This is a genomic window from Paenibacillus sp. 01L418, assembly GCF_056400045.1.
Genome location: NZ_JBFTSN010000004.1, coordinates 1 through 57,671, shown reverse-complemented (window position 1 = coordinate 57,671; position 57,671 = coordinate 1). Strand labels below are relative to the sequence as shown.

Sequence of the window (57,671 nt, the reverse complement as noted above, 5' to 3'; positions counted from 1 at the left end):
AATGTTACCGTGTTACTATACCATGGCCTACAAAGCCTTGTCAACAAGCGATTACACTTGTTTGCTTTGAACTTCTTCAAGACGGATGACGCGTGTATGCTGGGTATGACTCCACTTTTTGTTGTTTTGCGTGAAGAATGCATGCACCGTTATCGGCCACCATGACAAGGTGAACAATAGAAAAGTCGGAATCCGCAAATATAGCTTCCACGAAACTTTAGCCATATACATGGATAAAGGTATTTGCACAAAAATATATGCCATGTACGGAATGCTCAGCCAAATTGGAAGCAGGTTGTACACGGAGGTGACGTTATCTCCGCCTGACAGCAGGATGTCTCCCCAAATGATCGCTGCAATAAAAAATCCAGCCAAATAATTATAAGCATTGAACACATAAAGGGCCGCATCAATCTTCGTCATGCTGCGATCCTTGATTCCCTGCCAAAGCAGAGGAAGCATATGTTTACGAGTAACATCAAAGTGTCCTTGCATCCAGCGAAGCCTTTGGCGAGCTGATGCTTGGAACGTAATCGGCTTCTCGTCGAACACCTTTGCCTCAAAGTTGAACTTCGGATAAATTCCGCGTTTAATGCAGCGGACTGTAAATTCTAAATCTTCAACCAAGCTTGTAGCTCCCCAGCCCATTTCCTGAAGCAGCTTTGAATCAAAGCACATGCCTGTTCCACCTAGAAAGTTGGCAAGGCCAAGATTTGTACGCGGAAGCTGCCAAAGCCGGTTGCAGAACCAGTAGTTAATTGCATTTGCTGAGCTGACCCAAGAATCATTTGGATTTTTTGTATCCAGGTAGCCTTGAATAACTCGGAATCCATTGCTCAAATCATTGTTCATGTACTGCAAGAAATCAGTCGCTACAAGGTTATCGGCATCAAAGATCGCTACGCCGTCGTAGCTCTTTGGCATAGCCCACAACTCTTTAAGCATCCACTCAACTGCAAAGCCCTTGCCGCGTTGATTTGGATTTTCACGAACACATGCATATACTCCATCATAACTATTTACAACATCGACTGTACCATCGGTGCAATTATCGCAAATTACAAAAATATCATAAAGCTCCCGTGGATATTTCATTTTTTGCAAGTTTTCAATCAGTGCCCCAACAACCTGCTCTTCGTTATGAGCTGCTATCAGCAGTGCGAATGTTTTTTTCGGTGCATGAGAAAGATCTTCTTTTTTACGCCGCCATCCGAAAAACGTTAAAAACAGCTGATACACACCTAGCAACGCAAATAGAATTTGAACCACAAACATAATCGTATTGAACATGCGGCATTACCCCTTTAGACCCCATTTTTTTTGCTTTTTTTCAGCATCCACCCGTGGCTGCCGTAAGCTTTTTATTATATATTTTCTCTTTGTATGAGTGTTTCTCTGCAAACACTCTCGGACCATAATTGATTCTCCACAGAAACAACTTCTTTGTCAAAAGTTGAATTAGTCTTCATTGCGCTTAATCTCGGCAGAAAAACGCTTGCATTGCTCACGGATGAATACATTACCTCCTTTTACGACGACTCAGCCTTATTTTCAACCAATTGCTAAGTTTTTAGCACTAACGTCCTTATTTACGTTAAAATGTGTGAAAATGTTTCTTAAATCGAAATAGGTCTATGTGACGAACAAGTGAACGAGAAAGTTCCGTTCCGACATCTTTTGCGGTTTCGACAGACCCTGTCACAACCGCGTGGAATTTGTCCATTACAGTTTTACCATCAAATGCACATTATTAAACAGTAATTTGAAATCAATATTTATTCCCTGTATTTGGAGCGAAAACAGGATACCGATAGACGCATGACAGCGCATTCTCATCAGGCAGCACCCATGGAAAGCAAGTTAGTGCTATAATACTTACTTATCCTTAATATAGGGACAAGAAATAGTTTACGCTCAGCGAACAAAAACATGCTAAAATTAAGTCTGGAATTGATAAATGTTATAGAAGTAAGCCACCGTTAGGAGGATGACAGCGATGGAACGAATGATAGGCTGGCTGAAAACGAGTGAGCAAAGATTATTGATTTGGGCAAACCGGAGACCTTCAGGGAGAAAAAGACATCGAATTCTGGGGAAATGGTTAAGCACGGTCACACATATGGGCGGCGCAACCTTTACGCTCGCAACCGCCCTTCTATATGCACTACTTGCACCTGCTCCTTGGAGCCTTACTGGGTGGCAATGCTTAACTGCGGTCGTCATAAGCCATCTGCCAGTAGCAATTGTAAAGCGTAAATTCAAACGACTTCGACCTTATCAAGCGCTGCCTGATGTAAATACATGTCATAAGCCGCTTGTCGATTCTTCATTTCCATCCGGACACACAACAGCGATCTTCGCATGGCTAGTCCCTATATTGCTGACTAGCGGGATATGGATGACTCTGCTGGTGCCGCTTGCGTTAATAATTGGACTATCCGTTGGATGGTCAAGAATGTATCTAGGGCTGCATTACCCATCTGATGTTGCAGCTGGCGCACTGATCGGAACGATAACAGCTTTGGCAGTCAATTATTCCTGGGTATCGTCTGCAGTAGGACTAAATTAATTATCCTCATCATCCGAATCATTCGATACGGATTCTGATGCCTCAGCTTCCTCTTTAAGCGACTTCTCATGTTTCGCTTCACGATGCTTCCGAATAGCCTCGGAGCCGATAACGGCTTCAACACGATAAATATTTTGTCCTTTTTCCATAAATTTCATCTCATATTCCGTAAACACAAGGTCCTCTCGAGGGCCTTCTTTGTGTAAATGAAGCGAAATATTGYGCATGATAAGTTCCATTTCCGCGAAGCTGTTCAATGAAAACTCAAATAGAGATTGTGAATCCGTCTTAAAATGGATTTCGCCGCGCTCGTTAAGCAGTTCAATATACTTGGCAACAAGTCTTGGATGCGTTAGTCTTCTGCGCGCATGCTTAGCCTTTGGCCAAGGATCGCTAAAATTCAGATGGACACGTTCAAGCTCACCCGGAGCAAACATCGTCTCGATTCCTTCAATATTAGCGCGAAGCAGCGCAAGATTGGGCGGATGAGACTCCCCTTTTTGCTCCCATACGATGCGTGCCTTCTCGCTTGCGCGGCGAAGAAGCTCATCATACATGTCGACACCAATAAAATTGATGTGCGGGTAGCGAGCACTCATTTGACTAATAAAACGACCCTTGCCCATGCCAAGCTCTACATATATAGGCTGGTCGTTGCCAAAAAACTCACGCCACTTGCCTTTGTGCGGCGCAGCATCGAGCACGACTAGCTCCGGCTGACCCTCTAAACTTTCACGAATACCTTTTCTTCCTCTTAAACGCATATGCAGTGATTCCTCCATTTATCGTAGACGATGCAACGAATAGACTAGTCCTTATTGTGCCCAAGAAATTGAGCAATGTAAAGAGGATAGAAAAAAGCCGCAGCCAATTATTGGCGATGCGGCTTGCTTATCATGTCATTGGATGTATAGTCGTTACAGCAAAAGCTGATACGGAATCGGAGCGTTCTCTTTCTGTTCACGCTCGTATGTTCCCACTAATACTTCATTCAACTTCTTGCGAGCAGAAATTTCTACACCATGATTATTGTGAAAGCGGACGCCTGTAAGCGCCATCAATTCTTTTACAGTAAGCTCAACAGTTACAGTATCGTCGCCGTGCGGGATTTTGGTTACATTATTCATCTCTAATCACCTCATCGATTTATTAGTAAGAGTATTTCCATTTAATCGACGTTTCATGAATGCAGGTGCATATGGGCTATGTTAGGTTTATTTGTTGTTTTGTCGCACTTTTAATATAACACTTCATGTAAGGTTACGCAAGTCTAAAAACACCCATTTCAAAAAATATTTCCAATTAAAGCGTTTTCCGAACATTCAATATCTATTCGCATGACAAACGTGGCTTTTCCACTCGTTTTTCGCTAAAATATAGGGTGTAGGTCTTGAATGAAGGGGAAAACGATGATTAAATTATCAACATCGCAACAGCAGCAGCCACTGCTTTGGGGCGATAAACGATTTCATACATGGAATTACGAAATGCATGAGCAGTTGGGAGGCAAGGTATTCAAGGTTACGCTTGATGCCGGCTTCACTTGCCCAAACCGTGACGGGTCCATTGCAAAGGGCGGCTGTACATTTTGCAGCGCTCGCGGCTCTGGTGATTTCGCGGGCAGCAGGCGGGACGACCTCGTTACACAATTCAATAAAATACGGGACCGTCAGCATCAGAAATGGCAAAATGCGCAGTATATTGGATATTTCCAAGCTTATACAAATACGTATGCGCCCGTTGAAGAGCTAAGGGAATATTATGAAGTCATTTTGCAGCAGCCTGGCGTTGTTGGTTTGTCCATTGCAACACGACCTGATTGCTTGCCCGATGATGTAGTCGATTATTTGGCTGAGTTGAATGAACGAACCTATCTTTGGGTGGAGATGGGACTTCAAACCGTGCACGAATCTACTTCAGAGCTCATTAACCGTGCACATGATACAGCCTGCTATCTCGATGCCGTAAAGCGTCTTCGGGAACGCGGCATTCGTGTATGTGCGCATATCATTTACGGTCTTCCTCAGGAAACGCATGAAATGATGCTTGATACAGGTCGCGCCGTCGCCAAGATGGACGTGCAAGGCATTAAAATTCATTTGCTTCATCTCATGCGCAAGACGCCGATGGTACGTCAGTACGAGGCTGGTCTGCTTCAATTTCTTGAGCAGGATGAATATGTGAAATTGATTGTTGATACACTTGAGTTTCTGCCGCCAGAAATGATCGTGCATCGCCTTACGGGAGATGCGCCGCGTGACCTGTTGATTGGTCCGATGTGGAGCATGAATAAATGGTCAGTGCTGAATGCCTTCGACGACGAGCTTACGCGCCGCAATACGTGGCAAGGCAAGTTATGGCAGCAGGAGGTTTAGCGAAATATGGGGTTTCTATCAGTCCTAAGCATGGCTCACAAATGGATCAACGAGCGTACCTCGCCGGGTGACATCGTCATTGATGCTACTGCCGGCGGTGGTGTAGATACACTTGCGCTTGCCGAGCTTGTTGGACCTAACGGCACAGTATATGCCTTTGATATCCAGCAGGAGGCGCTTGATCGCACGCAAGAGCGCCTTTCTTCCCTTCAAAATAACAATAAGCTTCCCGATATTAAACTTGTGCTGAGCAATCACGCAAGTATGGCTGAGACTGTTGATCCTTCTATTATCGGACAAGTCTCAGCCGTAATGTTCAATCTCGGTTATTTGCCGGGAAGCGATGATCTCACGATCATAACCGAGCCTGCAACAACACTGGCTGCGCTCGATGCAGCTATAATGCTGCTGCGTCCTGGAGGTATCGTGACCTGCGTTTTGTATCCAGGGCATCCTGGCGGTGCTGAGGAAGCCGCCTCCGTGGAATCATGGGCAGAGCAGCTGCCTCAAAGCCTAGCGCAGACCGTTATTTACAGGCAGACCCAGCGCAAGGCTGCCCCTTACCTTATTGCGGCAGAGAAGCGTCCAACTGCTCGTTAATCTTTTGCAACGCGTTGACCTTACAGCTCTTTAAAGCCAATTGCTCTGAATGTTATTTTTTAGCTGAAGTAGAACGACATACTACCGATATGGGAGAGATAAATAATGACAGTAAAACCTTATCCATTACAATTTAAAGCAGAAATGAAAGAACGTATTTGGGGAGGACGCGCACTAGAAGGTTTTGGCCTTGAAATGCCTGAAGGCTCAATTGGCGAAGGCTGGATGATCAGTGATCACCCTAACGGCATTACAAAAGTAATGAACGGCGAGCTTGCTGGCGTTGGACTTGACCAAATTCGTGAAACTTACGGACCTGTATGGTTTGGCTCACAAGGCTTTTCCGAGAAAAACGGACGTTTCCCGCTCCTTATCAAGCTGCTCGATTGCAATGATGACCTATCCATTCAAGTCCATCCAACGGATGCATACGAAGGGCTGCCTGAAGGCGAGCTTGGCAAAACAGAAATGTGGTACATCCTCGACGCTAAGCCAGGCGCAAAAATCATCTATGGCCTAAAAGACGGCATTGACCGTGCGGCGATGGAAGCAGCAATCACTGAAGGCCGCATTATGGACGCGCTTCAAGAAGTGACTGTTGAAGCCGGTGATGCATTTTACATTCCCGCAGGAACCGTTCATGCTCTCTGCTCTGGCGTTGTTGTAGCTGAGATTCAACAAAACTCCGACACTACTTATCGCTTACATGACTACAATCGCCTTGGGCTTGATGGTCAGCTGCGCGAGCTTCATATCGAAGATTCTCTTAATGTCATTGCCTATGAAGGCGCAGGCGCTGAGCGGATGAAAACAGACAGCGCAGTAGCTGGCCAGTGGCTGACCATCGCTTCTTCTCCTTACTTCATCGTTGAGAAAGGTATCGTAGCCGCTCCTTGGAAGCTGTCCACATCGCTTGATAGCTTCGTTATCCTTGTAGTTGCCGATGGTGAGGGACAAGTGAAATGGGCAGATGGCGAGCAATCCGTTAAAGCAGGCGAGTGCTTCCTCCTTCCCGCTAATCTTGGCGACTATGAGCTTTCCGGCAGCATGACTGTACTTCGCAGCATTGTACCTGCTTCTGTTTAATTTCATATTTTCAAACCAATAACAAAGAACCTCCAAACCCGTTTGCTTCATGGGTTTGGAGGTTCTTTTCATTTCAATCTGGACTACTTAATCATCGCTTCTTGACCAGCTTTAATCTTTAAAGTGAAAGGACGCGGCTTCGGTTTGCTACTACCTGCCTCAAGTGCATACAGAACAACGAGCAGCGTATGATGTTCGCGATCAACCTCTCCTGTAGCAAGGAACGTTGCAAGATCAAACGGCAGCTTCTCAATAACCGCATGTTTGTGAAGCTCCTTCTCGCCAAATCGCAGTGCTGCGAATTCAGGAGATACATCCTCTGGGCGATCCGCTAAGTGGCGCATCCAGCCGCTCCACAGCGACTTGTCCATCGTAAACTCCCACCAAATTTTGCGAGGCTTATAATTATGATTAAGGAAATAATCGTATTTCATTAGCCCCAGCACGACGTCCTTATCTAAGCGTTCGCCTGCAATTGCAAGTATTTCTTCTGGTGAAGCAGAAACTCTCTTCGTATCCTCTTGCAGTGCTGGCACCTGTTCGAAGTTCTTCTCTGCTGAGATAGGCAGCGATCCAAGAAACGCCGAGAGCCGCGAGAACAGATCCTCCAGCTGATGGCCGATCTTTTGCCAGCCRCTTCGTTCCCAGAAATCGCCGAACGCCTGGAAGAAGTCGAATGGCGATGGAAACACACGATCAACCAAATAAAGCAGCGTATGATCCATTCGGTGCGCATTCCAATATTTCTCCAATACATCCTCTACCCGTTTAATGCGAACGATATCGCCAAATGGCATCAGATCGTTGCCCAGCATTTCATAAGGCGATCTGTCCATATAGATATAGCCCCATTTATCTGCTTCACGGCGGAGACCCGTACCGCGCAGCATTTTGAGAAAGCCTAACTGCAGCTCCTCGGGACGCAGCTCGAATACATCATTAAACGTTCCGCGGAACGTATCATAGTTCTCAAGCGGCAGACCGGCAATCAAATCAAGATGCTGATCGATTTTTTGAGAATTTTTCACTTTCATAACGGTACGCACCAGCTTCATCCAGTTCTGACGACGCTGAACCGCTTCATTTGTTGGATCATTCGTAGATTGTACGCCAATTTCAAAGCGGAATATGCCTGGAGGCGCATTCTCAGCCAAATAATCAAGCACCTCAGGTCTCATGATATCTGCTGTTATTTCAAATTGAAAAACACAGCCCTGGTGGTTTTTGATCAAAAACTCAAAAATTTCAAGCGCGTAATCCCGTTTAATATTAAATGTTCGATCGACGAATTTAATAAGCTTGGCGCCTTTTTCGATCAAATACAAAATATCCGCTTTCGTCCGCTCCATATCATAATAACGAACGCCAACCTCGATACTGGATAGGCAAAACTGGCAGCTGAACGGGCAGCCTCGGCTTGTCTCAAAATAAACGACACGGCTTCCCAAATGAGGAATATCCTCCTCAAAGCGATGCGGGGATGGCAGCTCATTCAGATTCAGCTTGGGACGCGGCGGATTAATCAGCACCTCGACGCGATCCTCGCGCTGCTTCCGATAGGTAATTCCAAATACCATATGGTATTTGCCATCGCCTTCAATCTCAGTAAGCAAATGATGGAAGGTCTCTTCGCCTTCGCCCACCACGATAAAATCAACCTCTTGCACACGCTCCATCCAATAGTCCATATCATAGCTGACTTCTGGACCGCCTAAAATAATTTTGATTTCAGGCATGATTTTGCGCAGCATATTAATAACCGTAATCGTTTCCTCGATGTTCCAAATGTAGCAGGAGAATCCGACTACATCCGGTTTTCTCGAAAAAATATCGGACACGATGTTCATCACTGGATCTTTGATGGTGTACTCTGCAATTTCAATATCGAATCGATCGCCGCTAAACGCCTTCAAACAGCGCAGCGCCAGTGATGTGTGTATAAACTTGGCATTTAATGTGGACAGTACCACTTTCATAAGTAATAACCTCTCTAACTTAAGCATTTGCCTATAAAGCACGCTTGCGAAAGCCTTCAGCGCTTATAGCAAGATGCCTTCTATTGTACAGAAAAAAATCAAAAAAAAGAAGAGGCATCCCTTGCCGCAGATCGCAGCAGCAGATGCCTCCATTTTTTTACACTCTTACTTTAATATAAAGTTCATTTTTGAGCTGCATATCGATAATTGGATAGCGAACACGCCATTTGTCGCCGCCAAGTGCTGTGACCTCGCCCGATTCAAAGYCGCGCGGCTCGAAACCATAATCGCGCTCGAAGGAAATAAGCACTTGAATTTTCTCATCCGGCAGCATCTTATGGAACTCATTCCCTAGATTAATTGCCCAAAGCCTGAGCTCCTGAGACATCGACGCTCCGTATAACATATAAAACCTAGGATCAATATCTGCTGTCAGTACGAGCCAGCCAGCGGAATCACGTTTGGCTTCCCACTTCGTAAACTTAGCCTCGCCTTCAGTAGTAGATACAGAAGAGAATTGATCTTTCAGCACCTTCTCGATATCAGCCAAAGGAGCGCCAACGAGCGTATCCGGCAAGCTTGAAGGTAAAAACTTAGCGTTCTTTATTTTCTCCTCTGTTACTTCGCTATTCAAACTAGCAGCATGAATAACGGATACAGCAAAATTCAAATCCGCGCTCGTCCCAGAGTATCCAAGCGTGGTGATACCAATAAGATCTCCGAACTCATTAAACAATGCCCCGCCTGAGCTGCCGTGATCGATCGGAGCACTTGTCTGAATGTATCGGATACCGTCTTCATAGGTGATGTTGCTAATCAGACCGTCTGAAACTGTATTTTGCAGTCCAAGCGGACTTCCAATGGCAACGACTTTGCCGCCTTTATACGAGTTTAACCCGTAACCTAGAACGACCGGCGGAATATCAATTGATTTTTCTGTTTTAACAATAGCTAGATCTGCTGACTTATCATAATGAACTACGCCTGTAATCTTCAGCTCATCACCATAAACATCCAGCATAGTAGCAGAGGCTGCATCTCCGATAACATGATAATTAGTAAGAATCAGATTATCACCAATAACAACGCCGCTGCCTTGAGCGCGATTGGTCATAATGAGAACAACGCTCTCATCATATTTATCTACGATTTCTTTAGGAGTAAGTCTAGGAATGTTTTTCTGCTGCTCAAGCCACTCGTTGTATTCTGCTTGCTCGGCAGCCTCTTGCGATGTGATTCGAACCGCGTTAGCGGCTTTATCCCATTTCACATTTGCGTTAAGAGCTTCCGAGATGAACCGAACGGGTACAAACGTGACGCCTTTGYGAACGACAGCAGGTGAATCGAGCTTCACTGTTTTACCGTTAATGACCGCTTGCTTCATGCCTACTTTAAGAGAAATAGAACGATTGCCTTTACGTCCAATAATCGTCTCCGTCTTGCCTTCCCAAGTTACGGTAGCGCCCAGTGCTGTAAAAATATCGCGCATCGGAACAAATGTGACGCCTTTCTCTGCATACGCGCCGGCTGATAGAGATAATTTCTTGCCATCTACAATCACCTGCAGTTGTTGCGTCGATACGGCAACCGTCTTGCTTGCAGCGCTGGCTGCCGCTACAGAATCTACGCTAAGTGTTGACAATGGGGCAAGCAATAACCCGGCAATGAGCATAGGACTTAGCATAGTCTTTAAAATTTTTGTTTTCACGCGATCATTTCCTCCAAACTTTTCCTTTTTCACCATTTGGTAAATCTATCATTAATCCTACCACTCCTCTTAACTCTTTGTCTATTAGATCGAGATTCATAGAGCGTTGTTAAACTGCTAAACAGAAGATTAGAACTGAAGCCCATACTCATGGTATAGTAGGAGCATTGAATCTAGGAGGTTTTTTGGCATGCACAGGGGAAAAAAGCGCGGAGCTCCTCAATCACAAGCAGATAAGAGCAAGTCCTACCCGGTTAACGAACCGATGGAACTGCTTCCCTTTCTCATAAAAAATATTTCAGGTGCTGGACGCAATGTAGTGAAATCCATATTAGCGAATGGACAAGTATCTGTAGGCGGAAAATCAACGACCGCTTACAACTATCCGCTTCAGCCCGGTCAAACCGTTACGGTAGGCAGAGACCGGCCGCAGGATAAAATACCGCTGGAAGGGCTCGCGATCCTTTTTGAGGATGAGCATATTATCGTTATAAAGAAGGAATCGGGACTTCTGTCCATATCATCTGATTCTGCGCCAGAAAATGAAGTGACCGCCTATCGCCAGCTTATGGCGCATGTACGTGTCGAGAATACGAAAAACCGGATTTACGTTGTGCATCGTCTGGATCGTGATACTTCAGGTGTCATGATGTTTGCAAAGAGCGAGGCGGTTCAGCAGCAGTTGCAAAACAGCTGGCAGGATTCGGTTCAAGAACGCAGCTATATCGCGCTCGTAGAAGGATTGGTTAAGAAGGAGCAAGGTACAATCAGTTCGTGGCTGAAGGAAAGCAAAACGCTCAAAATGTATTCCAGCTCCTATCCGAACGATGGTCTGCACGCCGTTACCCATTACAAGGTGCTTCGTTCCAATAAAAACTTCTCGCTTCTCGAAGTGAATCTCGAGACAGGCCGAAAAAACCAAATTCGCGTTCATATGGAGGACATTGGCCATCCCGTTGTTGGCGACAAAAAATAYGGCGCACGCACACGCATCATTGGCCGCCTTGGCTTGCATGCCCGCGTATTGTCCTTCACGCATCCGGTAACCGGCAAACTCGTCAAGTTTGAAACTGAAATTCCTAAGCTGTTTCTTAAGCCGTTTCATGTGACGGAGTAAGCAGCAAACAAACAAGCATCAGTCGTTATACAGGAATGCCAATGATTGTGAATCAGACGGCATTCCCTGGTATAAGCGGCTGATGCTTTTTTTTGATATACTACTATGGATATTTAATCTATCTATGCAGGAGGAACAGTGCAATGCCACATTTATTATTCCGCGGAGTACCGTCCGAGCAGTTAAAGTCTGTTTCGACACCGCTTGCCGCTGAGCTTGCCGCTATTTGCGAGTGCGGTACCGATAATTTTACAATGGCTTGTCTAAATACGACCAGCGTTTTTGGCAGTGAGGCAGATGATCAAGGGTTTGCATTTATCGAGGTCGGCTGGTTCGAGCGGGGACAGCAAGTAAGAAATCGATTTGCACAGGCAGTTACCAAATATGTCAGCCAAATTGGCTTATCTGAAATTGAGATCGTGTTTCATGCATATCGTGAGGACAGCTATTATATTAACGGTGAAGCCGTATCGGATTAATTTCATTCCATGTTTCGTGTGATGGACGTTATTTTCCAGTTATCGTTGGAATCTGTATGTAACTCTAACGTGTTGATTTCAATTCGATTTTTATCAGCTTTATCCTTATAAGTAATTTTAACTACAGCTTCTCCTGAAGCATCATCATTCTTGGATGAACTAATTTCAAAAGTTTCTAACGAAACCAAACCATAGTCTTTATTCATGAGAGGCATTGTAACGTAATAATCAACAATGTCCCACTCCCCGGAGTCCCAATCCAAAAGGTTTTGAGACTCCTCCATCTTTCCATTATGCATGTGGTCGTAATATGCGGTGATTGTTTCCTTCATTCCCATCTGCTTATTTGAGCAGCCTATTAAGACAATAACAAATAGAAGAATCAAAATAATCAACATTACTCTAGCACGCAAAATAATACGGTCACTATTTCTTGCTCCACGCCACATCATCGACATTTAACCAGCCCGCCCCTCCAGTAAAATAGATAGAAACGGTATCCCCCATGTTCACGGATACTGCAGGCAGCTTAACTTCTACATATTGCTCTTGTGCGTTAATCGCAAGATCTTCAACTTTTACTCCATTGATGGAAAGCCCGATCATTCCACCAGCAGCGCTCGTACTCACTTTAGCAGAAAGGATATAGTCACCGTCATCAGCAGCCGAGAAGGTCTGGGAAACGACACGACCGTTGCCTGGGTCAACATACATTAAGTTGGAACCGCTGTAAGGACGGTTTGAGCCTATCCCCGTACCGGAAGTAAATGACCAATACTGCTGCCCTTCCTCAAAGCCGCCGTTCTGAAATGATTCATGAACATTCGGAGCTACCATTGTTCCTGTACCGCTCACGACCGTATAATGTTTAAATCTTTTAATCTTATAGCCTGAATCCTCACCCGGAATAGAGTCGCTATTTTTGAAAATATAAGCCGCTTCCTCGTTTGGCTTCAGCTCAGGCTGCCCAAAATGGTATCTGCCGAATGCCCGAACAAACTGAAAGGGTTCACCCGGATTGATATAGTCGACTGTGCTCATAAACTGCTTCGGATCCATTTTTTCATAAAACAATACATAAATATAAGGCATCATCACTTGATCCGTCACATAAATATTGCCCTCCGTTTCATCCGATGCATACTGTACAGCTTCTCCAAAGGACTCATAGAAAAGCGGGCTTATTTGCTTGGAATAAGTAGTGAAATAGTTAGCACAGAAGAAAACAAAGAAAATAGAGAATGCCGCTATAACGATAGGGAAAGAGTATTTAATCCGCTTGTGCAGCCACATAAGGCCTGCAACTGCCAAGTATACCGTCGGATAAAAAATAATATTAATACGATTGATATTCACATCAGTAATCAATGTCATTAGAATTGCCGTTCCGAACCAGATAGCAATGACTGCTGTCTCTATGCGGAAATTATTAATCAGTTTCATAACACCATATAAGATGCCAATTCCGATCATCGGTAATGCTAACGGATACATATACCCAAATTTAGGCATGGCATTCCACAGCAAACCATCATTTTGAGTCAAATACATTTGCAAAAATGATTTGAAATTGTCCGCAAACGTTGAGAAAAAATGACCGCCAAATGCCGTAGAGATTTGCTCTACACGAGGAACAGTTAGCTTAGGAATAGAAAACAGAAATTGTATGGTCGCCATGCCATATCGATTAATAAGAAGAAACAGACCGATAGGTGCTGCTAATATAATGAGAACCGCGCAATTCCAAAGCAGAACTCGCAGCTTGAACGCCTTTTTAACAACGAGCAGAGCCAATACGCCTACTCCAAAAACAGGTACAAAAAAATAAGCCGTTCCATAAGCATAAAGCGAAGCGGCTAGTGTTAATGTAAAGCCAATCAGCCATTTCGGCTGCTGCAGCGCTTTCAACAAAAAAAACACGGCGATTAGCACTAGAGTAGGAAAAATATTCGACTCCAGCGCCCATCGTGACATCATAATATGCCAAGGACATATGACGATAAAAAAAGCTGCAGCCGCAGCTGCATGCTTTCTTTTAAATAGCTGATTTGCAATCCGATAAAATAGCACCATGCTCAGTAGGCCAAATAAGATGCTAACCATTCGAACTGACAGTTCATTTAAACCAAATAAATAGATAAAAGGCATAGACAGGTAAGCATAAAGCGCGTTCTGACCGCTTCCCCATGCAATAAGATGAACCGGCAGCGATATGCCATTGCGATCAATGCCATAATGCAGAATAGAATAAGCCTCATAGCCGATCGATGCCTCATCCTGATTCAAGCCGCCTGGTATGGCGCCCGCATATACCACTCTCACCGCAGCCCCGACGAGAAACAGAAGCAGCAATAATGGGTTCTTTTTTACCCAATCTATAAAACTAGTCATTACTATGGGTCACCGCTTCGCTTCTTGTAATAGTATTCGTAGGACGAATAGGGTATAAATAGAAAAATAGAAGAGCCACAAGCAGAGCTATGAACGGGATGAAGCTGAGCATTGAACGAATGCCCCACACAGCCGCATCCGCTTGAACCGCGTCCTTCACATAGCCTGTAGCCTCCAGCACAACACCCAGAACAACAGCCTGCAGTGAAATTCCCCATTTGACGATAAAGCCGTTCATCCCAAAGTACATGCCCTCTCTGCGTACGTTTGTCTGCTTCTCATCCTCATCAATAATCTCGGACAACAGAACATCCAGCAATACCAGCAAACCCGCTAAACCGATGCCGATCACGACCGCCGCCATGGCCGCAGTTGCAACGCTGGATACGAATAAAAATGGAATCGTTGCAAATGCGTAAATACTAACGGCAATCATAACGGTCTTGCGCGGGCCCCATCTCTGCAGAAATTTCCCCCATATGTAGACGCACGGGATGGCAGCGACAAAAATAGCGCCAAGCAAAATCGTATTGCTGCTATCTTCAGCTCCGAGCACGTATTTGGTGAAGAAAGGGATAGCCGCGGGCAGCATGGCAAAGGTAAACTGGACGAAAAAGCTGCCGATAACGAATAAAACAAACGCCTTATTCGAGAATGTGAATTTCAAGGATTGAACTAAACCAACCTCTTCACGCGAAACAACCATTTTTTCCTTGCTTGCCGATACCATAACAATAAAGAAAATAAGCGCGATCCCGGCAAAAATCGCTCCCATCGGTCCCCAGCCCATATTCGCATAAACGAGGGGAGGAAGAGCCACACCAATAATCATTCCTAAGATGCCGAACATTTGACGCCATGAAGACACCGTTGCCCGTTCTTTCATCGTTGTAAACATTTCAGGGAACAGTGCAGAATAGTTCAATACAACCATCACGAACATAATGTCATAGAGCAGCACGATCGTTAAGAAGTACCAGAACAGCGCTGATCCGGTGYCAACTGGAAACCAAATCGCAGTAAACAAGGCCACCAGCGGCACCATGCCAAACAGCATGTACGGAATGCGCCTGCCAAAACGGGAGCTCGTACGGTCGGAAATGTGTCCGAACAACGGGTTTAGCACCGCATTGACGATGCCGTGAATCACCATGGCCAGACTGATTAAAGTCGGTTTTACACCAAGCACATCCACATAATAAAAAACGATGTAAGATGCGAAGGCCTGTGCAATTAAGTTGACTGATAAATTTCCCGAGCTGTAAGCTAATTTCGATTTGAAGCTTGCCATAGCCATAAATAAAACGCCCCCGGTTACGATGAAAGTCTATTATAAATTACATATAACTCTCTCATCTTACCGCACAAACCCTTTTTATTCCATAATTAACTTATTGAACAATTACTTCATTTTCACCATTCGGATATAAGGACTTCCGCTCACTAAAATCGTACCATCCTCAGTAAAACCAAGCTTTTTGTAAATCGCATAAGCCCTCGTATTTTCTGGCTCTACAATCAGCGACAGCCTGCTGCATCCAGCCTCTTCACCCTTCTGTTCAAAAGCGCTAATTAGCGCCTTAGCTATGCCCTGCCCCTGATAACGTTCGGCGACTGCGATGGAATCCAAGTAAAAGTCGCCTTCTTGTGCCTCAACAGCAATCGTTTCATCCGCACGCACACCTTTATCTCGCCCAGGACGTGTAACAAATGGCACATCCAGCTCTGCAGCTCCATCGCCTGAATAGCTAATAAGCATTCCTGCAATGCCATCTTCTCTCCTATCGACAAGAACATGCTTATAGCTAATCCGATTGTCCTCGCGAACATAAAAATCGCCAAGGATGCGCTCTACTTCATAATCATCCTCAGTTCCTGCCAAGGTGTAGGCAATATGGCCGATCGCAGATAGCAGCAGCGGCATTACTTCTTTTAAGTCTTCTTTCACAGCTTGTTCAATCATGATGTCATCCCTCATTCTTTTAATGTTCTGTTATAATAAGTGAATATTATTCTTAAAGGTGATGAAGTAGTGAGTCATGTCTATTATACATTTCCCATAGGCATTCGGAACAGTCAGGTTCCTTTTGCCGAGCAAGCAGAAGCCGAAACGAGCCTTCAGCTTGTTGATGCAAGCCAGAAGGATGCCGGCTTCTTCCGGTCTTTAGAGCAATTCGGCATATCACTCAATAGGCCTCAAATTGCCGCTGTTCGCCATAACAAAGGAGCAGCACTAACGCTGGCAGGAGCAGGATCGGGCAAGACGTCTGTACTCGTATGCCGAACTGCTTATCTGCTGGCTGTGCAAGGCGCCTTGCCACAGCATATTTTATTAATGACTTTTTCCAAAAAAGCAGCCGATGAAATGCGAAGCCGCATTCGCGCTCTTCCTGTGCTTAATCCGCAAGCAGCAAGCGGCGTAGAGGCTCGTACCTTTCATTCCTTCTGCCTCCAACTGCTGCGAGGGCGCGGCTATCGCCAAGGCATTTTGGGTGAAACCGGACAAAAGCATATTTTTTTCAAACGTCTGATGCGGGAGCTTTTGCTGCAAAACGAATATGAGCCCGAAACCATTCTTGCACAGCTCTCCGCCATTAAGCTGCTGATGATCAACATCGAAGACCTTCCCGCTTCTACAACGGAGGAAAGAGAGCTAAAGCTGCTTTTCACCCGTTATGAGCAGTGGAAGAAAGAGATGGATAAATTCGATTACGATGATTTGCTGCTTGAAGCGTACAAGCTTCTGAGGGACGACAAGGTGCTGCTTGCTACCCTTCAGCAGCGCTTTCAGTACATCATGATCGATGAATTCCAAGATACAAATCAGGTGCAATACGTGCTCGTCCAAATGCTTGCCGACAAGCATCGCAATCTTATGGTCGTCGGCGATGACGATCAGACGATCTATTCCTTCAACGGTGCAAAAAACGATTATATATTGAACTTCGAGCATCAATATCCAGGTGCAGCAACTTATGTACTGGATATTAACTACCGCTCAACGAGCACAATCGTCGGACTTGGCAATGCTATCATTCAATATAATAAGCTCCGCAAAGAGAAATCGCTCTTTGCTGTCAAGCCCAAAGGAGTTAGCCCCTCCTATGCACGGCTCAAGACGACGCAAGACGAGGCAAAGCTCATTACGGACACAATTAGCATGCTAATTGCTCAAGGCAATCGCTCCTTTGGCGATTTTGCTGTTTTATTCCGTACTGCGAGCAGCAGCAGGGCGCTCGTCGAGCTGCTTCTTACAAAGGAGCTTCCATTTATCGACTTCGGCGACGGCCAGCTCTTTTATGACCAGTGGGCGATAAAGCCGCTAGTTGCCCATCTGAGGCTTGCAATGGATCGCCGCAATTTCGATGCGATGGAAATTTTGCTGCCCTCGCTTTATGTCAATCGGGAACAGGCTATGGCTTTCATATGGAACCAAGACAAGCAGCGTGCTAAGAAATGGCCGCTCATACATCTGCTTGAATTTCCGCAGATCAAAGAATTTCAGAAAGACAAAATCAAAGAACGCATCAAGCTTATTAAAGCGCTGGCCGAATTAAAGCCTGCTGAAGCTATTATGCAGCTTCGCCAATCCTTTTATGATCAATTTCTTGAAACGAGCAAGCGTCATGAAATGACGGAGCATAAGGAAGGTCTAAAGGAAGTGCTTGATGAGTTCGAGTCTGCGGCGAGCACCTATGATACCATCGAAGCTTTTCTGGCCTATATTGATGATATTACAGACAAGCATGCTGCCGTGCAGCAGCTTCAGAAACATAATCATAACCGCAGTGCGATATCTTTGATGTCCATTCATCGATCCAAAGGACTTGAATTTCCTGTTGTATTCGTCATCGGTGCCTCAGAAGGCATTTTACCTCATAGCTCTGCATTAGCTGCGGATAAGCATAGTGACCGGAGCTCTATTCAAACCGGAGACAACGCACTGGCAGAAGCGCTGGAGGAAGAACGTAGACTCGCCTATGTTGCTGTCACTAGAGCCCAAGAGGAGTTGTATATCAGCTCCCCTGCTCTGTACCGGGGAAAACCGGCTGAACTATCAAGGTTCATCCGCTCTGCCTTTATGTCTGGTGAAGAAGAGGACGGTGATACAGAATCTGCTCTTGCATGGTTATGTACTAGCAATTCCTGCGAGGTATGGCAGCGTATTATTACTTACGAGGATTCACAATCAGAGACTCGTGCTTGCCCATTATGTCAGTCTCCAATGGAGCAAGGCACAAAGATATTGCCGAAGAAAAAGAAGTGAGGAGAAACGATTTGCAACATGAATGAACACCTAGTCCATTACCTTAAACTAGCTGATGCTGTGATCATCACAGATATAGAACATCATATTCTTGCAGTCAATCCGTCCTACGAGAAGGTTACGGGCTACTCATCACAAGAAATAGCAGGGAAAAAGGCTGGCATCCTGCGAACATCCTATACGCCAAAGGAAACGCATGATCAGATGAAGCAAGCTCTTAAACAAGGCTTGCCATGGTCAGGCGTACTAACAAATCGGCGAAGAGACAGCAGCATTTGGCATTCCTCCATTACCATAACACCTCTGCAAATCGAAGGGGTAACCTATTATATCGGTATTTTTCGTGAGCTGGAGAAGTTAAAGAGCGGCTTCTATTTACCAGAGGAGCGCATCGGCTCCATTCAAAGCTCGATGCTTAAGGTGCTCGCCATTTCTTGCGAAATTCGTGATCCGGGCATCGAGCAGCATCTCGTCCGTGTGCGGGATTTAACGGAACGGCTCACTCACTTCCATAATGAACGCATGCAATTATGCTGGACGGAGGAAGCCGTGAACCGCATTTCGCATGCGAGCATTTTGCACGATATCGGCAAATCAGGAATTCCTGAAGGCATTCTATATAAACCGGGTCCTCTCGCTTATTACGAACGAAATATTGTTGAGATGCACACCCAAATCGGCGTTGATATCATTGATAAAATTTATGCTGAGCTTACAGATGATTTATTTAAGCTTGAGCTCGAAATGGGTAAAAATATTATTTTATACCATCATGAAAAATGGGACGGTACCGGCTACCCGCATCAGCTTGCCGGAGAAAACATTCCAATTGAAGCACGTATCGTCAGCGTCGTTGATGTTTATGATGCATTGACCAGCACCCGTCCCTACAAAGAAAAATGGTCCGAAGAACGTGCGCTGGAATATATTAGTGAACAGCGCGGGCTGCATTTTGACCCTGAGCTGGTTGACTCCTTCCTTGCGCTCCATTCTAACGAGATGTAGCTACAAAAAAAAGCGCCAATCCCGAACATGGAATGAACCGTGTCCTCGATTGGCGCTTTATTTGTTTATTTTTATGCTCCATATAGCGCGTCGAACTCATCCTCTAATATAGACATCGTAATGAGATCATGAAACTTCCCATCCATAAACAAAGCGTCCCTCTCTACTCCCTCGCGATGAAATCCGATCTTCTCATACACATGGATGGCGCGCGGATTAAAAGCGTAAACGCCGAGATGGATGCGGTGCAAATTCAACTTTTGAAAGCCGTATCTAAGCATGAGAAGCAGCGCTTCTGTACCATATCCTTTGCCGCGATGCTGCGTCCCTTGAATACCGATACGTATATTCGCGCTGCGATTGATCGTATCCATATCATTTAGTACAACCTCGCCGAGCAGCTCTCCTGTTTCCTTCAATATAATCATGGAATCAAATCGGTCTTCGTTTATGACGCTAATTTTGCGAATCCAAGCTTCGATTTCCTCACGTGTAAAAGCTTTTTGTGACCCTGTCAGCAGGTTCATCTCCGAATCTTGTAAAAAAGCTAAATAAGCCTCTATATCGGACTCCTTTGCTGGACGCAATAATACCGAATTTCCCTCAATGATGTGTTTTGCAAGTTGTGTCATCACAATAATCTCTCCTATTTTTACTCTCAGCATTAATAAATCAACTCATGATTTTCATGTATATTATTTTGTGCGCAAAAATCCTTATACTTCTGAAGTAGAGTGAAAATATCATCTTGTCCGGTAATCTCATCGTTGTCATTGAAGTATTGCAGCGCTCCCCCTAATATAAAGAGCGTCAGCACTTCCTCGTCTTCCGTTATGAGCGTATGAATATCTCCGGGCGGCTCATAAATAAATCCATGTTCCCGTGCTAAGATCTACCTCCCTCCTTATGATCCGCCAATATACAATTCCAACAGTTTCAGCTTATCTGGGTTTCTTACAATGTAGAGATGAAGTGCACCCCCCTGCACCACATGGAAAAGAGTAACCCCCTCGATTCCTTTATCTGATCGTAAAACAAGTCCCGTCTGACCGTTCAGAATTCTAAGCTCGGCTTTCACACTGCCATCAGCAAGTGGTCCTTTTTGAACCAAACCGAATAGAAACCGAGAAACGTTTTCGCGTGTTTTAATAGGATGAATAGCAGCAGACACTTTGCCTCCGCCATCTGAAAGGAGAACAACCTCCTCTGCAAGCAGAGAAAGGACCTCCTTCACATTTCCCTCCGCAAGCTCCAATACAAAACGACGAACCCATTCTTCACCCGCAGGCAGCGCATGAACAGGTTCAGCCTCGGAAATCCCCATTTTGTCTCGCGCACGGCTCAGCAGCTTTCGACAATTGACTTCGCTTTTTTCTATTAGCTTTGCAATATCCGAATATTCGAAGCCCAGCGCTTCACGAAGCACAAATACGGCACGCTCCGAGGGGGTTAACCGTTCAAGCAAAACCAGCATCGCATAAGACAACAAATCGTGGTGAATAACGGCATCCAGTGCATCCGTCTCTTCTGTAAAAATGGGTTCTGGGAGCCACGGCCCGACGTACCGCTCTCTCTGCTTTCGAGCAGACTTTAGCAAATCCAAGCTGCGGTTTGTCGCCATTTTGCACAAATAAGCCTTTGGCTCGGCTATGCTCTCTGGATCTATATCATATGCCTTCACAAAAACATCCTGCACGATATCTTCAGCATCAGCAGCCGAACCCGTAAGCTGGTATGCAATTTTGAACAAAAGCGCTTTATATTGCAGGTAAAGCTCTTTCATTTCACCATCCCTCGTTTCATAACAAATGCTGCTCTTATCATTTTATGAGACTCGCATAATCCCAAGTCATTTTCCGTACCTTCCATCCAAGCTTCCCCGTTATGACAATGTCGAGGCCCCATTGCCTTGTCCATACCATTCCCCGCTCTGGCCCGAGACCAAAACAGAAAAAATCAATATAGCTCTTGTGAACAGGTGCAGAATGACCCATTACATCTGCCGTTATGACTTTCCCCAGCCTATCCGCTTGTGCAGTCGCTTCCTTGCACGTCATCCTATCCTCAAGCCCGCTCACCGGGTCAACAATTTGAGCACAGTCGCCAATGCTATATATCTCAGGTGCTTCTTTCACACGGTAATTAGCATCCACAATGACTCGACCATATGCAGTAAGCGGCAGCCCCATGCTTCTGAGCATCGGATTGGGCAGCAAGCCAAGCGTCCAAATACATAAGCCCACCTTTAAAATCTCACCATCCGATAAGAGAAGTTCCCCTTCCCTCTCACGAATAGCTTTGCGTCCATGCAGAACGGTCACTCCGCTGCCCTTAAGCAAGCGCTCCAGCTTCATGCCAACCTTTGCCGGTCCCTCCTGAAATAATCTATCCTGCGCATTTAGCAAGTAGAGAATCACCTCTGACGGATCAAGTCCAAGTGCACTTGCTTCCTTACGCAAAGCATAAACAAGCTCAGCAGATGATTCGATTCCACTAATCCCCGCCCCTGCAACGGCAACAGTCATCCATCTTTGACGCTCAGCACGGCTTGTTTCCTTTACCGCTTTTCTCAAGTTTTCATGCCAAAGCTCTCGAATATGAGCTGCGCTTGCGAGTCCTGTCAAGGCAATTCCGCCCTGATCGGCATCGGGCTGTCGAATAACGCTGCCTGCTGCCAATATGAGAATATCGTATTTTAAATTCTGCTCTTGCCCGCTCTCATCCTGATACAATAACCGCTTATCCCTTTTTTCTATGGTCACTACCATTCCTTGAATAAATTCCACACCATCCGGAAACAAGCTGCCAAAAGGAACAACAATATTATCATCATTGACAGCCGGCTTGAACAGCAATACCTTCCGAAGATGGTATGGCTGCTTATCAATTAGAATTAATCGGAGCTTCCCAGCTCCTAATTCCGGCTGCAATGTTTTTCGTATTGCCTTGAGGGCATTAATCCCTGCATAACCGCCGCCAATAATGACACATGTTATTTCCTTTTTCTCTTTCATCTCCATCAGCTCCTGTGCATGTTTGCACATGTAACGATAAGATGAGTTTTTTTGTGACATCTACTCTAAATTTCTAAAATACTCCATCTTGCTGTCGATAAATCCATCATCAAAATCAGCTGCTCCGATCAACTCAGATTCACTGAAGCATAAGCTAAAGAGCCAAAGCTGTCTAAGCGCTACGAATATCGGAACCGCTTGAATATCATTTTCGCCTATAGATCTGATTTCTCTGTATCCGCAAATAAATGCATCCCAAAGACGTTCAACCTCTTCTTTATCGTGCCTGCTATGAATTTCTCTTKCCAGTCTAAACTCCGCAATGTCATAAGCTCGCCAGCCATAACCGCAAATATCAAAATCATAATGCGTCAATGTCCCATTTTCCGTAAAAGCGACATTCGTATTGCCATGCAAATCCCCATGACAAATTCCAAAGTCCAGTCCTGCTTTCAGATGGATGTTAAGCTGATCTTTTAAGCGCATAACCAGCTCATATAGAAATTGATAATCCTCTTTCCGATTTTCCATATGTTGCTTAATTATGCGAAGCGGATTGTCTATCAAATGCTCCAAATCGAGCTCTCCCCTTGTGTGCTCAGATGTGAAATCGTCGGCAGCTTGATGAATTTGAGCAACGGATGCGCCAAATAGACGACTGTCTTCTGGATGCTGCATTCGCTTTTCTTGACCATCAGCAAAACTAAACATTACTCCAAACTTTACACCCTCAGGGACCAAAAACTCATTAATAAATGTGCCGTCATTTTTCTCAATCGGTACGGACACGCTTATCCCTTTTGCATGAAGATCGTTTAATAAATCTAACTCAAAAGCAATCTCTGATTGGTTTCTCCGGTCCGCTCGGTACACTCTAAATATGTATTTGCCTTGCTCCGTCTCTAAAATATAAGTATCGTTCATCCCTCTCAGAAAATAGTGCAGACGAGCGGGTTCATGAATGCCATAGTGGACTTTAATATGCGACAATAACGCTTCGGTTGATAATAGCGAGTATGCTACAGGAAATAAATGCAAGGGTACCTCATCCTTTTTCATTATCTATTTTAAATCGTGAATTCATCCTAGCTGTTTGCAAATGATGAATCTATTCCATTCCACTATAACAAATTATTTGTGCCCGATCTGGTAGAGAATTACTATGATTAATTTTGCCCGCTTTATTGATGCGGCTGGGACACATGAAGTAGCTCATAATAGCAGCAATGAATACACTACATACAAGAAGCGCGACAGGCAGACCTCAAAGGAGGAATCCACTTGGATGTATGGAATCAAAGCTATGAGCAGCTCATCTTCCTCCAGGATCGTTCTATCGGTTTAAAGGCAATTATTGCAATAGACAGCACAAAGCTTGGTCCTTCCCTCGGCGGTTGCCGGTTTTGGCAATATGCCAGCGATGAAGCTGCTGTCCTCGATGCGCTGCGGCTAGCGCAGGGAATGACCTATAAATCAGCGATCTCAGGTTTGCCATTTGGCGGCGGCAAAGCTGTCATTCTAAGCCAACCCGGTCAAAGCTCGCGGGAAATATTGTTTCGGGCGCTAGGCCAGCATATTCAAAACCTGCAAGGAAGCTATATTACCGGTATGGATCTGGGTACAGATGTATCGGATATGGACTGGGTTCGCCTCGAGACACCCTATGTGACTGATGTATCAGGTTCGCTCGGAGCAGTAAATGATTTTACAGCTAAAATGACCGCATACGGCGTTTTCCTTGGCATTCAGRCCTCTCTCAAAACGGTTTACGGTTCCGAAAATATGCAGCAAAAAATCATTGCCGTTCAAGGATTAGGCAAAGTAGGTTATCAGCTATGCCGCTATTTAAAGCATGCGGGCGCAGAGCTCGTTGTAACGGACGTTGATTCAAAACGAGTGAAGAAGGTTGTCGAGGAGTTTGGGGCAATGCCTTGCAAGCCAAACGTCATTATGCGCATACCTTGTGATGTCTTCTCGCCATGTGCCTTAGGTGGCATCCTAAATGATTTTACATTAGGCCAGCTAGACTGCAGCATTGTTGCTGGGGCAGCGAACAATCAATTAGCCGAAAGCTGCCATGGCGAGAAGCTTCATGAGCTTGGCATTTTGTATGCACCGGATTATGTGATTAACGCAGGCGGCATCATCGTAACCTCTGTTGAGCTTATTGGCGGGGATGCTGCGACAGCACAGCAAAAGGTTGAGAAAATAAATGGTACACTGATGAACGTATTTCAAGCAGCTGACGAACATGGAATTTCAACCGCAGCAGCAGCCAATCGAATTGTGGAGCAATTGCTTAAGGGCTGAATAACCACTCGATCGAAAAAAGGGGATGTATCGAAAGTAGATTTCTCTACTTCCGGCACATCCCCTTATTATTCATTATTGCGGTGTCCAGCTTAAACTGCTGGAGGAGTGAAGGAACGTCCAGCGAACTCAGCATCAAGCATATAGAATGCATTGCTATCCTTGTCGATGCGTTTCAGCTTATGGATAATGTTATCAAACAACGCCTCTTCTTCAACCTGCTCATCGATAAACCATTTGAGGAAGTTGATCGTTGCATGCTCGCGATCGTTGATCGCAAGGTCAGATAAATTATAGAAACGTTTTGTATTTTGCTGCTCATGTCCGTAGCCTTGCTCGAAAGTGTCCAAAATGGAAGAGTATTCGTTATTCGGCTCTCCAAGAGCAGACAGCGTAGCACGACGACCACGGTCATTCAGAAACTTGTATATTTTCATTGCATGAAACCGTTCTTCCTCAGCCTGTACAATGAAGAAGTTAGCGAAACCATCAAGACTTTCACCTGAACAGTAAGCCGCCATTGCCAGATACACATGCGCTGAATAAAATTCAAAATTCATCTGTTCATTTAATGCTTCTGCTAATCCATCATTCATGCTTATGCACCTCAGCTTTCCTAGATTGTACTTATTCTAACATAAAAATAAAGAACGGCAAATGCCGTTCTTGTTAATTTATTGAAATTTAAGCTACCCGATCATTTTTTTCAATCGCTTATAGAGCTTCTCTGCGGACGGCGCGCTAACCGTCTTCGACTTGACCACGACGAAGCACTCTAGCTTGCAGGTTTTGCAATCGCCAAGGCAATCACTTTTTTTCTGCTTAATATCCGGATATCGATTTTTCATCGCCTTATAAACCGGCTCCAAACCGTTCTTGAGATTCCGTTTGCAATACTTAATCTTCTTCATAAGATACACCCCGCAGCGCAACGAAGGATTTGCTTCCTATTTGATGATAATGATTATCATCCCCGTTGTCAACTGCCGTTTTTGAGAACCTCTAACCCTTTAATCAGCTGACTGTCCTCGCGTCCAAGCTTCTCGCGTAGACGCTCCAGCAGCTTATACCCCGTTTTGTCATTGAAACTGCCCGTAGCCTCCAGCTTCTCGGCTTTTTGGAACTTAGTTAATGCTGCTGCTGTTTGTTTATCGAACATGCCTTCTTGTCCTGTAGGAGAATAACCGAGCTCCTTCAGCATCATCTGCAGCGTCTTTACATCCTCGCCATAGCTGCCTATCTTCATATGTGTACCAATCGCAAGCGGTCTTAGTTTCGTATATTCGGGAAGGGCTACTGCAAAATCCGGTGAAACGCCTGTTTTGTTAATCCAAGTGCCGCCCGGCGTCTTCCACTGCGCTTCCGTTAAGCTTAAGACAGAACCGTCCTTAAACTGATTAAAAGCTTGTACAACACCTTTGCCATACGTTTTTTCACCGACAACTGTTGCTCCCGCTGATTCCTTTAACGCAGCCGTCAGCACCTCGCTCGCGCTTGCAGATTGTCCATTCACGAGTACTACAATCGGCACTTTCCATTCCTTCTTCTGATCAGACTTATACGAAATCGTTTGCCGCTCATTTTTGTACACGACATTCAAAATAACCTTGTTTTTCGGTATAAGCTTGCTCGCAATCTTAATGGTTGGCTGCAGCAATCCCCCTGGATTGGATCGCATATCCAGCAACAATCCCTTAAGAGGCTGCTTCGCCTGCAGCTCCGTAATTGCAGCTTCGAATTCATCCGCAGTTTTCTCAGCGAAACGGCTAATCGTAACATGCCCGATACCGCCTTCAAGAAGCTCAGACGTTACCGTATGTACTGGAATAGCTTCCCGCTTCAGCTTTAATGTTATCGGCTCAACTTGATTCGGGCGCTGAATCTGCAGCGAGACTGATGTTCCTTCCTTGCCTCTAACAAGGCCAAGCAGCTCCTCAAACGTCTTTCCAGCCAGCTTCTGATTATCTACCGAGAGAATGATATCGCCCGTCAGTAAGCCGCCTCGCTCGGCTGGAGCTCCCTTCGTGAGCCCGGTAATGATGAACATGCCTTCCTCTTCGCGCAATTCAGCACCAATTCCATATATTTCTCCCTCATAGGACTGGGTATAGGCACTGCCCTTTTCCTCAGCCAAATACCGGGAATACGGGTCCTCAAGCGAGCCAACCATGCCTGCAATTGCTCCATTAATCAGCTTCTTCGGCTCAGCACCGTTTAAGTAGTCATTCATAATTTTGTTGTATGAAACCGTAAATTGCTTAAAGGTCGGCTCCTTGATCATCGGATACTGATTCCCCATCCAGAAAAACCCTATTGCAAAGCCAAGAGCAGTAAATAATACAGCTCCCATGACGCAGAGAGTCAGAAATCTTTGTTTTGCTGCCGCTGATGTAAAATAGTTCATCTGTTCATCTCCTCAAAAGTTTTACGAAGTAAAACTTACTTCGTAAGCATAAGCCTAGTTTTGTGAAGCAAAACTTACTTCGAAAGCATAAGCCTAGTCTTGAATGTCTGGATCATTTTAGCTACAATCAACCTAATCAAAGCGCAAACGGCCAACGCTGTCTTTGGCGGCGTCTGCAATCGTTTCGCTGCGAAATATAAGCCTAGTTATACATGTGGAACTTATAACTTCTTATATTTTAAATATAGAGAGCTGGAGAGGAGCTTCACCGCTAGTATGTATAAACTTATCGCGATTGATGTTGACGACACGTTATTAACGGATGACCTAACCGTAACGGAAGGAACGAAGCGTGCCATGGAAGCTGCTATTGCCCAAGGTGTAACGGTTACACTGGCAACAGGCCGCATGTTTGCTTCCGCTCAAAAAATTGCTAAGCAAATTGAACTCAATGTTCCTATTATTACCTATCAAGGGGCACTCGTCAAAACACTGCTTGATGGACAAGTCCTGTATGAAAGAAACGTACCGATTGATGCGGCTAAAGAGCTTCACGCTTTCGCTGAAGAGAACGGCTTGCACCTGCAGCTTTACGTTGACGATGAGCTTTACAGCACTCATGACAATGACAAAATCAAAGCTTATTCTAAGCTTGCCAATATCCCTTACAAAATAGAGCCTGACTTCAACAAATTGCTCGACTTTCCGATGAACAAAATGCTTATTATCGATGATCCGGCTCGCCTCGATGAAATCGCTGAGCAGCTTAAGCCTCTAATCGGTGATCGCGTGCATATTACTAAATCCAAAGCGCACTATTTAGAGTTCATGCATAAGGAAGGCACTAAAGGACATGCACTGAAATTTATGGCCGAGCATCTTGGCTGTACAATGGACCAAACAATCGCCCTTGGCGATGCATGGAATGATAATGAAATGATTATCGCTGCCGGACTTGGTGTAGCAATGGGCAACGCCATTCAATCTCTGAAGGACATTGCAGACTATGTAACGTTGTCGAATAACGAGGAAGGCGTTCGCCACGTTATTGAGAAATTTGTGCTTAACGTCACTGAATAACAAGCAAGGAGGCGACTGCATTCATGAATTGTCCCCTTTGCAATGGGCCAAACGATTGTGCTATGGAAGAAAACAATGCAGCGAAAGATTGCTGGTGCTTCCAGAAATCATTTCCCAGCACGCTTTTAGAGGCCGTTCCTGAAGAGCTCAAAAACAAAGCCTGCATCTGCCGAAATTGCTTAAGCAAAGCAGCGGAAGAACAAAATTAAGAAGCTGTCTCTGGAAGGTAATCACCTTTTAGAAACAGCTTCTTTTTTAAAGCTTGCTTATCGCGCTGGCACAAAAAAACGTTCTTCCACAGCACTTGCAGACAATGGCTTGCTAAAATAATAGCCCTGAATCTTTCTGCACGAATTGTCCGTTAAAATATCCAGCTGATCCTTCGTTTCAATTCCTTCCGCAATAACTTCCATATTCAAATGCATAGCCATCGCAATGATCGTTGAAACGATGGCTCTATCATCGCTGTTATTTGTAATATCACGGATGAAGGAGCGATCTATTTTAACTTTTTGAATCGGGAACATTTTCAAATAACTGAGCGAGCTGTAGCCTGTCCCAAAATCATCTAAGCTAATGCGAATACCATATTCATTCAACTGATTCAAAATGCTGCTGGACAATGCAGCGTCCATCATCATGCTTTCTGTTATTTCCAGCTCTAAATATTTCGGCTCCAATCCCGTTTCCTGCAGTATAGCCATAATATAATCCGCAAGTTTAGGCTGATGGAATTGTTGCGAAGATAAGTTGACGGATATAGGGATAAGCGGCCCTCCCTGTACATGCCACATCCGCATTTGTTTGCAGGCTTCGCGCAGTACCCATGTTCCCATTTCATAAATGAGACCGGTCTCCTCGGCAAGCGGTATAAAGACGCCTGGACTTAGTAGCCCCCTAGTTGGATGCTGCCAGCGTACAAGCGCCTCCATACCAATCATCGCACGATCCTCTGTTCGGATTTGCGGCTGGTAATGGAGCAGCAGTTCCCCTCGTTCGATCGCTTTTCGAAGATCGCCCTCTAATTCGATTTTTTCTTGCAGCACTCGGTCGAGCTCGCCAGTGAAAAATTGATAATCGTTTTTACCTTTTTTCTTCACCTCATACATCGCTGTATCGGCATTTTTGAGCAGCTGTACAGCATCCAGTCCATGGCTAGGGAACAGGGCAATTCCGATACTTGCGGACACATAAAAATCACTGTCCTTTAATCGATACGGTGCTTGGATGCAGCTGATGATCTGTTCCGCTAACCGCTTAATCGTGTCTTGCGTTTCATAATTGCGGCACAGCAGCGTAAACTCGTCTCCGCCCATGCGAGCAAGCATAACGTCTTGCCCTGCGATAGCTTGTTGAATGCGTCCGCTAACTTCCTGCAAAAACTGATCGCCGACCATATGCCCGAGTGAATCATTTATGATTTTAAAACGGTCGATATCAAGCACCATTACAGCAAAATGTGAATCGCTTGTACTGCTCAGTTCTATGGTCTCTGCAATCGCTTGATTAAATTTGCGACGATTCGGCAAACCTGTCAATTCATCATGAAAGGCTAAATGATTGACTTTCAGCTGTGCCCGCTTCTCAGCGGTTATATCTTTAAAAATAATATAGCTGCCTACGACTTCACCATCCACAACAACCGGTACATTAGCTACGTTGAGCTCAATTCTCATACCGTCAGCACGGATGATGGCGGTTTCGTGATTCAAAGTCTCCCCCTTAAAGGATCTTTGAAACATCTGTTTCACACGTTCTTGATCTTCATGCACAATAATCCCGCTTAACGAGGATATCGATTGATGCATAACCTGCTTGCTGCTGAAACCTGTTATCTTCAAAGCATTCGTATTATGGCTAGTCACACGGTACTGCAAATCAACAGACACGATGCCATCCTGGCTATTTTCGTATAAGGACTTGTACCATTTTTCATTTTGTTCAATTTCTGAGTCCTTATGGGCAAATCGCTTCGATATATAGATCCCAAACAAAGATAATCCAAGTGTAAAAAATATACCTAACGCAATAATGTAGGCCAGCCACGTTTGGTCCAAAATAACGCCAAGAAACAAAGCAGTCTTATTGCTGGTATGAAAATTAGCTGCGATCATTCCCGTATAATGCATGCCAACTATCGCAGCCCCCATAATAGCGCCGCTTCCAAGCTTTTTCCACCATTGTCCTTTCTGTCTATCCTTACGGAAATAAAACGATAGCCAAAGAGCTGCAATGGATGCGACAAACGCAATAAGAATAGAGAGCATAACGATAATCGGATTATAGGTTATATGTATAAGCATTGCAGACATGCCAACATAGTGCATGATCGTAATGCCTGTGGCAAGCAATAATCCGCCAGCTAGCAATTGCGATCTCGAAAGCTCACTTCGGCCGACAACATACAGCGCAGTAAAAGCCGCTCCAATCGCTGCAATTACCGAAATAAGCACGATAACCAAATCATATTTTATAGGGAAAGGAAGCTTTAACGCGAGCATGCCGACAAAATGCATCGACCAGATTCCCATCCCCATAGAAGCCGCTCCAAACATCAGCCAGCTTAGCTTTGTGCTTCCTTTGGAGGTGCTCACTCTTCCTGCAAGATCCAGTGCTGTATATGAAGCCATGACTGCTATAATATAAGAGAAAATAACTAATAAACTATCATAGGTTCCATGAACATGCTCCATTAAATCCCCTCTATTCTATGTAAGATGTTTATCTGCGAGAGCATTCTTATATTATACAATAATGTTTTGAAACATTTTTGAAAATTTCGATGATGGCTAGACATGCAACGACCGCATAACTAAACAAAAAAGAGCCTCTCCCACATAGTGGAGAAGCCCTTCTTATAACCTTTATGAAGTTAAGATACAGCTTTATTTCTCCGTTTGCATTGGCCCTTGCTGCATGACTTATAGTTGCCTGTAAAATCAAGCCGATGATCCGTCACTTTAAAGCCATACTCCCGTTCAATTCGCTGCTCAAGCTCGAGCAGCCAATCCTCTTTAATTTCTGTCAGTGAGCCGCATTCATCGCATATTAGATGATGATGCATATGCTCATGATCCTCACCGCGAAGATCATAGCGGGCTACACCATCCCCGAAATTCATTTTCTCAACAACATGAAGCTCAGCGAGCAGTTCGAGTGTCCGATATACAGTCGCTAGACCGATATCAGAGTTTTTCTGCTTTACGAGCATGAAGACACCTTCTGCACTCAAGTGATCCATTTCGTTCTCAAGCAGCACTCGCAATATAATCTCACGCTGAGTTGTCAGTTTATATCCGTTCGCCATCAAATGTCGATTTATTCGATCCGTTTCTGCTGTGATGTTTAACATGCAAAGCTACCTCCTTTTATTGAAAAGCCAGTACATGAATGCATTTCACTTTATGTAAAGGCTTACTTTTAGAATGATTATAATTTAATGGTAGTATACTTTTGCGAAATTAGCAAATACCATATATTAATAAGTGTTTAACCATACTCCTTGACATAAAAATCGTATTTCGAGTATGATACAAAAATAGTTATTCGTAACAATTACAAATAAAAGGAGAGAACAAAATGAAAAGTGGCATACATCCCGTTTACCATCAAGTATTGTTTTTTGATGTGAGCAGCGGCTACAAATTTTTGACGGGCTCAACCAAATCGTCCAATGAAAAAATGGAATGGGAAGACGGGAATAGCTACCCAGTCATTCGCGTAGATACAAGCTCCGCTTCGCATCCTTTTTATACAGGCAAACAACGCAATACCGATAAAGGCGGACGAGTTGACCGCTTCAACCAACGATTCCAACAAAAGAAATAAAAAGCAAGTAATAATAATAGCTCCAAACAGAACCGTTCAATGCGGCAATCTGTAAGGAGCTTCTTTCGTTTCTTATTACAGCAGACAGACTACAGCACCGTAGAAATGCCACCATCAATATTTACAGACGTACCCGTTACGAAAGATGCGGCTTCCGAAACGAGAAAACCGATAACATTTGCTGCTTCCGACGCCCTGCCAATTCGACCCAAAGGTATCCCATGGCGCTTGTCCGCTGAGAATTCATCCCAGCTAAGCTCAGGGCTCGCAGCTTGCCACATCCGCTCGATTTGTGCGCTGCGAATCAGCCCGATGCAAACTGCATTTACACGAATTTGATCCACAGCCAGATCCTTGCTCATCGCTTTGGTCAGTGCAAGGCCTGCGGCGCGGCTAACGGAGGTTGGGAGAGAGGAAGCACCCGGCGTTTTCCCGCCTATAGCTGTCACGTTGACGATAGCTCCTCCACCTGCTTTACGCATATATGGAAGTACCGCACGCGCAAAATGAACTGCTCCGAGCAGCTTCAAATCGAGGTCCGCTGTCCATGCATCAGTCTCCACCTTCTCAAAAGGCTGCGCCGCAGAAACTCCTGCGTTATTCACAAGAATGTTGACACCGCCAAAGTGTGCTGCCGTTTGCTCAACCGCTCTTGCGGCATCTTCCGGCCGACTTACATCCGCGCTGATTGCCAACGCTTCTTTGCCTGTTCGTTCCTTTATAAGTGCTGCCGCGCTGCGCAGAGACTCCTCCTCCCGTGCAACAATGGCTACCTCAGCACCTTCCTCTGCCAGCAGCAATGCTGTTGCTAGTCCAATTCCTTTGCTCCCGCCTGTAATGAGTGCGATTTTTCCTTTTAGCCCAAGCTCCATCTATAACTCCTCCTTCTCTGCTGCTTTATCGTTTAAACTTTACTTCCCAACTGCTTTGATTACCTTTTGTACCTCATGGTTTATATCAATTTCTGAATGAGCAGGCAAATTTACAATAAAAATACCGCCAAACACTTGCTGCGACTTGCCTTGGCACTCTCGAATTTTATTTTTTAATAGTTTAAGCTCTAATGAATAGATAACTTCTTTGCTTAGCAGCCAATTATGCCTGGTGAACGTTGATTTCTCTATCGTTTCTATGTACATGGAWACATCCTTGAATGCTCTTACGCGAATAACGTCTCCAAAGGCAACATTTTCAGTAAATACAGGATTCTCCTCAATGCGATACAGGTCATCACCCAGTTGTACAACGTCCAGTATCTCGACCTCTTGACCTATACCATCGAAGCAAAGATGTAACGGAATAAAATCTTGAATGCTTCTCACCTCTATATTTATTTTCAGTGATGGCTCTTACCATTCACTCTAGCTAATATCCACATTCGTATAATGCTCCACCGATGGAAATGGATCATAGAAATGATGCAGCAGACTTTTCCACTCCAAATATTCCGCCGATCCGCGAAAGCCAACGGTATGATCCTCCAGCGTTTCCCATCTTACAAGCAATATATATTTATTATTCTCTTCTAAGCATTTCTGAAGTTCATGACTGACATAACCGTTCATGCTAGAGATAATTTTTGATGCGGCTTTGAAATTGCTTTCAAATTGTTCGGACAGCCCTGCCTTAACCTGCAATGAAGCAACCTCTAATATCATGACAGCAACTCCTTGTTTTATATCTAGTTTTAGCAATAGCCTTGCAATCCTAATTATGATGTTATGTATATATTATAAGTGGTACTGCAAATAAGGCAAAGAGTAAATCAAATGATAGAATATCTTGTTTTCCAAACTGTCTAATCGCTCCATGTGTCCATAATTTTCAGAGCGAGTTCAATTTAATCGATTCTTCCCCTACAAATTGCGGCATCATTTACCGAAATCACCTGCGACCTTTACTCTTAATCCGTATTTTCCGTCATGATCCGACATTTGTATTTGACTATTATTTCATAAAAAAAAGCCCCAGAGAGTGGTCTCTGAGACTTCAATCGTATCCCTAAGTAGCTGGCTCCTCTTTAGGAGCGCATTTTTGAATAAGCGAGATTTGGCCTGCATGGATGCCGGTATGGTACATTAAACGGCCAACAGCCTCAAGCGGCGTTGAGGGGCCGATCGGACAGTCCACGATTTGATGCCATTTCTCCTCTGGAAGCTCTTTCATTGCATCCATAAGATGATTGTTGGAGGATTCAAGCAGCTCAATAAGCTCCTGTAAATTATCGTAGGTTGCTTTGCTCCCAGCAGCACCTCTGCTTGTAGAGATCTGCAATCCCTCCGGCATGCCTTTCCCGAAGAACCAGTCTGCGAACATATATTCAACCTCAGCGTTATGTCGAAGCATATAGCCAATGGAGGATGCTCCAAGCTGTAAAGACAAATCCTGCTCCGGCAATGCTTTGACCGTTTTGTGGAATCTTTCTTGAATAGCACGCCAAATAGGCAGTACTGTTGTGATCGTCATAATAGCGTCCGCTCCTCTGCTCTTATTAAGCTTTCTTCGCTTGTGCATGCCCATCTCTTGCAACATGCTCAAATTTCTCGCCTGACAAGTCGATATCGTAAGCCTGACCGAAGCCTGCTACATAACGACCTTCCGAAGCCATCAGCTCAAACAAAGAGAAATCGAGGCCGCGAAGCATGCCTATCATGTTTTTGCCGAAGGTTTGCTCAAACCGTTCAAATATCTCAATATGCCCTTCATTGCCGATATTAACCGCATTACAAACGAAGCGAGCACGCTGCCTAGCAAATAAATTTGTAGTCTGCGACTCATCCTCCAGCAGCATAACGTCCACTGATGGATTGGCTTCCATGTACCGGAAATGATGAGCGATTCTGCTAATATAAATGTAGAGCTTTCCGTTGAACTTCACAAAGGGAGCATAGGAAACAAAAGGTTTTCCCTCATCGTCGATTGTACCGAGCACGACAGATTTCAAGCTTTCCGTAAAATTCAAATAATTCACCTTAATCATTTCAATATCCATCGCCTTCATTCGTCATCCCTCGCTTTTTTTATAAAACTTTTTTTAATACGTGAATTCGTGGACTAGCGCTTTCCGGCATTTGTTGAATTTCTGTTTCCACACCGTAGACACTGCGAATCAGCTCCATCGTAAAAACATCCTTCGGCTTGCCAAATACATGTTTATCCCCATTCTTAATCACACAAACTCTATCGCTATAAGCGGATGCATGGTTCAAATCATGCAGCACCATTATAACCGTCAGCTTCAATTCACGATTTAGTCTTCGCACAAGTTCGAGCACTTCCAGTTGATGTGCGATGTCCAAATAAGTAGTGGGCTCATCGAGTAGAAGCACCTTAGGTCTTTGAGCGAGCGCCATAGCAAGCCATGCCTTCTGTGCTTCTCCACCAGAGAGGGATACGATGAGTCTGTCTTTAAACTCCAGCATGCCCGTCTGTTCAAGCGCCCAATGTACGACCTTATAATCTTCGGCATCCAGACGCTCATACCATTTCTTATGAGGAATTCGCCCATAACCAACCAATTCCTCTACTGTCATGTCAGACGGACTGACGTTCTTCTGACAAAGCATGCACAGCATTTGCGATACTTGCTTCGTACTAAGCGAGCGAATCTCTTGATCGGCAATACAGACGCGTCCGCTTTCGCAAGGAATCATTCGAGATACAGCCTTCAAAATAGTCGACTTTCCCGAGCCGTTTGGTCCAATAATGGATACCACTTCTCCCTCATTCACATCGAGAGAAAAGTCGCTCACTATTGTACGATCCGCGTAACGAATATTCAACGATTGGACCTTTAACAACTTAGACCCCTCCTTTTCGCATCAAATAGAGGAAGTACGGACCTCCTGCCAATGCCATGACGATACCTGCAGGCACTCCTACAGAGCCGAAGGCAGTCCGCCCAATTGTATCTGCCACTAAGAGAAGCAGTGCCCCAAGTATTAAGCTAAGCGGCAACGTGTGGCGATAATTTGTGCCAATTAATAAACGAGCCATATGTGGCACAATTAAACCAATAAACCCAACAAGACCTACTGTCGACACTGAAACAGCGGCTAAGTACACCGCCACAAAAGACAAAATCAAGCGGCTTCGATTAAGGTTTTGCCCCAAGTTATGTGCTACTTGCTCGCCTAAACGTAATATATTCGCTTGCCGAATACATAGAATCGCGGCAATCCATCCAATAATCGAATAGGGCAATATCATGAGCACATCGCCCATTCCTTTGCCTGCCAAACTTCCGTTCATCCATGCAAGTGCACCAGGCAGCTTATCGCTGTATTTGATAGAGAGCAGGCCGATCATTCCTCCAAATACCGCATTTACGGCGACACCCGAAAGAATGATGCGTACAGGTGTAAAACCTGTTTGCTTGTTCCATGCCCAAGTATAAACCATTCCGGCAGCAATACCGCCGCCAATTATTGCAGCTAACGGAATAAACGATGAATAGCTAGGCATGACTAGCATAATAAATAATACGGTAACCGCTGCCCCGGACGAAACACCAGTTAGCCCCGGGTCTGCCAGTGGATTTAACATAACTGCTTGCAGCAAAGCTCCCGATGCAGCAAGGTTCGCGCCGATTATCAAAGCAAGAAATACTCTAGGGATTCGAATATCCCAAAGCACAGAATTTGCCGCTTCATTCCCATTGCCTAGTATCGCTTGAAAAGTAGAAGCTAGATCAAATCTTGCACTACCAAGCGCAACTGAGAATAAAATAGCCACAATCAGCAACAAAAATGAGAGAGCTAGAAGCGTGGTCGTTCTCATTTTTTTATTATCCGTCACCTCTAAGCTCCCTTTCATTAGTTATACAAAATTTTCGCCATATCTTGGTATGCATTTGGTGCATTTACTAACGAAGCTACTCCATATAAGCTATAATCAAGTGCAATCAGCTTGCCGTTTTTAAATGCGTTCAGCTTCTCCCAAGCTCCGTTCTTCTTCACATCATCTTCAAGCTGCTTCGTAACAGCAGAAGGATCACCATGAGCAACTAGCAAAATAATATCTGGATTAGCCGTTACGATGCTTTCCATATCAAGTGGTACATAAGCATCTTCTTTTTTCAATACTTCTGATAATACGTTTTTTGCTCCTAGCTTCTTCGCCAAGCTGCCTACAAAAGTACTATCGTTCATGAACATTAATGATTCAGCAGAACCGAATAGAACCATTACGCTTGGAGCATCTTTGCCTTCGGAAAGCTTAACAGCTTCCGCCTCTTGTTCGCTCAGCTTCTGCAATACTTCATTCGCTTTATCTTCTTTCCCGTACACTCGACCTAGAACTACCGTGCTGAGTTTCAACTCGTCTAAGGAGTCCGCAGGCAAATAAGCTGTAGGTAAATTCGCTGGTTTAAAGGATTTATCCAAACTATCCTTAATGGAGCTTGGTCCAAGAATGACACCAGGCTGCAGCTTTGCAATTTGCTCTAGATCCGGCTGATGAGATGAGCCGATGCGAGGCAGGTTAACGAAAGCTTCTGGCAATTTGTTCTTCGTCGTTGGAACACCGGCTGTCTCAATTCCAAGCTCATTTAGAAGCTCAGCAATAGCTACTGATATGGTTACCGTTGATGATGGAACTTGGTTATTGAACTGTGCAATCAGTTCCGCTGCTTTTGTTTCATCTACTTCTATTTTAGAATCAGACACAGGAGCTTCCGTTGCAGCCGAGCTTGGCTGCTCTGTTGCTGTGTTTCCAGTCACCTGTTCTGGCTTATTTACATTGTTTCCGCATGCTACCGTAGTCGCTAATAATAAAGTCATAATACCAATCTTCCATCCTGCTCGTTTCACTTTATTTCCTCCTGTATGATAATGATAATTAGTATCATTATATTGATACCGTTTCTCATTATACAGCGAATGAAAATCATTTTCAATTAATATTTTCGCTAAACTTTTATTTATTTAATTGTGTGGTTATTTCCCCATCTCCCTTCAGACATCCTCTTTGATTCCCATGCTAAAGATAAAAATATCGAAAATAACCCTACGTACATTCGTCTCATCATACGCTAATCAAAATAAAAAAATGCCAAGGGCAGCTGCTCGCTCCTTGGCATCCTTTTGACTCCTAATCTCAGATCTAATTATTAATTCCCCTTAGCCTAGCTGCAACCATGCAGCTCTTCCGAACCATGCATGTCCATGTTATTGACATCCTTGCTCTATTTGATTACGCCTGCATGACAGATTGAGATGCTTTCCCATACGGCTCCGCCAAAAAATAAGTGAAATCCTCGCGTTTATTCAAAAACTGCTCATATTGCACCAAAGCGATCTCATCATCCGGGTTTGTCTCCAAGTAGATTTCCAATTCCGCAATCGTTTCCTCAATTTCAAGTAGGATGTCCCTGTGGCTATGGCTCATCTGTGTACTTAGCTGTAAAGGCTTCCTTGCTTCGTTCAACTTATATGCCTCCTGTTGCCCTATTCTATTGTTTTGCAAAATAAAGGTGTACCTGCAACAATAGGGCTTCGTTAACTAAGATATTCAGACCTTCGTAAAAAAGAACCTCAATTCTCAAAAAAAGGGATAAACCCTTTTTACTCGCTGCAAAAAAAGAAAAGCTATTTCCGTTATTATCCATCTTCCTCATGACAGATTCAATGGTACAAAATGATTAGGTTACCATTTACCTATCTCGACTATTTCCCAAGAAATGATCGAAAAACATCGATATATAAACGATTTTCTGTACTCCATTGATTCATCATTACCCCAGAAGGGTATTCAATATTATCAAACTCACTAAGGGAGTGATTCAAATGACGACAAGGCAACAAAATTTAGAGATTGAAGAAAGACATGTTGAAAAAAAATCAGATTCAAGTTTAGTGGCGTCTACATTCATCAAATATGCTGCCTACATTATTATCTTCTTCGGGGCTCTCTACTTTCTTGTTCGATATGTATTTCCAATGTTTTAAACAAAATAAAAACAGGCAGTCTTTCAGCAGATTAAGCTGCTTGAAGACTGCCTGTTTCGTATGTACGTTTTTTAAAAAAGATCATCCGCAGTTTTTGGGATCATTGTTTGATTTCCTTTTATAAAATACTCAAACTTGCCAAAATGCGCCAATGCTGCGCTGTCTGCTTCCCATACCCATTCGTCCATTTCGGTTTGACAGCGATGCGCACGAAACGCAGCAAGCTTAGCTTCTAACTGATGACGAACATCAATTTTGACAATGCCCTGCTTCGTGTAACCAAATCGTTCCGGAGCATTCATCATATCGCCGAAACTGATGAAATAGAGCGCACCCGGCTGCTTGCTACGGTGGAAAGCGGTAGTTGTTGCTTTACCAATTGCACAGTGATCAGGATGTCCGCCTAAAATTTCATGAAAAGTAAGGACTACATCCGGATTGATCTCATCCATGAGTACGCCTATTTTTGAGATGAGGCTCTCTGAATCGTAAAATTCAACCATCTTGTCACGGATATCAAAAAAAATAAGATTTTGAATGCCAAGTGCCTCGCAAGCGTTTCGCAGCTCTTTTTCCCGAATATCAGGCATAGTCTCTCGATTCACATAAGGCGGGTTTCCCATTCGACGTCCCATTTCGCCTTTTGTCGCACTTACAAGAGTAATTTCAACTCCCATGCTTGCATACTTTGCCAATGTTCCTCCGCAAATAAAAGACTCATCATCAGGATGCGCAAACACAGCTAATAGCTTTTTAACTGCTTTTTCACTCATTCCGGAAACGGCTCCTTTCCAAGCTGCAGAGCAACGTTCATTCTGCCTTTATCATCGTAACCCGCCAGTAATAGCTTCTCATCCACCGTTACTTCAAAATGGGTGAGTGCTTCTGTTCGCAGCCAGCCAAGCTCATCAAAGCGAAGAGCTATCCGGTATGAACCCTCACCAGCAATATGGGCTTCAGTGAGGCTAACCTTGAAGTTTCGGACAAAGACGAAAGAGGTCGCTTCACTATGAATATAAACTTCCTTGCCAATAAATGCTTGAAAAGCAGCGTTCAATTCTGAACTGTTTATTTTGATCATCGTCTCTTCATTCCTATTCTATAAATTTGATAGGAGTTGCCAAGTAGGAGGAGTTAATAAAAAGGAGGAGTTGCTTCATGAGACCAAAGGCCTGATGTATGAACTCCTCCCCTTATAATACAATTCCTATTATCTGCTTACGAAAAACGGCAATGTTTCGATGCCCAGCAAACGCAGATAAATGAACAATTGACCTTTGTGATGAATTTCATGATCCTTGCCATTCTCGAGCAAAACGATTCCAGCCATTTTCATGCCATGGAAGTCGATCTCTTTTTCCAATTGCTCATCCGATAAAGATTCAAGCAATGTTTTCGTTGAAGCGGTATCCGCTGCTACGATCGCTTTCAGCTCTTCAATCGTTTCAGCTTGTTTAGCTGTTGAAGGTGGCGTGAACACGCCGTTTTTTACCGTTTGTGCGAACATGTCCATTGATCCATTGATATGGAGAACAAGAGTTGACAACGACATTGCCTTTTCCCAAGGCTTATATTGGAGGTTTTCATTTTGTACAGTATCAAGCATAGCAAGCAATACTTTACGATGATTCAACCAGTTTGTAACAAATACATTCATTGTTGACATAGGATAATACTCCCCTTTTTCATTCGAAAATTAATTAACCATAGAAAAAATAGTTAATAGCCTATTCATTATACAATGGTTGTCCGACAATTGCATTTTTCCTGAATAAACTTCTATTATTAATAACTTGATCCTCCCTAGTTGGTGTTATTATTCCATCAATTCCCTTTTACATTATCACGCCCTATTCCTCAGTTTTTATCCTTATCCTTATCTTTATCCTTGTGCCTCTCTTTCTTTCTCTCTTTTTCTTTTTCTTTTTCTTTTTCCTTCTGTTTTTTTCTTTCTTCCCTTTCCTTTTTCCAATCTCGTTTCTTATCAGAATCATCATCTTTGTTCGATATATTATTTTTTTCTTTTTCCTTATCCTTCTTCTTCGGCAAAAAGTCTGGTGCCTTAGGAAACGGTATAACCGGCTCATCCTTTAATGCATCTGCGAATATAGCTTGAAAGACAACAGCCGCAGCCTTTGAGCTCGTCGACAAATAATGGCTGCTGTCGCTTTGATCGTACCCAAGCCACACCGCGCCTACAAGCTGCGGAGTGTAGCCAACGAACCAATTGTCCTTTGCGCCGTAGCCTGTCGTGCCTAGCATTTGTGTCGTTCCAGATTTCCCTGCAACTGGGCGGCCTTCAAGCATTGCAGCAGTACCCGTCCCATCCTTTATGACTCCCTCTAACATAGCTGTCATCGTTCGGGCAATTTCTGGCTCCGTTACTTTCACTCTGCCTTCACTCTGCTTGAATTCAGCCAGTACGCTGCCGTCTGCCGATTCGATGCGAGTAATGGTATGCGCATGATTACGAACACCGTCACTTGCGAATACGCCAAAAGCTTCGGCCATCTGAAGCGGCGATACACCCTCATGAAGACCGCCGAGCGCAAGCCCCAGCGAGCGATCCTCATCTGTCAGAGGAATGCCGAAACGCGCCRCCGCATCCATTCCTTTTTCAATACCCATTTCGTTAAGCAGCTTCACAGCAGGTATGTTGTAAGAGTTAATAAGCGCTTCATAAAGTGACACTCTGCCATGAAAGGAGCCGTCTGCGTTTTTTGGCTCATAGCCGTTAATATTGATCGGTTCATCAACTAGATCATCGCTTGGCTTATAGCCAAGCTCCAGCGCAGGCGTGTATACAGCGATGGGCTTGATCGTTGAGCCTGGTTGACGGCTTAGCTGCGTCGCTCGGTTAAAGCCGCGAAATGGCTGCTCTCCTCTGCCGCCAACCATCGCCCGAATTCCGCCGTCACGCGGATCAATCAGAACAGCACCGCTTTGAATGAGCTGGTCTGCAGCACTATTTGGGAATAGAGATTCCTTCGCATACACCTGTTCCGCCGACTGCTGCATTTTCGTATCCAATGCGGTATAGATTCGAAGTCCGCCCTGCAGCACTTCATTTTCCGATAACCCATATTGCGTCATCGCCTCACGAATGATCTGGTCCACATAATAAGGATAGTTGATATCATCTACTCGATTAGGCTTTGCGCTCAGTAATTTCACAGGCTCATGAATGGCCTTATTGTATATATCCTCGCTAATTAGCGCTTGATCCTTCATAAGCTGAAGAACCACATTTCTTCGATCAATCGCTTTTTCTAGATGTTTATAAGGAGTTAGGGCGGATGGCGCCTTGATTAGACCAGCTAGCAACGCTGCCTCCGCTACGCTAAGCTGATTTGGCTGCTTGCCAAAATACGTATGCGCCGCTCTATCGATTCCCCATGCTCCATCACCATAGTAGATCTGGTTGAGGTACTTCTCCATAATATCCTCTTTGCTGTAGCTTTCCTCAATCTTTTTCGCCAAAAGCAGCTCATCCCACTTCCGCGACCAGGTTCTCTCCTGCGACAAAAAGACATTTTTCGCGAGCTGCTGTGTTATCGTGCTTCCGCCCTGTACTGTCCCGCCTGATGTTATATTTGTCCAAATCGCTCGGCTAATTGCCCGCATATCCATTCCTTCGTGCTCGAAGTAACGTCTGTCCTCTACCGCAACAACGGCATCAACCATATGTTTTGGTATGTCTTCATAGGCAATCTCATCAATTTTATTGAAAGAAATACGGGTGGCTTCCGTACCGTGCTGATCATACAAAATCGTAGCTGCCGGCAGCGGCACCTCAAGCTGTCCAATATCCTGCTTGCCGATCAGGTAACGAAATGTCCCCCATCCGCCCAAAGCAACGATGATCAACAAAGCTATACTTATGATCAAAAAGTATTTAATCCTTTTCTTTTTCTTGTTCAATGTTTGAGTATTTTTCATCATTTCTCCCCCTTGCCCTTGCTTCTCTCGTTTCTACATCATTCGCAGCGGAGTAGCATTTTTAGTACGTTCGGCCCATGAAGTGCCTTTACGCACAAAAAAAGCCCGGAAACTTTGCCTGCTCCCCAGCATCTTTTAGACTTATTTTAACAATCGTAAACAAATCGCTCATATTTCGTTTAGTCGATGGCAGCATCATGCTTTCATCAAAAAAACCTCTGTGCTTTATGTCTCTCGTTTAAACGAGAGACATAAAGCACAGAGGTTTATTAAGAACTTTCCTCACACATCGTATTAAAGATCAGCGAGTACTTGATACCAGACACCTTTTTTGGAATAAAGGTTTTCTCTAACCTCAGACCAGCCGCCTAAGTAAGAAATGTCAAACAATCCTTCCGGCACCACATAACGGTCTTTCGTACCCTCAGCTACCTTCTTGTCTACGGAGCGGAATCCATGATCCACGAAAAGCCGCTGTGCCTGCTCCGTTTGCAAAAAGGCAATAAAAGCCTCGGCTACCTTGCGAACGCCATGCTTATCCGCATTTTTATCCACGATCGCTGCTGGATTCTCGATTAATATCGTGTCTTTTGGGACAACGATGTCATAATTGACGCCTTTCTTAATTCGAGCGAGCAGCTCATTCTCGTAAGTGACGATGACATCGCCTACACCATATTCGAAGGCTGCCATCGATGCGCGACCGCTCTTATCAAGCGATTCCACATTGGCATGGACTGCTTTTAGAAAATGCTTCGCATATTCGGCATCCTTTGTACCCGTCTGCTCCTCTGACTGCTTAAGGCCAGCGCCATATATGGCGTTAATGTCCCACTGAGCGCCGCCGGAAGTTTTCGGATTCGGATACAGCACCTTCACACCCTCGCGTGTTAAGTCATTCCAATCCTTAATTCCGAGCGGATTGCCGGTACGAGTCCCCAATACAACGATGGAGTTCGTGATCATGCCATTATTGCTCTGTGCCTTCCAGTCATGCGTAATGAAACCCGCCTTCGCTATTTTGTCGAGATCACCTTCCATAGCTAACACGGCAACGTCGGCTTCAAAACCTCCAGCGATCGCCCTGGCTTGCGTGCCTGAAGCCTCATACGATTCCTGAAATACGACCTTTTGCCCGGTTTCCTGCAGCCAATACTTTTGGAATGCAGGCAGCAAATCCGCGAAAGCATCCTTCACTACCGAATACGCACCGATTACAAGTGTAACATCGCCGTCCTGTACGGTAGACCCAGCCGCATGGTTACTCGTCTGCTCCTCTTTACTGCAGCCTGCCGATACGATCAGCATAACCGCAGCAAGCAGCAGCACGAGCATGCGCTGACTTGTTACCAGATTGATTTTCATATTCGCATACAACTCTTTCTACGTAGCATATTGGTTAAATATGAATAGGCATGGGGTCAACCTTCAGCTTATTTTCCGCAATCCAGCTTTCGTTGTCATTGAATAAATAAGCCCGATGGACGAGTACCCTTACCTCATCTCCGGGATGAAGCACTTCTTGCTCCAGCGAACGGTACGTAATCAGCTTCGTATCGCCAACAAGCAGCTCAACCATCCACTCGCTGCCGCGGAAATGCAGCTGTTTTACTTTACCGGCAAGCGTAGCTGAAGCCAGCTTGATCTCGCCCGGTTTGCCAATCTCAATATATTCAGGCCGGATAAGTGCTTTAGTGCCCGGACGGCTCGCTGCATCCTCAAAACCTTTAAGCTCCGCGATATTGTCTACAATAGTAGATTCGCCAATAAAGCTTGCTACAAACGGTGTCTCTGGATTTTTGTAAATGTCCCATGGGCTGCCTTTTTGCTCTAACTTGCCTTTGCTTATAATCATGATCTCATCGGCAACTTCAATCGCTTCCTCTTGATCATGCGTAACGAAAATCGATGTGATGCCGACACGCTCAATCATTTCTTTAAGCCATGTGCGAAGCTCGGTCCGGATCTTCGCATCGATAGCAGCAAACGGCTCATCGAGGAGCAGCAGCTGCGGCTCAGGCGCGAGCGCTCTAGCGAAAGCAACACGTTGGCGTTGGCCTCCTGACAGCTGATGGGCGTAACGATGCTCGAAACCTTTTAGCCCCGTAAGCTCTACCAAGTACATAACGCGCTCGCGAATTTGCTCCTTCGATTGCTTCTTCACCTTTAAGCCAAATGCGATATTGTCATATACGGTCATATGCTTGAAGAGCGCATAGTTTTGAAATACGAAACCGATGCCGCGCTCCTGCGGCGGAAGATCATTCACACGTTTGCCGTGGAACAGAATATCGCCTGAGGAAGGAGACTCGAGCCCCGCCAGCATTCGAAGTATGGACGTTTTACCACCGCCGCTCGGTCCGAGCAAGCCGATCAGATGACCTTTTTCGATTTCAAAGCTTACATCCTTCACTGCATGAAAATCGCCAAAGTTTTTATTCAAGTTCCGTACTTCAATATGCATGGCTTAATGCACTTCCTTTCGTTTTTTCGCCCATTCCATTAGCAGCAGCAGTCCAACTGAAAATGCCGCAAGAACTAGAGCCACGCCATTGGCGGCAACAACGTTAAAATTTTCAACATCTTGATAAACGAGTGTAGTGGCTGTTTGTGTTTTATTCATAATATTGCCGGAGACGACGAGTACAGCTCCGAATTCTCCCAGTGACCGTGCAACAGTCAATACTACGCCGTAGATAACACCCCACCGAATCGATGGCCAAGTTACTTTCCAGAACGTGTACCAGGAATAAGCGCCGAGCGTTGATGCCGCTTCCTCCTGCTGTGCTCCAATCTCCTGCAGCACGGGCATAACCTCGCGTACCATTAGCGGGAATGTGACGAACAATGTCGCTAAGATCATCCCTGGCAGCGCATAGACGATTTTGAAGCCCGCATCCTCAAACAATGCACCGATAATTGTATTAGGTCCCAAAATAAGAACGATCATCAAACCGCCGATAACTGGTGATACCGCAAAGGGCAAATCGACTAAGCTGTTAAGCAGCCGCTTCATCCTTTTCCCAATCCATTCGGCCCGGACGAGATACATTGCTAGCATAATGCCAAACAACGTATTTAAGGCTGTAACGACAACAACGATAATTCCCGTCATCATAAGAGCATGCAGCGACTGCGGCCTAGTAATGCCTTCTATAAAGCCGCTCCAGCCATCTGCCCAAGAGCCTGTAAAGATTTTGATCAATGGCGCGATGAGCAGCAATCCAAAAATAATATAAGTTAATGTAATCCACAATCTTCTCATCATAGGTCGCCCCTCCTGCCTTGAATGAGGTTGACCGTCCATAAGATGAGGAAGGATAGCGTGAGCAGCAGCACCGATACAGCGGCGGCTCCCTGCGGATTACTGCTTTCAATTTCTCCAAAAATATAAACGGAGGCAATTAACGTCTTGCCTGGAATATTGCCTGCAACGAGCACAACTGCGCCAAACTCCGCAATTCCGCGGGAGAAAGCCAGCATAGCGCCGCTCAAAATTCCTGGCAGCATCGTAGGAAAAATAACGCTAAAAAACGTTTTCGCGCGCGTTGCGCCTAGCGTATAGGCTGCTTCTTCCTCTGATTTATCCATTTCCTCAAGTAAAGGCTGAATGGCACGAATAACAAAAGGAAAGGTAACGAACAGCATAGCGACAACAATTGCCGGCTCATGGAACACGATTTCGATGCCAATCTTTTGGGCTAGGCCGCCTACTAAACTATTAGGCCCTAGCAGAAGCAAGATCATAAGTCCGCCTACTGCTGTAGGTAATGCAAACGGCAAGTCAACTAGACTGTTGAGCAAACGACGTCCGGGAAAACGGTAACGAATAAGCACCCATCCGATCATCGTCCCCAAAAACATATTGAGTATCGTTGCGATAACAGCCAACTTTACTGTAAGCAGCACCGCTTTCCAAGCCAGTGGATCGGATACGCTTTCCCAGAAAGGGGTCCATCCAAGCGAAAATGATTGCGTGTAAATGCCAACGATTGGTAAAATAATTAAGATGACAAAATAAAGCATTATGGTGCTTCGAAAACCAAAACTCCACCCTTTACCACGAAACAAAGCATTCACTGTGACTTTACCTCCAGACCATCGGCTCGTGCCGTAGGTGTAACAAAACAATTAAAAACATAATTCCTATTAAGATACTAGGTATTGATAATGTAGCATCCAAACTGGGATTAAGTCAATAATAAATTTGGAAATTCTTATTGCTTTTATAGCTTTTTCTTATGATTGTTTATTATACAAGCCTCTGAGTACAAAGAAGAGGAGTATCAGCCTAAGCCGATACTCCTCTTCTTCTTATTCGCCTTCAATATAATAGACCTTTTCTCCTTCAGAGAGGATCGCTTGTCCTTGTGTCAGATCGGTTACCCAAGCGATAAAAGTATCTGCTTCAGGCTCTTCCGGCAGGCAGCGCACGTTGACTCGATCGGTGAAATCCGTCCCGCCAACGCGTGTTCCCTTCGTATGAAGCTCATTTTCCAGCTTGCCATACCAAGTGTAGTCCACATCAACAAATACTTCGCGGTGAAGCACATTGACGATTTCATCTGCTGCTTCAATGCCAGCTACAGCACCATCCGTATAAGCTCTAACGAGTCCGCCTGCTCCGAGCATAATGCCTCCAAAATATCGCGTCACAACGACAGCTACATTTTTAAGCCCCTTATGCTTGATAACCTCGAGAATCGGCTTGCCCGCTGTACCGCTTGGCTCACCATCATCCGATGCCTTCTGAAACTGGTCTCGCTCACCCACCATATAAGCCGAGCAGTTATGGGTCGCCTGCTTATGCAGCTGCTTAATCTCATTGATGAATGCAACGGCTTCCTCTTCGGTTTCCACTGGCTTCGCATACCCGATGAAACGCGACTTTTTGATGACGATCTCTGCGCTAGCCTGCGACCTGACTGTTCTATACTTCTCAAGCATAGGCTATGACTCCCGTATACCGTTCAAGCCGGTTGATTACAGCCTTGCTTCCAGCTCGGCTTTTTCTTTCTCGAAGCCCGGTTTGCCAAGCAAAGCGAACATGTTCTTTTTGTATGCTTCAACACCCGGTTGGTCAAATGGATTAACACCCATCAGGTAACCGCTGATTCCGCATGCTTTTTCGAAGAAATACACAAGATAGCCGAATGTGTATGGCGTCATGTCTTTGATGTTGACGATAAAGTTCGGAACTTGTCCATCCGTATGAGCAAGAAGCGTTCCTTCAAAAGCCTTCTTATTAACGAAATCCATTGTTTTTCCAGTCAAGAAGTTGAGGCCATCAAGATCCGCTGCATCGTGTTCGATAGCGATATGCTCAGACACTTCTTGAACTTGAATAACAGTTTCAAAAATATTGCGGTTACCCTCTTGGATAAACTGGCCCATCGAGTGCAGGTCTGTTGAGAAATCTACAGCTGCTGGGAAGATTCCTTTGAAGTCTTTGCCTTCGCTTTCGCCAAACAGCTGTTTCCACCACTCGGAAACGAAGTGAAGCGATGGCTCGTAGTTAACGAGAATTTCAGTCACTTTACCTTTGCGGTACAGCGCGTTGCGTGCTGCTGCATATTGGTAAGCTTCGTTTTCTGCAAGATTAGGGTTGCTGTATTCTTTGGATGCGTCTGCTGCACCTTGCATAATGGATTCGATATTGATGCCTGCAGCTGCAATTGGCAGCAAGCCTACTGCTGTAAGCACGGAGTAGCGACCGCCAACATCGTCAGGAATAATAAACGATTCATAACCTTCCTCAGAGGAAAGCTTCTTCAGTGCGCCCTTCTCGCTGTCTGTCGTTGCGTAAATGCGTTTGCGCGCTTCTTCTTTGCCGTATTGTTTCTCAAGTGCAGCACGGAATACGCGGAATGCAATCGCAGGCTCAGTTGTCGTGCCTGACTTCGAAATTACATTAATCGACCAGTCGCGGCCTTCAACCAATTGCAAAAGGTGAGTCACATAAGTCGAGCTAATGTTGTTGCCGGCAAACAAAACTTGCGGTGTTTTACGTTGTTCTTTTGGCAAAATATTGTAGAACGAGTGCGACAGCGCCTCAATAGCTGCACGTGCACCAAGGTAAGATCCACCGATACCGATAACGATTAGAACTTCGGAATCCGATTTGATCTTCTCAGCAGCCTTTTGAATGCGAGCGAACTCTTCTTTATCGTAGTTAGTCGGAAGATCGATCCAACCAAGGTAATCTGATCCTGTACCTGTTCCGTTATGTAATTGCTCGTGTGCGAGACGAACGGATTCTGTCAAATAATCGATTTCATGCTGGCCAACGAATGCTAAAGCCTTGCTGTAGTCAAACTGAACTGTTTTGCTCATGTAAATGGAAACCTCCTAGAATGTTGTAAACCAATGTGGCTTCTACACCTGAAAATGCTTTTCAACTTAGCATCTACAATATCGGATTTGCCTTATAAAAACAAGCAACAAACGATGAAAAATTAATGAAGTGTCTGTATAATTAAACAAAAATCGATTCAAAGTGGAGGATATGATTATGAAGAAGATCGGATTTATCGGGTTAGGCGTAATGGGAATGGGAATGGCTGCTAATTTATTGCGCAAAGGATTTGAAGTTGTCGTTTATAATCGAACTCCTGGCAAAGCAGAGTCCTTGCTCGCCTTAGGTGCCTCCGAGCTTGAATCACCGGCTGACGTTGCGCGTGCTGCACAAATCGTCATTACAATGATTAGTAATGATGCTGCAATCCGTGAAGTTTACTTTGGCGAAAACGGTATTTTTGCAGGTGCTCGCGCAGGCATTACGCTAATTGACAGCAGCACGATATCTCCAACGCTTGCTAAGGAGCTTGCCGCAGCGGCGGATACTATTGGATCAGTATTCCTAGATGCGCCGGTTACAGGCAGCAAGCCAGCCGCTGAAGGCGGTACACTCGTATTTATGGCTGGCGGCGATGCAGGCAAGATTGAAGAAGTCCAAGACGTTTTGCTCGCTATGGGACGTAAAGTCATTCCAATGGGCCCAAGCGGCAGCGGCTCCATTGCCAAGCTCGCCCACAATACGATTGTTGGCATCAACGTTGTGGCACTTGCAGAAGGCATGGCGATAGCAGCAAGCGGTGGCATTGACGGCAGCTCGTTCGTCGAGCTCGTTCAATCTGGCGGTGCAGCAAGCAGGGCAGCTGAAATGAAGGGACCAAAGCTGCTTGAAGGCAATTACGACGTTCAATTTTCGCTCGAGCTGATGTTAAAGGATTTAAGGTTATCCTCTGCCCTCTCGGACAGTCTGCATGTGCCGACTCCTCTGCTGGAAGCAACGAAGAGCCTATTCCAAATTGGTGATGCAATGGGACTAAGCCAGCTTGATATGTCGAGCGTAGGCCAAGCTTACGAGCAATGGATCGGCCGCAAGCTTAGCGGACTGGATTAATTTAAAAAGGGGTTGTCCGCGTGTATGAATCACTGTGGACAACCCCTTTTTCATTGAAATACTGCTTAATAATATGGCGAGATCATTAAGTAAACAATTACGCCAGTAAGACTTACATACAGCCAAATCGGCATCGTCCATCTAGCAATTTTTCGATGCTTCTCCACTTTCATCTGCAGCCCGCGTACAACCGATATTAGGGCTAGAGGAACGACAACAATCGCTAGCAGGATGTGTGTAATGAGGATGAAGAAATAAATCGAGCGAAGAATGCCTTCTCCTCCGTATTTCGTTGATTCCGTTAGATAATGATACGCTACATAGGAAATTAGGAACAACGTTGTGGAGACAAATGCAGCGCTGATGAACGCACGGTGCATCCGAACATTTTTTTTCATAATCGCCGTTAGCGCTATGCAGAGTGCAATAAAAGTAAAGCAGTTAAAAATCGCATTCAGCAATGGCAAAATCGTTACGTCAAAGTGAATTTCTCCCTCGTACGCCGGCAGAAAAAACAAAACAGCTATCAGCCCGACAAGGACGATGGTTAAGATCGATATGAGCGGTGTATAGTTTCTTTCTTTCATCCAAAAAATCCTCCAGTCATGGAATACGGTGCATATAAATTAACTTTATCCGATTCTACACCTCAAAACAATTCGCTTTGAACAAGTTTTGTCACGAAATAACGAATATTATAAGTCAATGCTGCGAACGAACAAAAAAAGGGCTTCTTCGCCGAAGCGAAGAAGCCCTTTTTTCAATATTTAGTGCTTACTCGTAAATATACGAGCAGCAATAGTCCGAAACTTCAGCAACCTGAAGCTTGAATTTTGTGTTCGCAGGCACAGTGAATTCGCCTTCGCCTTGAATGTGCAGCCACTCGGTTTCACCAGGCAGAAGCACCTTCAAATCGCCAGCCAAAATTTCCATGATTTCAACGCAGTCTGTTCCAAACTCATAGTCACCCGGCAGCATGATGCCGAGTGTTTTTTTGGTGCCGTCAGCGAACAATACAGCACGGCTTGTTACTTTACCGTCGAAGTAAACATTTGCCTTCTTGACGATCGATACATTTTCGAATTGAGACATCGTAGACGTAATCTCCCTTATATATCGGATGCTAAAGCTTTGATGATCTGTTGAACAAGCTATTACAGCAATGCTTTCACTTTGCTAACAACGTTTTCGACCGTAAAGCCATACTCTTTGATTACGCGATCGCCAGGTGCTGATGCGCCGAAACGGTCGATAGCAAGAATATCGCCTTGATCTCCTGTGTAACGCTCCCAGCCAAATGGATGAGCCATTTCAATCGCAAGGCGGGCTTTAACTTCAGGAAGAATGACGGAATTTTTGTATTCCTTCGATTGCTTCTCGAACAAATCCCAGCTTGGCATGCTGACAACACGTACTTGAATGCCCTCTTCTGCAAGAGCTTTTTGAGCTGCTACAGCAAGTTGAACCTCGGAGCCCGTTGCAAGAATTTGTGCTTGCGGCTTGCCATCTGCTGCATCAGATACAACGTATGCGCCGCGGCGCAGGTTCTCATGAACACCGTTCACTGTGCCTTCAAGAATCGGCAAGTTTTGGCGAGTAAGCACAAGCGCTACCGGGTTGCCAGTGTTCTCTACAGCATAAGCCCATGCTGCGGAAGTCTCGTTGCCATCAGCTGGACGGATAACCGTTAGATCAGGAATAATGCGGATCGAAGCAAGCTGTTCAATCGGCTCATGTGTAGGACCGTCTTCGCCAACTGCGATACTGTCATGCGTCAATACATAAACAACAGGCAGCTTCATCAATGCAGCAAGACGAACAGCAGGACGAAGGTAATCTGTGAATACGAAGAACGTACCGCCGAATACTTTCAAACCACTGTGAAGAGCAATACCGTTCATGGCAGCAGCCATACCGAATTCACGTACGCCATAATAAAGATTGCGGCCATCGTAGCTGCCTGGTTTGAATTGTGTCAAACCTTTCAGATGAGTCATTGTCGAGCTCTCAAGGTCAGCAGATCCTCCGAAAATAGTCGGAACGTTTTTCGCAAGACCGTTAAGTGCATTTCCTGAAGCTACACGAGTTGAAACCGCGTTGTCCGCAGTTGTGTATGCTGGAAGGTCAGCGTCCCAGCCCTCAGGCATTGCGCCAGAGATAGCAAGCTCGAACTGAGCTGCAAGCTCAGGGAAAGCTTCTTTATAAGCTGCGAGGCTTGCATCCCACTGTGCATTTGCTTGCTCGCCGCTGCTTTTCACATCTGCAAAGTGAGCGCGAACTTCGTCAGGCACGTGGAACTGAAGCTCTTCAGACCAACCGTAAGCTTGTTTCGTCAATTTTGTCTCATCAGCACCAAGCGGTGATCCATGAGGACCAGCATGTCCGCCTTTGCCGCCTTTGTTCGGGCTGCCGTAGCCGATTACTGTTTTTACTTCGATTAAAGTTGGTTTGGATAGATCTGCTTGCGCCTCAGCAACGGCTTTGGACAAAGCATCTAGATCGTTTCCATCTTCTACGCGAAGCACTTGCCAGCCGTAGCCTTCAAAACGTTTTTGAACGCTCTCGGAATAAGAAAGGCTCAATTCGCCATCAAGCGAAATATCGTTGGAATCATATAGAACGACCAATTTGCCGAGCTGCAGGTGGCCTGCGAAGGATGCAGCTTCATGAGAGACACCTTCCATCAAGTCGCCGTCGCCGCAAATGGAGTAGGTGAAGTGGTTAATAAGCTCGTGGCCTTCTTTATTGTAAGTAGCGCCCAGCTGTGCTTCCGCAATTGCCATGCCAACCGCCATAGCGATACCTTGTCCAAGTGGACCCGTTGTTGCATCAACGCCAGCCGTGTGGCCAAACTCAGGGTGTCCTGGTGTTAGGGAGCCCCATTGACGGAAGTTTTTCAATTCTTCCATAGGCACATCATAGCCGGAGAGGTGAAGCAAGCTGTAAAGCAGCATAGAGCCATGACCCGCAGACAAAACAAAACGATCACGGTTTACCCAAGTAGGGTTCGATGGATTATGCTTCATATTTTTTGCAAATAATTGATAGCCCATTGGAGCAGCGCCCATTGGCATACCAGGGTGACCTGATTTCGCTTTCTCGATGGAATCGATCGCAAGTGTACGGATCGTATCGATAGAAAGCTGTTCAACCGACTTTTGTGTGACTGACATTACAATTTCCTCCTATGGTCTAAGCTTGTCTAATTTCATCTCGTTATATGGTTTCTAAAAACAACGATACAGCGTCATACCAGTACGCAATAACTTTGAATATTGTATCACTCTGCATGCTCGTTTTCCATCAAAAAAAATAGATAATTCGCATAAAAATACAGTTAGTTGAATACAACAGTTTTATTATTATGCACGATTACACGATCTTCAATATGCCATTTCACAGCTCTTGCGAGAACGACCCGTTCAATTGTCCGACCGATTCTTTTCAAATCATCGACGTTGTCACGGTGGCTGACGCGTTGAACATCCTGCTCGATAATCGGCCCGCCGTCTAATTCTTCTGTTACATAATGCGCTGTCGCGCCGATAATTTTTACGCCGCGTGTATATGCCTGCGCATAAGGCTTGCCCCCAACGAAAGCGGGTAGGAATGAGTGGTGAATATTAATGATCCGATTTGGAAATTGTTCAATGAACTTAGGCGAAATGATTTGCATGTAACGCGCCAATACAATGATATCCGCTTTATCTGCAACAACTTCCATTTGCTTGCGCTCGGCTTCTTCTTTTGTAGTCGCTGTAACTGGGATATGGTAATACGGAATGCCAAAGGATTCGACCAGTTCGCGCATATCAGGGTGGTTGCTTATAACCATTGAAATGTCGGCATCAAGATCCCCTGCCTTCCACTGCCAAAGCAGCTCTAGCAAGCAGTGATCCTCTTTCGAAACGAACACAGCAAGACGTTTCTTGCGGCTGGCACGGAATGTATGCCATTTCATATCAAATCGATCGGCTACTCTGGTGAAGTCCTCCATAAGAAGTGGAAGCTCCTTGTCCAGATCAACTAGATCAAATTCAAAACGGATGAAAAACATTCCGCCTTCCGGGTCCATCGTATATTGATCCGATTGAACGATGTTAGCCCCGTGCTCATATAAGAAATGAGAAACAGCAGCTACGATGCCCGGGCGGTCCGGACAAGAAATAAGCATGCGCGCACGCCCGCTCTTTCCACCTGCTTCAACGGTTATTTCAGATGGGGTGGATGGTGATGACATGGACTTCAAACTTCCTTTCGCAATGATCTATATGAATTAATGTTAACTTTAATTAAAGTCTAGCAAGCAGCTCTTTGCCGCCAAACCAAGCCGTAATACGCTGATTGATTTGTTCTTCTGTTAGTCCTGCCGGCAATGCTTCGCCTGCCATTACAAGATCGTACAGACGCTCCATCGGCTCGCGCGGATCTGCTTTTTTTGCTTTTGCGTCATTTTTTAGCAAATCCCAAGTAGAGAGTACAAAACCTCTGGAATCAATTTCTTGCTTGCCGAAGAAATGATGCAGGCGCTCCACATCTTCAAAGAAGCTTTCACCTAAGCGAGCTCTGCCATTGCCGCTCAGCAAAGCGATCTCCGCTTCATACATCGGACGTTCAGTCTTGTCTTCCTTGCCAATCCAAGGCGTTTCCAGTATAAATGGACGCCCCTTAAGGCCCTCATGTTCAACGATTCTTTGAATGGCATCGTGACCAAGCCAGCCTGCGCCAACTGGAGCATGTCTGTCTTTACCAGCACCGCGTGAGTTCTWGCTATCGTTCACGTGAACAACGGCAACGCGGTTTAATCCAACAACACGATCGAACTGCTCAAGAACGCCGTCCAGATCATGAACAAGGTCGTAACCAGCATCATGCATGTGGCAAGTATCCATACATACAGTTAACCGTTCGTTATCCTGAACTTTGTCAATAATCGCCGCAAGCTCTTCGAAGCTGCGGCCAATTTCTGTGCCTTTGCCTGCCATCGTCTCTAGGGCGATGTTAACATTCGTTTCTTTTGTGCCTGCAAGCACTTCATTCAAGCCTTCAGCTATACGAGCGATGCCATATTCTGCATCCTTGTCCGTATAGGCACCTGGATGAAGAACAATATTACGTACACCGATGTAATCGGTACGGCGAATTTCTTCTTGTAAAAAAGAAACCGCAAGCTCGTACGTAGAATCCTTATATGAGCCAAGATTCACAATATAAGGCGCGTGAACCACGATCTCATTAATACCGGATTGCTCCATAAGCGCTTTTCCTTCTTCAATATATAACGAATCGATCGGCTTCCTTCTTGTATTTTGAGGTGCGCCGGTGTAGATCATAAATGTACTTGAGCCATACGATACTGCTTCTTGTGCTGCAGTGAGCAGCCCCTTGTCCGAAAATGATACATGGGAACCTATTTTCAACATAAATATTACGCCCCTTTCGGTTGATCAAACCTTATTTTACAAGGAATGTCGAAATAAATCTAGGAATACGGTATAATTCATTATTGAGGTGAAAGACACGTATGAAAGTTGCCCCCGACTGGTTTATGTATTTTATCGTTTTTTGGGCGGTCGTCATGGTTGCGGCTATGTCGATTGGCGGATTTTTCATGTTTCGAAAATTTCTCAAGGTGCTTCCGATGCGAGACGGCAAGTCTAAGCTCGATTGGCAAAACTACTGGGTAGATCGCAGTCGCAGCATGTGGAATGATGATTCCAAAAGTTTGCTGGACGAGCTTGTTTCCCCAGTGCCAAGCGCTTTTCGTGATATAGCTAAACATTCTATCGCAGCCAAGATTGGTCAAGTGGCGATTGAACATGGCGCATCATCCGTTACGCGCGAGCATTGTATCGAAGGTTACATACGAGCAACTCCTAAACGTGATTACCGTAGTCTTGTTACTTTTCTTGACCGTCAAGGAATCGACTATACTCCCTATAAGCATCTACTTAATAAATAAGTTTAAGCCGCATCAGTGCGGCTTAAACTTATTTATATTTAATCATCAATTAATGCCCCCCTTAAATACATGCTTCATACTCGTATTTTATGGTTATATATAAAAATGTAACCTAATACTCATCTATTTCGTTATTAATTACAGGAGGTGGTTCTCATGATGAACTCATCGAAGCGAAGAAGAAACAAAAAAGCAGCTACAGCAGGAGCCGTTCTTCTCGCTGTTATGCTCGCAACATCCGCATGTGGCGGTGGCAATACTAATGCAGGAAACGAACAGCAAGGCAGTCCAACCGACGGACCAGTTATTACTCAGTTGCCAGAAGATAATGGTGTCATTGATCCTGATCTTTCTTCACCGGAACCGACAGATACTGCAACAAACAATAACGGTACGATCGAGGATCCAGCAGCGCCAAACAAAGTGAATGAAGGTATTTATAGCGGTCTAAGCGACTCGCACTCTATAGAAATAGAAACAGCTGCCGGTGCAATTGCACTTCAAGTAACAGATGACCAAAAAAGCACGTTAGAAGCATTACCGGACGATGCTAAAGTGAAATTTGAGTATTCGGAAAAAGCCATTGAAGGTGAAGCGACCCTCAAACAAAATTGGTTAGTTAAAATTGAAGAAATAAAGTAATCAATGAACTGAAGTAATGGGTGAATTGAAGGAGCGAACGAGGATGCGGGTTGCAATAGCTGGAGGAACTGGGTTTATCGGAAGTGCGCTTACCAAGGCTTTGCTTGAGAGAAATGATGAGGTATGGATTATTTCCAGAACTAGTTCTAAAAATCAATCCAATCGCACTGGGTTTAACCAATTAACTTGGGATGAACTCGAAGTTGCTCCTGCTTTGCTGGAAGGCATAGATGCCATAGTCAATCTCACAGGTGAATCCATTAATCAAAGATGGAATCAAGCTGCCAAGAAGCGTGTCATGGACTCAAGACTAACAGCAGCCGCCCGCATCTCAAAGCTTGTACAATCGCTCGAGCACAAGCCGCCGCTTGTCATTAATGCATCCGGCATTTCTGCGTATGGCATATCAGCAGACGGTATTTTTGATGAATCAAGCCCGACTAAAGTTACCGATTTTTTATCCGAAGTCGTTCAGAAATGGGAACAGGCCGCAGACAGCATACCAGCTGAGCGGCTTGTTAAGCTTCGTGTGGGCGTTGTTCTAGACAAAAAGGAAGGCGCTTTTCC

58 protein-coding genes are annotated in these 57,671 nt (G+C 44.9%); 16 read left to right on the top strand and 42 right to left on the bottom strand.

From position 1 onward, the window contains the following. Positions 1-51 precede the first annotated feature (51 nt). Complete coding sequence (locus tag AC1DSE_RS01265; RefSeq protein WP_076268014.1) at positions 52-1,290, bottom strand: glycosyltransferase family 2 protein; 1,239 nt, start codon at positions 1,288-1,290, stop codon at positions 52-54. Between the two features lie 706 nt (positions 1,291-1,996). Between AC1DSE_RS01265 and AC1DSE_RS01260 the strand changes: the two genes are divergently transcribed. Beyond that, positions 1,997-2,569, top strand: a complete 573-nt coding sequence (locus AC1DSE_RS01260) for a phosphatase PAP2 family protein (RefSeq protein WP_076268015.1) — start codon at positions 1,997-1,999, stop codon at positions 2,567-2,569. On the opposite strand, the gene trmB is transcribed toward AC1DSE_RS01260, so the two are convergent. Together trmB and AC1DSE_RS01250 are read right to left on the bottom strand one after the other, a co-directional pair. After that, positions 2,566-3,333: a tRNA (guanosine(46)-N7)-methyltransferase TrmB gene (gene trmB / locus AC1DSE_RS01255; RefSeq protein WP_477527337.1), complete on the bottom strand. Its 768-nt coding sequence runs from the start codon at positions 3,331-3,333 to the stop codon at positions 2,566-2,568. The genes AC1DSE_RS01260 and trmB overlap by 4 nt on opposite strands. Before the next feature lie 153 nt (positions 3,334-3,486). Next, positions 3,487-3,696 (bottom strand): hypothetical protein, encoded by a 210-nt coding sequence (locus AC1DSE_RS01250; protein ID WP_076268017.1) that lies wholly within the window; start codon positions 3,694-3,696, stop codon positions 3,487-3,489. Between the two features lie 282 nt (positions 3,697-3,978). On the opposite strand from AC1DSE_RS01250, the gene mnmL reads away from it, so the two are divergent. From mnmL to AC1DSE_RS01235, 3 genes are all read left to right on the top strand, one after another. After that, complete coding sequence (gene mnmL, locus AC1DSE_RS01245) at positions 3,979-4,944, top strand: tRNA modification radical SAM protein MnmL/YtqA (protein ID WP_441879213.1); 966 nt, start codon at positions 3,979-3,981, stop codon at positions 4,942-4,944. A gap of 6 nt (positions 4,945-4,950) precedes the next feature. Further along, positions 4,951-5,544: a tRNA 5-(aminomethyl)-2-thiouridylate-methyltransferase MnmM gene (gene mnmM / locus AC1DSE_RS01240; RefSeq protein WP_441879215.1), complete on the top strand. Its 594-nt coding sequence runs from the start codon at positions 4,951-4,953 to the stop codon at positions 5,542-5,544. Positions 5,545-5,649: 105 nt separating this feature from the next. Further along, positions 5,650-6,630 (top strand): type I phosphomannose isomerase catalytic subunit, encoded by a 981-nt coding sequence (locus AC1DSE_RS01235; RefSeq protein WP_076268019.1) that lies wholly within the window; start codon positions 5,650-5,652, stop codon positions 6,628-6,630. Between the two features lie 83 nt (positions 6,631-6,713). Here AC1DSE_RS01235 and AC1DSE_RS01230 read toward each other — a convergent pair whose 3' ends face one another. Together AC1DSE_RS01230 and AC1DSE_RS01225 are read right to left on the bottom strand one after the other, a co-directional pair. Further along, positions 6,714-8,606, bottom strand: a complete 1,893-nt coding sequence (locus AC1DSE_RS01230) for a B12-binding domain-containing radical SAM protein (RefSeq protein WP_441879217.1) — start codon at positions 8,604-8,606, stop codon at positions 6,714-6,716. 157 nt (positions 8,607-8,763) lie between these two features. Next, entirely contained in the window at positions 8,764-10,314 is a 1,551-nt protein-coding gene (locus AC1DSE_RS01225) for a stalk domain-containing protein (protein ID WP_477527336.1), read from the bottom strand. A gap of 190 nt (positions 10,315-10,504) precedes the next feature. Between AC1DSE_RS01225 and AC1DSE_RS01220 the strand changes: the two genes are divergently transcribed. Together AC1DSE_RS01220 and AC1DSE_RS01215 are read left to right on the top strand one after the other, a co-directional pair. Continuing rightward, complete coding sequence (locus AC1DSE_RS01220; protein ID WP_441879221.1) at positions 10,505-11,431, top strand: RluA family pseudouridine synthase; 927 nt, start codon at positions 10,505-10,507, stop codon at positions 11,429-11,431. 143 nt (positions 11,432-11,574) lie between these two features. After that, positions 11,575-11,910: a DUF1904 family protein gene (locus AC1DSE_RS01215; RefSeq protein WP_477509442.1), complete on the top strand. Its 336-nt coding sequence runs from the start codon at positions 11,575-11,577 to the stop codon at positions 11,908-11,910. 2 nt (positions 11,911-11,912) lie between these two features. On the opposite strand, the gene AC1DSE_RS01210 is transcribed toward AC1DSE_RS01215, so the two are convergent. The 4 genes from AC1DSE_RS01210 to AC1DSE_RS01195 form a co-directional block, all read right to left on the bottom strand. Further along, positions 11,913-12,368 carry a hypothetical protein gene (locus AC1DSE_RS01210; protein ID WP_441879225.1) on the bottom strand — a complete coding sequence of 152 codons (456 nt, stop codon included), beginning with the start codon at positions 12,366-12,368 and terminating at the stop codon, positions 11,913-11,915. Beyond that, complete coding sequence (locus AC1DSE_RS01205) at positions 12,337-14,301, bottom strand: glycosyltransferase family 39 protein (RefSeq protein ID WP_477527335.1); 1,965 nt, start codon at positions 14,299-14,301, stop codon at positions 12,337-12,339. Before AC1DSE_RS01205 ends, AC1DSE_RS01210 begins: the two co-directional genes overlap by 32 nt. Beyond that, positions 14,294-15,598, bottom strand: a complete 1,305-nt coding sequence (locus tag AC1DSE_RS01200; RefSeq protein WP_477527334.1) for an MFS transporter — start codon at positions 15,596-15,598, stop codon at positions 14,294-14,296. The genes AC1DSE_RS01205 and AC1DSE_RS01200 overlap by 8 nt, the downstream gene beginning before the upstream one ends. 105 nt (positions 15,599-15,703) lie before the next feature. Continuing rightward, the gene (locus AC1DSE_RS01195; RefSeq protein ID WP_477509446.1) at positions 15,704-16,264 is read right to left on the bottom strand and encodes a GNAT family N-acetyltransferase; all 561 of its coding nucleotides are present in this window, start codon (positions 16,262-16,264) and stop codon (positions 15,704-15,706) included. Positions 16,265-16,333: 69 nt separating this feature from the next. Here AC1DSE_RS01195 and AC1DSE_RS01190 point away from each other — a divergent pair, with 69 nt between their 5' ends. Together AC1DSE_RS01190 and AC1DSE_RS01185 are read left to right on the top strand one after the other, a co-directional pair. Continuing rightward, on the top strand, positions 16,334-18,568 hold the full coding sequence (locus AC1DSE_RS01190; protein WP_477527333.1) for a UvrD-helicase domain-containing protein: 2,235 nt from the start codon (positions 16,334-16,336) through the stop codon (positions 18,566-18,568). An 18-nt stretch (positions 18,569-18,586) separates the two neighbouring features. Continuing rightward, the gene (locus AC1DSE_RS01185; RefSeq protein ID WP_477509448.1) at positions 18,587-19,573 is read left to right on the top strand and encodes an HD-GYP domain-containing protein; all 987 of its coding nucleotides are present in this window, start codon (positions 18,587-18,589) and stop codon (positions 19,571-19,573) included. A 71-nt stretch (positions 19,574-19,644) separates the two neighbouring features. On the opposite strand, the gene AC1DSE_RS01180 is transcribed toward AC1DSE_RS01185, so the two are convergent. The 4 genes from AC1DSE_RS01180 to AC1DSE_RS01165 all read right to left on the bottom strand — a co-directional run bounded on the left by AC1DSE_RS01180 (position 19,645) and on the right by AC1DSE_RS01165 (position 23,625). Then, positions 19,645-20,205, bottom strand: a complete 561-nt coding sequence (locus tag AC1DSE_RS01180; RefSeq protein ID WP_477509468.1) for a GNAT family N-acetyltransferase — start codon at positions 20,203-20,205, stop codon at positions 19,645-19,647. 272 nt (positions 20,206-20,477) lie between these two features. After that, positions 20,478-21,356 (bottom strand): RNA polymerase sigma factor SigJ, encoded by an 879-nt coding sequence (gene sigJ, locus AC1DSE_RS01175; protein ID WP_477509449.1) that lies wholly within the window; start codon positions 21,354-21,356, stop codon positions 20,478-20,480. Between the two features lie 37 nt (positions 21,357-21,393). Then, complete coding sequence (locus AC1DSE_RS01170; protein ID WP_477509450.1) at positions 21,394-22,587, bottom strand: NAD(P)/FAD-dependent oxidoreductase; 1,194 nt, start codon at positions 22,585-22,587, stop codon at positions 21,394-21,396. 60 nt (positions 22,588-22,647) lie between these two features. After that, a complete protein-coding gene (locus tag AC1DSE_RS01165) occupies positions 22,648-23,625 on the bottom strand; it encodes a phosphotransferase enzyme family protein (protein WP_477527332.1) in 978 nt (325 codons plus the stop codon). Between the two features lie 243 nt (positions 23,626-23,868). Here AC1DSE_RS01165 and AC1DSE_RS01160 point away from each other — a divergent pair, with 243 nt between their 5' ends. After that, positions 23,869-24,897 (top strand): Leu/Phe/Val dehydrogenase, encoded by a 1,029-nt coding sequence (locus tag AC1DSE_RS01160; protein ID WP_477527331.1) that lies wholly within the window; start codon positions 23,869-23,871, stop codon positions 24,895-24,897. Between the two features lie 92 nt (positions 24,898-24,989). Here AC1DSE_RS01160 and AC1DSE_RS01155 read toward each other — a convergent pair whose 3' ends face one another. The 3 genes from AC1DSE_RS01155 to AC1DSE_RS01145 all read right to left on the bottom strand — a co-directional run bounded on the left by AC1DSE_RS01155 (position 24,990) and on the right by AC1DSE_RS01145 (position 27,301). Further along, positions 24,990-25,493: a ferritin gene (locus AC1DSE_RS01155; protein WP_076268034.1), complete on the bottom strand. Its 504-nt coding sequence runs from the start codon at positions 25,491-25,493 to the stop codon at positions 24,990-24,992. 93 nt (positions 25,494-25,586) lie between these two features. Then, positions 25,587-25,808 carry a DUF1450 domain-containing protein gene (locus tag AC1DSE_RS01150; RefSeq protein WP_076268035.1) on the bottom strand — a complete coding sequence of 74 codons (222 nt, stop codon included), beginning with the start codon at positions 25,806-25,808 and terminating at the stop codon, positions 25,587-25,589. Positions 25,809-25,876: 68 nt separating this feature from the next. After that, a complete protein-coding gene (locus AC1DSE_RS01145) occupies positions 25,877-27,301 on the bottom strand; it encodes a S41 family peptidase (RefSeq protein WP_441879248.1) in 1,425 nt (474 codons plus the stop codon). Positions 27,302-27,577: 276 nt separating this feature from the next. On the opposite strand from AC1DSE_RS01145, the gene AC1DSE_RS01140 reads away from it, so the two are divergent. Both AC1DSE_RS01140 and AC1DSE_RS01135 read left to right on the top strand, forming a co-directional pair. Beyond that, positions 27,578-28,381 carry a Cof-type HAD-IIB family hydrolase gene (locus AC1DSE_RS01140; protein ID WP_076268037.1) on the top strand — a complete coding sequence of 268 codons (804 nt, stop codon included), beginning with the start codon at positions 27,578-27,580 and terminating at the stop codon, positions 28,379-28,381. A gap of 23 nt (positions 28,382-28,404) precedes the next feature. Beyond that, entirely contained in the window at positions 28,405-28,590 is a 186-nt protein-coding gene (locus AC1DSE_RS01135) for a cysteine-rich CWC family protein (RefSeq protein ID WP_441879250.1), read from the top strand. Positions 28,591-28,647: 57 nt separating this feature from the next. Here AC1DSE_RS01135 and AC1DSE_RS01130 read toward each other — a convergent pair whose 3' ends face one another. Both AC1DSE_RS01130 and fur read right to left on the bottom strand, forming a co-directional pair. Then, positions 28,648-31,074: a bifunctional diguanylate cyclase/phosphodiesterase gene (locus AC1DSE_RS01130; protein WP_477527330.1), complete on the bottom strand. Its 2,427-nt coding sequence runs from the start codon at positions 31,072-31,074 to the stop codon at positions 28,648-28,650. 179 nt (positions 31,075-31,253) lie between these two features. Next, positions 31,254-31,733 (bottom strand): ferric iron uptake transcriptional regulator, encoded by a 480-nt coding sequence (gene fur, locus AC1DSE_RS01125; protein ID WP_339207536.1) that lies wholly within the window; start codon positions 31,731-31,733, stop codon positions 31,254-31,256. Positions 31,734-31,960: 227 nt separating this feature from the next. On the opposite strand from fur, the gene AC1DSE_RS01120 reads away from it, so the two are divergent. Continuing rightward, a complete protein-coding gene (locus AC1DSE_RS01120; RefSeq protein WP_076268041.1) occupies positions 31,961-32,209 on the top strand; it encodes a type B 50S ribosomal protein L31 in 249 nt (82 codons plus the stop codon). 89 nt (positions 32,210-32,298) lie between these two features. On the opposite strand, the gene AC1DSE_RS01115 is transcribed toward AC1DSE_RS01120, so the two are convergent. The 19 genes from AC1DSE_RS01115 to AC1DSE_RS01025 all read right to left on the bottom strand — a co-directional run bounded on the left by AC1DSE_RS01115 (position 32,299) and on the right by AC1DSE_RS01025 (position 49,428). Further along, positions 32,299-33,081 (bottom strand): SDR family NAD(P)-dependent oxidoreductase, encoded by a 783-nt coding sequence (locus AC1DSE_RS01115; protein ID WP_441879255.1) that lies wholly within the window; start codon positions 33,079-33,081, stop codon positions 32,299-32,301. 39 nt (positions 33,082-33,120) lie between these two features. Further along, on the bottom strand, positions 33,121-33,531 hold the full coding sequence (locus AC1DSE_RS01110; protein ID WP_477509454.1) for a DUF4265 domain-containing protein: 411 nt from the start codon (positions 33,529-33,531) through the stop codon (positions 33,121-33,123). A 39-nt stretch (positions 33,532-33,570) separates the two neighbouring features. Next, positions 33,571-33,867, bottom strand: coding sequence for an antibiotic biosynthesis monooxygenase family protein (locus tag AC1DSE_RS01105; protein ID WP_441879258.1), 297 nt, complete (start codon positions 33,865-33,867; stop codon positions 33,571-33,573). Positions 33,868-34,210: 343 nt separating this feature from the next. Further along, on the bottom strand, positions 34,211-34,741 hold the full coding sequence (locus AC1DSE_RS01100; protein WP_441879260.1) for a DinB family protein: 531 nt from the start codon (positions 34,739-34,741) through the stop codon (positions 34,211-34,213). Further along, positions 34,701-35,210 carry a HugZ family pyridoxamine 5'-phosphate oxidase gene (locus tag AC1DSE_RS01095; protein WP_477509456.1) on the bottom strand — a complete coding sequence of 170 codons (510 nt, stop codon included), beginning with the start codon at positions 35,208-35,210 and terminating at the stop codon, positions 34,701-34,703. Before AC1DSE_RS01095 ends, AC1DSE_RS01100 begins: the two co-directional genes overlap by 41 nt. A 19-nt stretch (positions 35,211-35,229) precedes the next feature. Further along, complete coding sequence (locus AC1DSE_RS01090) at positions 35,230-36,009, bottom strand: ABC transporter ATP-binding protein (protein ID WP_441879262.1); 780 nt, start codon at positions 36,007-36,009, stop codon at positions 35,230-35,232. Between the two features lies 1 nt (position 36,010). Beyond that, on the bottom strand, positions 36,011-36,988 hold the full coding sequence (locus tag AC1DSE_RS01085; RefSeq protein WP_076268081.1) for a FecCD family ABC transporter permease: 978 nt from the start codon (positions 36,986-36,988) through the stop codon (positions 36,011-36,013). Between the two features lie 35 nt (positions 36,989-37,023). Beyond that, the gene (locus AC1DSE_RS01080; RefSeq protein ID WP_477509457.1) at positions 37,024-38,019 is read right to left on the bottom strand and encodes an ABC transporter substrate-binding protein; all 996 of its coding nucleotides are present in this window, start codon (positions 38,017-38,019) and stop codon (positions 37,024-37,026) included. Positions 38,020-38,401: 382 nt separating this feature from the next. After that, the gene (locus AC1DSE_RS01075) at positions 38,402-38,635 is read right to left on the bottom strand and encodes a hypothetical protein (RefSeq protein ID WP_076268049.1); all 234 of its coding nucleotides are present in this window, start codon (positions 38,633-38,635) and stop codon (positions 38,402-38,404) included. Positions 38,636-39,227: 592 nt separating this feature from the next. After that, positions 39,228-39,929, bottom strand: a complete 702-nt coding sequence (locus AC1DSE_RS01070) for a PIG-L family deacetylase (protein WP_477509458.1) — start codon at positions 39,927-39,929, stop codon at positions 39,228-39,230. Continuing rightward, entirely contained in the window at positions 39,926-40,237 is a 312-nt protein-coding gene (locus tag AC1DSE_RS01065; protein WP_477509459.1) for a DUF1806 family protein, read from the bottom strand. The genes AC1DSE_RS01070 and AC1DSE_RS01065 overlap by 4 nt, the downstream gene beginning before the upstream one ends. Positions 40,238-40,366: 129 nt before the next feature. Further along, positions 40,367-40,822: a DinB family protein gene (locus AC1DSE_RS01060; RefSeq protein WP_477509460.1), complete on the bottom strand. Its 456-nt coding sequence runs from the start codon at positions 40,820-40,822 to the stop codon at positions 40,367-40,369. 191 nt (positions 40,823-41,013) lie between these two features. Next, positions 41,014-43,098, bottom strand: coding sequence for a transglycosylase domain-containing protein (locus AC1DSE_RS01055; protein ID WP_477527329.1), 2,085 nt, complete (start codon positions 43,096-43,098; stop codon positions 41,014-41,016). Between the two features lie 291 nt (positions 43,099-43,389). Beyond that, complete coding sequence (locus AC1DSE_RS01050) at positions 43,390-44,460, bottom strand: sulfate ABC transporter substrate-binding protein (RefSeq protein WP_477509462.1); 1,071 nt, start codon at positions 44,458-44,460, stop codon at positions 43,390-43,392. Positions 44,461-44,494: 34 nt separating this feature from the next. After that, positions 44,495-45,559 carry a sulfate/molybdate ABC transporter ATP-binding protein gene (locus tag AC1DSE_RS01045; RefSeq protein WP_076271051.1) on the bottom strand — a complete coding sequence of 355 codons (1,065 nt, stop codon included), beginning with the start codon at positions 45,557-45,559 and terminating at the stop codon, positions 44,495-44,497. Between the two features lie 3 nt (positions 45,560-45,562). Beyond that, positions 45,563-46,360, bottom strand: coding sequence for a sulfate ABC transporter permease (locus tag AC1DSE_RS01040; protein ID WP_441879435.1), 798 nt, complete (start codon positions 46,358-46,360; stop codon positions 45,563-45,565). Beyond that, complete coding sequence (gene cysT / locus AC1DSE_RS01035; RefSeq protein ID WP_430057824.1) at positions 46,360-47,121, bottom strand: sulfate ABC transporter permease subunit CysT; 762 nt, start codon at positions 47,119-47,121, stop codon at positions 46,360-46,362. Before cysT ends, AC1DSE_RS01040 begins: the two co-directional genes overlap by 1 nt. Before the next feature lie 288 nt (positions 47,122-47,409). Beyond that, a complete protein-coding gene (locus AC1DSE_RS01030; RefSeq protein WP_477509463.1) occupies positions 47,410-48,042 on the bottom strand; it encodes a YigZ family protein in 633 nt (210 codons plus the stop codon). Positions 48,043-48,078: 36 nt separating this feature from the next. After that, on the bottom strand, positions 48,079-49,428 hold the full coding sequence (locus tag AC1DSE_RS01025) for a glucose-6-phosphate isomerase (protein WP_076271049.1): 1,350 nt from the start codon (positions 49,426-49,428) through the stop codon (positions 48,079-48,081). Between the two features lie 172 nt (positions 49,429-49,600). On the opposite strand from AC1DSE_RS01025, the gene AC1DSE_RS01020 reads away from it, so the two are divergent. After that, on the top strand, positions 49,601-50,500 hold the full coding sequence (locus AC1DSE_RS01020) for an NAD(P)-dependent oxidoreductase (RefSeq protein WP_441879282.1): 900 nt from the start codon (positions 49,601-49,603) through the stop codon (positions 50,498-50,500). Between the two features lie 65 nt (positions 50,501-50,565). Here the strand turns inward: AC1DSE_RS01020 and AC1DSE_RS01015 are convergent, their stop codons facing one another. The 5 genes from AC1DSE_RS01015 to AC1DSE_RS00995 form a co-directional block, all read right to left on the bottom strand. Then, positions 50,566-51,087 carry a DUF420 domain-containing protein gene (locus tag AC1DSE_RS01015; RefSeq protein ID WP_477509464.1) on the bottom strand — a complete coding sequence of 174 codons (522 nt, stop codon included), beginning with the start codon at positions 51,085-51,087 and terminating at the stop codon, positions 50,566-50,568. A gap of 187 nt (positions 51,088-51,274) precedes the next feature. Continuing rightward, positions 51,275-51,592, bottom strand: a complete 318-nt coding sequence (ppnP, locus tag AC1DSE_RS01010; protein ID WP_076271046.1) for a pyrimidine/purine nucleoside phosphorylase — start codon at positions 51,590-51,592, stop codon at positions 51,275-51,277. A gap of 62 nt (positions 51,593-51,654) precedes the next feature. Further along, positions 51,655-53,673: a transketolase gene (tkt, locus tag AC1DSE_RS01005; RefSeq protein WP_477509465.1), complete on the bottom strand. Its 2,019-nt coding sequence runs from the start codon at positions 53,671-53,673 to the stop codon at positions 51,655-51,657. A gap of 164 nt (positions 53,674-53,837) precedes the next feature. Beyond that, entirely contained in the window at positions 53,838-54,740 is a 903-nt protein-coding gene (gene purU, locus AC1DSE_RS01000; protein ID WP_339207517.1) for a formyltetrahydrofolate deformylase, read from the bottom strand. 52 nt (positions 54,741-54,792) lie between these two features. Further along, positions 54,793-55,923, bottom strand: coding sequence for a deoxyribonuclease IV (locus AC1DSE_RS00995; RefSeq protein ID WP_477527328.1), 1,131 nt, complete (start codon positions 55,921-55,923; stop codon positions 54,793-54,795). A 101-nt stretch (positions 55,924-56,024) separates the two neighbouring features. On the opposite strand from AC1DSE_RS00995, the gene AC1DSE_RS00990 reads away from it, so the two are divergent. From AC1DSE_RS00990 to AC1DSE_RS00980, 3 genes are all read left to right on the top strand, one after another. Continuing rightward, entirely contained in the window at positions 56,025-56,462 is a 438-nt protein-coding gene (locus AC1DSE_RS00990; RefSeq protein WP_076271042.1) for a DUF2621 domain-containing protein, read from the top strand. Between the two features lie 156 nt (positions 56,463-56,618). Then, positions 56,619-57,104 carry a hypothetical protein gene (locus tag AC1DSE_RS00985; RefSeq protein ID WP_339207515.1) on the top strand — a complete coding sequence of 162 codons (486 nt, stop codon included), beginning with the start codon at positions 56,619-56,621 and terminating at the stop codon, positions 57,102-57,104. Between the two features lie 43 nt (positions 57,105-57,147). Continuing rightward, positions 57,148-57,671 (top strand): NAD-dependent epimerase/dehydratase family protein (locus AC1DSE_RS00980; RefSeq protein ID WP_477527327.1); only part of this gene is annotated, 524 nt, incomplete at its 3' end.

Excerpts from the sequence above, each read along its gene's own strand:
- AC1DSE_RS01195 (WP_477509446.1), bottom strand. The coding sequence starts at position 16,264 with ATGATTGAACAAGCTGTGAAAGAAGACTTAAAAGAAGTAATGCCGCTG.
- AC1DSE_RS01100 (WP_441879260.1), bottom strand. The coding sequence starts at position 34,741 with ATGTTGCAAGAGATGGGCATGCACAAGCGAAGAAAGCTTAATAAGAGC.
- AC1DSE_RS01170 (WP_477509450.1), bottom strand. The coding sequence starts at position 22,587 with ATGAAAGAGAAAAAGGAAATAACATGTGTCATTATTGGCGGCGGTTAT.
- AC1DSE_RS01135 (WP_441879250.1), top strand. The coding sequence starts at position 28,405 with ATGAATTGTCCCCTTTGCAATGGGCCAAACGATTGTGCTATGGAAGAA.
- AC1DSE_RS01015 (WP_477509464.1), bottom strand. The coding sequence starts at position 51,087 with ATGAAAGAAAGAAACTATACACCGCTCATATCGATCTTAACCATCGTC.
- AC1DSE_RS01120 (WP_076268041.1), top strand. The coding sequence starts at position 31,961 with ATGAAAAGTGGCATACATCCCGTTTACCATCAAGTATTGTTTTTTGAT.
- mnmL (WP_441879213.1), top strand. The coding sequence starts at position 3,979 with ATGATTAAATTATCAACATCGCAACAGCAGCAGCCACTGCTTTGGGGC.
- purU (WP_339207517.1), bottom strand. The coding sequence starts at position 54,740 with ATGTCATCACCATCCACCCCATCTGAAATAACCGTTGAAGCAGGTGGA.
- AC1DSE_RS01205 (WP_477527335.1), bottom strand. The coding sequence starts at position 14,301 with ATGACTAGTTTTATAGATTGGGTAAAAAAGAACCCATTATTGCTGCTT.
- AC1DSE_RS01260 (WP_076268015.1), top strand. The coding sequence starts at position 1,997 with ATGGAACGAATGATAGGCTGGCTGAAAACGAGTGAGCAAAGATTATTG.
- AC1DSE_RS01070 (WP_477509458.1), bottom strand. The coding sequence starts at position 39,929 with ATGAGTGAAAAAGCAGTTAAAAAGCTATTAGCTGTGTTTGCGCATCCT.
- AC1DSE_RS01180 (WP_477509468.1), bottom strand. The coding sequence starts at position 20,205 with ATGACACAACTTGCAAAACACATCATTGAGGGAAATTCGGTATTATTG.
- AC1DSE_RS01210 (WP_441879225.1), bottom strand. The coding sequence starts at position 12,368 with ATGTCGATGATGTGGCGTGGAGCAAGAAATAGTGACCGTATTATTTTG.
- AC1DSE_RS01020 (WP_441879282.1), top strand. The coding sequence starts at position 49,601 with ATGATTATGAAGAAGATCGGATTTATCGGGTTAGGCGTAATGGGAATG.
- AC1DSE_RS01235 (WP_076268019.1), top strand. The coding sequence starts at position 5,650 with ATGACAGTAAAACCTTATCCATTACAATTTAAAGCAGAAATGAAAGAA.
- ppnP (WP_076271046.1), bottom strand. The coding sequence starts at position 51,592 with ATGTCTCAATTCGAAAATGTATCGATCGTCAAGAAGGCAAATGTTTAC.
- AC1DSE_RS01265 (WP_076268014.1), bottom strand. The coding sequence starts at position 1,290 with ATGTTCAATACGATTATGTTTGTGGTTCAAATTCTATTTGCGTTGCTA.
- AC1DSE_RS01030 (WP_477509463.1), bottom strand. The coding sequence starts at position 48,042 with ATGCTTGAGAAGTATAGAACAGTCAGGTCGCAGGCTAGCGCAGAGATC.
- AC1DSE_RS01250 (WP_076268017.1), bottom strand. The coding sequence starts at position 3,696 with ATGAATAATGTAACCAAAATCCCGCACGGCGACGATACTGTAACTGTT.
- AC1DSE_RS01085 (WP_076268081.1), bottom strand. The coding sequence starts at position 36,988 with ATGAGAACGACCACGCTTCTAGCTCTCTCATTTTTGTTGCTGATTGTG.
- AC1DSE_RS00990 (WP_076271042.1), top strand. The coding sequence starts at position 56,025 with ATGAAAGTTGCCCCCGACTGGTTTATGTATTTTATCGTTTTTTGGGCG.
- AC1DSE_RS01040 (WP_441879435.1), bottom strand. The coding sequence starts at position 46,360 with ATGAGAAGATTGTGGATTACATTAACTTATATTATTTTTGGATTGCTG.
- cysT (WP_430057824.1), bottom strand. The coding sequence starts at position 47,121 with ATGCTTTATTTTGTCATCTTAATTATTTTACCAATCGTTGGCATTTAC.
- fur (WP_339207536.1), bottom strand. The coding sequence starts at position 31,733 with ATGTTAAACATCACAGCAGAAACGGATCGAATAAATCGACATTTGATG.
- AC1DSE_RS01140 (WP_076268037.1), top strand. The coding sequence starts at position 27,578 with ATGTATAAACTTATCGCGATTGATGTTGACGACACGTTATTAACGGAT.
- AC1DSE_RS01065 (WP_477509459.1), bottom strand. The coding sequence starts at position 40,237 with ATGATCAAAATAAACAGTTCAGAATTGAACGCTGCTTTTCAAGCATTT.
- sigJ (WP_477509449.1), bottom strand. The coding sequence starts at position 21,356 with ATGAAAGAGCTTTACCTGCAATATAAAGCGCTTTTGTTCAAAATTGCA.
- AC1DSE_RS01025 (WP_076271049.1), bottom strand. The coding sequence starts at position 49,428 with ATGAGCAAAACAGTTCAGTTTGACTACAGCAAGGCTTTAGCATTCGTT.
- AC1DSE_RS01150 (WP_076268035.1), bottom strand. The coding sequence starts at position 25,808 with ATGAAGAAGATTAAGTATTGCAAACGGAATCTCAAGAACGGTTTGGAG.
- AC1DSE_RS00985 (WP_339207515.1), top strand. The coding sequence starts at position 56,619 with ATGATGAACTCATCGAAGCGAAGAAGAAACAAAAAAGCAGCTACAGCA.
- AC1DSE_RS01185 (WP_477509448.1), top strand. The coding sequence starts at position 18,587 with ATGAATGAACACCTAGTCCATTACCTTAAACTAGCTGATGCTGTGATC.
- AC1DSE_RS01115 (WP_441879255.1), bottom strand. The coding sequence starts at position 33,081 with ATGGAGCTTGGGCTAAAAGGAAAAATCGCACTCATTACAGGCGGGAGC.
- AC1DSE_RS01155 (WP_076268034.1), bottom strand. The coding sequence starts at position 25,493 with ATGAATGATGGATTAGCAGAAGCATTAAATGAACAGATGAATTTTGAA.
- AC1DSE_RS01045 (WP_076271051.1), bottom strand. The coding sequence starts at position 45,559 with ATGCATATTGAAGTACGGAACTTGAATAAAAACTTTGGCGATTTTCAT.
- AC1DSE_RS01215 (WP_477509442.1), top strand. The coding sequence starts at position 11,575 with ATGCCACATTTATTATTCCGCGGAGTACCGTCCGAGCAGTTAAAGTCT.
- AC1DSE_RS01145 (WP_441879248.1), bottom strand. The coding sequence starts at position 27,301 with ATGAACTATTTTACATCAGCGGCAGCAAAACAAAGATTTCTGACTCTC.
- AC1DSE_RS01105 (WP_441879258.1), bottom strand. The coding sequence starts at position 33,867 with ATGATATTAGAGGTTGCTTCATTGCAGGTTAAGGCAGGGCTGTCCGAA.
- AC1DSE_RS01060 (WP_477509460.1), bottom strand. The coding sequence starts at position 40,822 with ATGTCAACAATGAATGTATTTGTTACAAACTGGTTGAATCATCGTAAA.
- mnmM (WP_441879215.1), top strand. The coding sequence starts at position 4,951 with ATGGGGTTTCTATCAGTCCTAAGCATGGCTCACAAATGGATCAACGAG.
- AC1DSE_RS01095 (WP_477509456.1), bottom strand. The coding sequence starts at position 35,210 with ATGAAGGCGATGGATATTGAAATGATTAAGGTGAATTATTTGAATTTT.
- AC1DSE_RS01050 (WP_477509462.1), bottom strand. The coding sequence starts at position 44,460 with ATGAAAATCAATCTGGTAACAAGTCAGCGCATGCTCGTGCTGCTGCTT.
- tkt (WP_477509465.1), bottom strand. The coding sequence starts at position 53,673 with ATGTCAGTCACACAAAAGTCGGTTGAACAGCTTTCTATCGATACGATC.
- AC1DSE_RS01130 (WP_477527330.1), bottom strand. The coding sequence starts at position 31,074 with ATGGAGCATGTTCATGGAACCTATGATAGTTTATTAGTTATTTTCTCT.